This is a genomic window from Yoonia sp. (genome assembly GCF_017854565.1).
Lineage (GTDB): Bacteria > Pseudomonadota > Alphaproteobacteria > Rhodobacterales > Rhodobacteraceae > Yoonia.
In genome coordinates, this window is record NZ_JAFMHJ010000017.1 from 1 (window position 1) to 57223 (window position 57223).

A 57223-nucleotide genomic window follows, 5' to 3' on the forward strand; every position below is an offset into this window, starting at 1 on the left:
AGTGGCAACATTTTGCGCTGCCCTTTGGCTCACTTTTACTCTGCCGTTGACACCTGTTATGGCCCAAGGCCAAGAAGGCGGGCAAATTTGACCTGTCGCTGCTGCACGCGGAAGGTGCGCAAACCGGACCCGAAAAATTCAAGGCCCAATATTTCCGGCAGAATTATTATGGCTCGGAACGCTATGTTCTGTCGGTGCCGGGCAGTGTGCAGTATCGGCTGCCACCCGATGGGGCCGGTTTTGAAAACCTGTTTCTGGCGGGCGACTGGACCCGCTGCGGGATCAACGCGGGCTGTGTCGAAGCCGCCACGATTTCCGGGCTTGGCGCGGCCAAGGCGCTGACCGGCGCAAATATTGAAATCGTCGGCGAAGGCGATATCGCGCCCGATGCCGGACCAACAGCCGCCGCCAAGCTCGACAGCCCCTATGCGCAAACGGCACCTTGGCCGCTGACCCCGTTCTATGGCGTTGGTCAGCTTGACGGTTTCTTCAGTTTCCATGCGGTCGATGCAAAAGAGCTGGAAAAATCACTGCCCAAAGGCATGAGCCTGCACCCCCAAGCGCTCACCCCTCAAGGGACCCACCCGGTCGCGATCCTTGCCAATCAGCAGATCGGCGTGCGGGCCGCCACGCTGCCGCGCTTTACCGGCTACCGCAATTATTTCGAAGCGATCACCGCGATCAGCTATGTCCAGATCGAAGGCCAAGAAGGCGCATTTACCTACCTGCCCAATATTTACCTGAACCGCCTGCGCCCGCAACTGGCCGGCGTTTGGTACTATGGCTACAACAAACGCATCGGCCAACTGACAATGTCCAACGACCGCCATACCGTCGCCTCGGCGCAGGGCACGCCGATCTGGTCCGCCAAATATGCGCAACGCGACTTCGCCCGACCGCTAACCCAATATGACACGCTGGGCGCAGTCCACCGTCTGGCCGAACAAGTGGTCGTCAGCAAAAATAAATTCGGCCACTGGCAGTATTCGAACCTCGATTTCAGCCTGACCTCGGCCTATGTCGCTGGTATTGATGTGGAAATAGACGTGCATGACTTTGGCTTGTCCAATCTGCCCGTTGGCAAGATGACCGCCCAGCCGCTGCGCCAAACCACCCATCACGCCGCAGCCGACAACCACCTGCCGGGCGCTTTTCGGATCTGGACCAGTTGGACGCTTTCAAATCCATTTGACAGCGCACGCATTGCGCGCTTGGAAGCCAGCCAAACACGCCTATAGTGCGCCACAGGGACGGGAGTGAACGATGAATACGCCACACATACCCTCTGCCTTAACCGGCAGGGGTGAACGCAAGCAAATTACAGCCGTATTCATTGACCTTGTTGGGTTCAGTGATATCGCCAGCACCGCCGATGCCGAGGACCTGCAACAGTGGCTGGAAGACTACTATACCCAGTCCCGCGACATCATCGAAGCCCATGACGGCGAAGTCACCGAATATTTGGGCGACGGCGTGGTCGCCTTGTTTGGCCTTTCCAAAGCCGATGAACTGGCCGCGGCCAAGGCGGTGAACGCCGCCCTGAAAGCCGTCAATGAAATCAGCGCGGCCTATCGCGGCGGCGTGTCCATCGAAGTGCGCGCAGGTGTTGCCACCGGCGAAGTGGCCGTGCGCGCAAGCAGCGGCAACAACACACTGCCGCGTGCCACGGGCATGGTGACCACCTTGGCCCAGCGTATTCAGGAACGCGCCACCGCCGGCACGGTCATGGTATCCGAAAGGACCCGCATGCTGCTGCGCGACACGATGGTCCTGCAAGAGATGCCAGGTCAACGCCTCAAAGGTTTCGCCGAGGCGCAAACCCTGTATCAACCCATGCCGCAAGCCTTCCCTCTGCAGCGCAAGAAACTTGACTTTTTCGTGGGCCGCAAGACTGAATTACAGCGGATTACGGCAAGCCGCGAACCCTGCTTGCTGATCGGGCAGGCCGGGATCGGCAAAACCACCCTCAGCCGCTTTGTCGCGCAATCCGCCGCAGCCGTGTCCACCTTTGCCGCCGATGGCACCCAGACCCGCGCCAGCTACCAGCCATTCAACGACTGGATCATGCAGCAAACCGGCAGCACCCTGCCGGAGTTCAGCGACATCCAGACCCGGTTCGGCGCCTTGGAGCCCGATGCCCAGCGCGCGCTGGCACTGGCGCTTGGTCTGCCCGAAGGTCAGCGCCTGTTGGCCGAGAGAACCAACCTTGCCCTGAAATCCCTGATCGACAACAGCCTGTGGCAGGCTATTCAAGCGGTGCAACCCGACGGTTTGTTGATTTTCGAAGACCTGCACTGGCTCGACAACGCCAGTTTCAGCGTGTTGGTCAACATCCTGCTCAGCCCGGCTGCCGCCAATTACCAGATCGTGATGACCAGCCGCGAAGACACGAAGATCGGCAAATATCTGGGCAATCTGCCCATCGTGGTGATCCCCTTGGAAACGTTTGACGACGCCGATGCGCAGGGGATGCTGGATGCGCTGTCGGAGGGCAAAGTCACGGCCAATGAACGGGCCGCTCTTGTCGAAAAAGCTGGCGGTGTGCCGCTTTATCTCGAGCAATTGTACAAACGGCGCGCCACGGGCACCCAAGCGACGGATCACATCCCCGGCTCTTTGATGGACCTTCTGGCCGAACAGATCGACGCGACCGGGCCATCCAAGCCGGTGCTGCAATGTGCCGCTGTGATCGGGCGCAGCTTTAGCCTTGATATGTTGCGGGCGATTGCGGCGGATCAGGAACCGCTGGATACGCACCTGCACGCCGCCTGTACGCGCGGTGTCCTGCTCAAGGACGCCGCCGACGCCTGGACCTTTTCCCATGCGCTTTTGCATCAGGCCGCCTATCAGGGAATGTTGCGCAAGACCCGGATCGAATATCACGGCCAGATTGCAGACCACCTGCAAGAACGCCACCCCGACGCCGTGCGGCGCAACCCTGCCCTGCTGACCGACCACCTCAGCCGTGCGCAGCAATATGTCCCTGCGATCCAGAACTATCTGACCGTCAGCCAATGGGCGCTGTTCCAAGGCGCGCTTGAAGACGCCGAAGCGCATATTATCGCAGCACTGACACTTTGCGCCGATGCGCCGGGCGATATCGACGTGACCGATCTGGAAATCGCCTGTCAGACCGCGCTTGGGTCGATCCGGATGCAGACGCAGGGCTTTACCGCCGCCCCGGTCAAAGAAGCCTTTGAAGCCGTGGAGCGGTTGGCCACCGCGCAGCACAAATACTCAAGCGCGAACGGCCCTGCGTTTTACGGCAGCTTCTCGCATGCGATCATTTCGGCGGACAAGGCGGGGTCGGAACGGTTCTGCAACCTTCTGGTCGAAACCGCCGACAATCTGCCCCAAGACGCTGCAAGCCAGCAAATTCGCCTTGCCGCGCTTGGCACCAGTGTCTGCCTGAACTTCTATAGCGGCAATTTCCAAGAGCAGTTCCAAGACTTCGCCGGGCTGCGCGCCATATATGACGTCGGCAAACATGGCGCGATGATTGCGCAGTATGGCATGGATACCTTTGCCGCCGCCCAGATGTTCGAACCGGTCGGGCGGGCGATTTGTGGCGACAGCCATCTGGTGGACGCGCTAAGCGCCGAAACCGACACCCATCAGGACCAGTTGAACATCCCCGTGATGCTGCCCTATGCGCAGGTTTGGGGTGCTGTCCCGCTGTTTTACGCGGGCAAGACCGATCAGGCGATCGCGCGCCTGCAACAGGGCATCGCAACAGCCCACGCGCAGGCCGCATTGTTCTGGCAAATCACCGGCAGCGCATGGCTGCACGTGATGGACCCGACGCAAAGCGATACCCCCGAAGGTTTGGCGCAATTCGAGCAGATACTTTTGACCCACGAAGCTATCGGATCAAACGTCGGCCTACCCTATTTCCGGGCCTACTATGCACAGGCGCTCTGGCGGCACGCAAAACCCGAAATGGCGTATAAATGCGCCCGCCAAGCGACCGGGGACTGCGCGGCATCGGGCCTGCTTTGCTGGTACCCCGAAGTCCTGCGGCTGCACGCTGATATCTGCGACAAGACGCACCGAAGCGACGAAGCGACCAAAGCACTTTCACTGGCCGTCAGCATTGCCGACCAGCAACACGCCAGCCTCTGGCGGCTGCGCGCGCGGCTGGACCAATTCGCAACGGGCCGTGCAAACGGCAGTGACCTTGCCGCGGCGCTGGCCGCCTTTCCGACAGCCGCAACCCCCCCCGAGGTGATCGCAGCACGGGCCCTTTTGGAAACCGCATGAACCCAAACCAGCTACTGCGCTACAAGCTGCCCCTGTTTGATGGCATCACCACGGCAGATCTGGCCCACATTCCCCTTCAGGTCACTGAAATACGCCTGAACGCATGGCAGACGGTGTTTAACCAACAAGAAGATTCGCACGATATCTTCTTTCTGATTTCCGGTGCCCTGCTTGCGGTTTACTGGACCCAAGAAGGCCGCGAGATCGTCTTTTCCCGCTTCCCCGAAGGTGCCTATTTCGGGGAAATGGCCGCATTGGACGGCACGCCACGGTCGCTGGCCGTATTTGCCAAAACCCAGGCACGGGTGCTGTCGATGACGCGCGAAAGCTTTCTGCAGTTGTTCAACACCGTCCCCGTGATCCGCGACCGGATCGTGCGGCATCTTGTGTGTCGGATCCGCTCTCTGACGGAACGCAACATGGAAATGACCACCCTGTCGGTCGAACAGCGGGTCGGCACGTATCTTTTGCGGCTTGCCGCCGAACACGGCAAACTGGCCAAAGGCTCGATCATCGACAACGCGCCGACCCATGCCGAAATTGCAGGCTCTATCGGGGCCAATCGGGAAATGGTCAGCCGCTCGATTAGCAAACTGGCCAAACGCGGGGTGATCCGACCTGCCCGCCAGCGGATCGAGATCCTCGACCCCGAAGCCCTGTCCGAAGGTCTGGCCTAAAACGCACGCGACGTGTCGTAGCGCACACACCGATGCGCCTGCTTTCGCCTAAGTTGCTGCAAAGACGCAACAAGGGTCAGCCGATGCAGCTATTCCAAACACTGGGTCACGGGTTGTCGGCGTTGATCGTCGTCGGGGTTGTCGGGGTGCTGGCCATGCGACCAGCCCTGCCGCTGCACACACCCCCGATCACCACAGCAACGCAGACCGCAACGCCACCAGCCGCCACCCAAGCCGACCAGACGCTGCCCGGCATCGACGTGTCGCATTACCAAGGTGACATCAACTGGACACAAGTGGCCGCAGACGGGCTGATCTTCAGCTATCACAAAGCGACCGACGGGATCACCTACAGCGACCCGCGCTATCATGCGAACCGGGCCGCAGCCACCAGCGCGGGCCTGCTGTTCGGCGCCTATCATTTCTACGAACCCAACGATGCGCCCCTGCCACAGGCCCAGAATTTTGTGACCGTCGCAGGTGTCGGTCCCGGCTCGCTTCCGCCGGTCGTCGATCTGGAACGGGCACCGCCAAAGGGGCAGGAAGCCGCCTTTGCCAAAGATGTGGAAACATGGCTGAACTATGTCGAACAGGCCACGGGCTGCGCGCCCGTCGTCTATGCCAGCCCGTCGTTCTGGAACAGCTACCTTGATACCGCCGGCGCGGACCGGCCCCTGTGGCTGGCGTCTTACGGCACCACACCAAACCTGCCTCGCGGGCTGCAAAAATGGACCTTTTGGCAATACAGCCCCCACGGATCAATCAACGGGATAAAGGGTTTTGTCGATCGCAACACCTTTGCGGGCGGCCATACCGATCTGGCTAACCTGACCTGCCCATAGGATAAAACGATGACACCCATGTTGCGAAACTTCCTGCTTGCCGCCGTGTGCGTCGCTTCTGCCGCCCTGCTGTGGCTGCTGGCCACGACCGGCACCTATGTGCTGGGCCAATCCGGCTCTGCGATCGTGGCGCAAAACACCAGCTACTTGCAGGACGCCAGCCGCGACGGCCTGCAAGACATGCTGCTGATCGCCGAGATCCTCGGCCTGCTCGAAGTCCTGTCCACCACCGAAGTCGGCCTGACCGTCGTGGTATCCGTCAGCGCCGAAGCCGGTCAGGCACTGTCGGCCCTGACACATGTGATGGAACGCGTGCTGGGCGTCGCCACGCTTGCCACCGGCACAGCCGAGGCGATGCTGGGCCTCAACCGCGCCGCAGCCGCCGCATCATTTGGGCTGGCGCAACTGTCACTGGGTCTGGGGGCCGGGTACTTTGTGTTTCGGGGTCTGAACATCCACAACCGGCTGCAACATCTGGCGCATACGCTGGTGCGAATGGCGACCATGCTGTTCCTGATCGCCTATCTGGTGATCCCCTACAGCATCAACGCCAGCGGCTGGCTGGCCAACCAGATTGCGGAACCGGGCGACCCGTCGGCGGTGCAGGTGATGCATGACCGCACGGTCAAGCGCAATCTGTCCAACGACCCCCTGAAATACTGGAGCGACGCAGAGCACCTGACTCGGGGGTTCAAGGACACGATCAACGATCTCCCCCAAAAGCTGAGCCTGATGACCACCCATTACCTTGGTACGTTGATCCACCTGCTGCTGGTCGGGATTGGCTTTCCGTTGCTGGCAGCTGCCCTGATGATCCTTGTGATCAGGCGGATGTTTGACGGGCCGCCGGCAGACGATGGCGCAAACAAGACGCCACGCGCGGTAGGGTAGACGAAAACGTCTTGGTCGATCACGGGATCGGCCCTGATATTTTCCACCTTGCCGATGACAGGCCCGACATGCGGCGCGGGCTGATCCGGGCCCGGCAAAATATGATCCGGCAAAACCGCCCCGGGTGATTGATCTGCGGCGGCTCGTACATAGATTGGTACAACCATAGCCAAAGGATGCCCGATGTTTCTGCGCTGCGCCATCGCCACCGTTCTTAGCCTGCTTGGCCTGCCTGCGGCGGCGCAATGCACCGGTGACAGCTATCTGGATCAGCTAAGCGACCGCGATCAGGCCGCCCTGACCGCGACCGTCGCCGCAATGCCCTATGCCGAGGGGATCATCTGGACCGCGCAGAAGGACGACCGGCACATCACGGTCGTCGGCACCATGCACATCTACGATCCACGGCTCGAACCGATCCATGACGGCCTGCGCGATACCATCGCGGGCGCCGACCTTGTGCTTGTCGAAGCCACCCCCGAGGACGAGATAAAACTACAGAACATGGTGGCAGCCGATCCCAGTCGCATCTTCATCATCGAAGGCCCGTCGTTGCGGGACCTGCTGGACGATGACACATGGGACCTGGTCGTGCAGGCTGCCCAAGCCCGCAATATTCCCGGCTTCATGGCCGCCAAGATGCAGCCATGGTATTTGTCGATGATGCTGTCGATCCCGGTTTGCGCCTCAGCTGAGCTGATGGAGGGTGCGCGCGGTCTCGATCATATGATCATGGCAGATGCCATCGCCGCCCGCGTCCCATTGCAGGGGCTGGAACCCTTCACGACCCTGTTCGACATCTTTCAAAACGACCCGATCGAAGACCAGATCGACATGCTGATGGTCAGTCTTTTGGCACCGGACCAGCAACAACAGATGTTTGTCGCCACGCTTGATCGCTATTTCGCCCAGGACGTCGGCCGGCTGTGGGAACTTTCACGCTTTGCCATGGCCAATATTCCGGGCGTCACACCCGCCGAAGCCGAAGCCCTTTTTGCCGAAACCGAAGCGGCCCTGCTGATCGACCGCAACCGCAACTGGATGCCCGTAATCGCCGATGCCGCCGCCCGGCACGACCAACTGGTCATCGCAGTCGGCGCGGCCCATCTGATTGGCACAGACGGCGTGCTGCAACTGCTGGAAAACGATGGCTGGACCCTGACCCGGTCCGCCGCCTACAGCTCTCCGTAGTCCGCCATGCCTTGGCGGCCTGCATCTGTCAGGTCATACACCCCACGCGAAACCCGGCAAAACCAGCCATAGTGATCATCCGCCATGATGCGCGTCGCTTGCGGCACCTCGGCCCAGGCCTTGACCTGCGCCCCCTTTGACGGACCATGCACCGCCAGAAACCGGGCACAGCGCACGGCGTCCTGGCGATAACCAGTGACGATCCCATGCCGGGTCGCGCCGCCCGCGTTCGGATCGCCCTGCAAACGATCAAAGGCACGCAACAGGCGCGCCGCCTTCTTCTTGGACTTGCGCGGCGCATAAGGCACCGGGTCCGCGTGCACCTCAACATGGCCATCGCGCGCACGCACCGTCAGGACCCCCAAACCGACACGGCGGGCAAGGGCCACATTATCCTTCAACGCCCGCACCGCAGGCTTGCCGGTCTTGTGCGGCACCGCCACATAAACCTGATCCGTCACCACCAGCCGCGCAATGCCCTGATGAAACAACGTCAGCGAAAAACCCAGCTTCAACTCGACGATCAGCGGCGGCTCATCGGCGCGGCGGGCCACGACATCCGCCGCACCCACCTCGCCTTTCACCTCATAGCCTTGGCGCTGCAAATAGGCTTTGACCGGGTGATACAGATCCGCCTCGCGCATCTTTGTCATTTCACGGCCCCCCTCATCACATTCATATTATGCTGCATAGTCGCAACAACCGCGCGCCATGTCACCTCGTGACATCGCCCATTGGCCTGCTATAACCCGGCCCAACCGTACTGCAGATGAAGGCACATACCATGACAACGCTCGTTTTTGGCCACAAAGCCCCCGATACCGACAGCACCGGCTCCCCACTCATCTGGGAATGGTTCCTCGACCACACCGGGATTCCCGCAAAGGCGGCGCTGCTGGGCACCCCCAACACCGAAGCGGCCTTTGTCGCCAAACGCTGGGGCTTTGATCTGCCCGCCGTCATCGCCGATGTTGATACCGACCAGAAATGCGTGGTGGTCGACACCAACAACCCCGCCGAACTGCCCGCGAGCATCAACAACGCCAATGTGATCGCGATCATTGATCACCACCGCCTTGCGGGTGGGCTGGAAACCAAAGGGCCGATCAATATCACAATCCGCCCACTGGCCTGTACCGCCACGATCATGCACCAGATGATGGGCGACCACGCCAGCCATATGCCCGACGGCATCAAAGGCCTGATGTTGTCATGTATCCTGTCCGACACCCTCGCCTTCCGGTCGCCCACGACCACGCCCATGGATCAGGAACTTGCGCAATCACTGGCCAAGGACCTGAAAATCGACATCGACGCGTATGCGACCGAAATGTTCGACGCCAAATCCGACATTTCCGCGTTTTCCGATGCGGAACTATTGCGCATGGACAGCAAAGAATACGAAGTCGGCGGCACGAAATTCCGCGTCTCGGTGCTGGAAACCACATCGCCCAAAATCGTGCTTGATCGCAAGGCATCGCTGATGGCGACCATGCCCACCGTCGCCGCCGAAGATGGCGTCGATCAGGTGCTGCTTTTCGTCGTCGACATCCTGAACGAAGAAGCCACGATGCTGATCCCCAACGACCTGACCAAAGCCGTGGCCGAAGCATCGTTCGCGGTCAAGGTCGCAGGCGACAGCGTGGTCCTGCCCGGCATCATGAGCCGCAAGAAACAGATCATCCCGAACCTGAAGGTCTGATCGGGGTGCCGCACGTCCCGGACCTGTCCGGGACCTCTGCTGCCTTACAGTGTCCGTACGCGATACATACCCAATACGCACGCCGTCTTGCACCATCAAAAAAGGTTAACCCATGACCCAGATCATCACATCTTTTGACCAGATATCGGGCGATTACGACGCGGCGTTCGTCGATCTCTGGGGCTGTATGCACGACGGCGTCACAGCCCTTCCCGATGCGGTTGCAGCCATGCAGAAATACCGCGCGACAGGCGGCGTTGTGGTGCTTGTCACCAACTCTCCCCGCCCGTGGGATTCCGTGGCGCTCCAGATATCTGACATGGGCGTGCCGAACGATGCATGGGATGCAATCGCCACCTCTGGCGACAGTGCCCGTGCCGCGATGTTTCGCGGTATCGTCGGGCAAAAAGTCTGGTTCATGGGTGAAAGCCCCCGTGATGATGAATTCTTCACACCGCCGGAAATCGTCGATAATCCGGTCGATATTCAGCGCGTTACGCTCGATCAGGCCGAAGGCATCGTTTGCTGCGGACCCTTTGATCCATTGGCCGATCTGGACGTGAACCGCCCTGAATTCCTCCATGCCAAGCAAAAGGGCCTCAAGCTGCTATGTGCCAATCCTGATATCATCGTGGACCGGGGCGAGGTGCGCGAATGGTGTGCGGGCGCGCTGGCGCAACTCTATACCCAAATGGGCGGGCAAAGCCTGTATTTCGGCAAGCCGCACCCGCCGATCTACGACCTCGCGCGCCGCAGGCTCGCGGCGTTAAACATTGCCCCATCCGATCCGCGTATCATTGCCATCGGCGACGGGATCAGGACCGATATCCTTGGTGCCCTGCAAGAAGATATCGACGCGCTGTTCATCTCTGGCGGGTTGGCTGCGCAAGAAACCAAAACCAACGGGCAACCCGATCCCGACGCGTTAACGAATTACCTGAATTCCGAACAAATCAGCACGACTTTTGCAATCGGACAGCTGCGCTAACGGAATCACTTGATCTTTCTGCGCTTGCAAAGTAATAAAGTTTCAATATCGTCCGGATATTAGGATTTTTATTACCCAATGGAGCGTGACATGCTAGATAACGTCCCCCGCGGAACGATCTGCATCGAAGATATTGAAATCGGCATGGTGCGGTCCCTGCGCAAGGTGATCACCGACCGTGATATCGAAATGTTTGCCGAAGTCTCCACTGACCGGAACCCGGTACATCTGGACGAAAGCTATGCTCAAGACACCATATTTGGTGGTCGGATCGCGCATGGCATGTTGACGGCGGGCCTGATCAGCGCCGTAATCGGTGAACAGCTTCCCGGTCACGGGACGGTTTATCTGGGTCAAAGCCTCAAGTTTCTTGCGCCCGTCCGCCCCGGTGACATGGTGTTGACAGAGGTCGAAGTGACCGAAATCGACCATTCCCGGCGGCGTGTCACCATGAACACTCGTTGCATGGTGAATGACAAAAAGGTGCTCGTCGGTGATGCAACGGTTCTCGCACCGTCGCGTAAATTCGACTAATCTTGCGCCCCTGCGCTGGCCGGGATACGCAAGGCCATGCGCATTATTCGTGACACCGCTTTCATCGACCCCAAGGACCGAGGCGCCGCCGCTGCCATCGGTAATTTCGATGGCGTCCACATCGGCCATCAGGCCGTGATCGACATCGCGCGCGCGGCTGCAAAGGCCGCAAATGCGCCCTTGGGCATCATGACGTTTGAACCGCACCCACGCAGTTATTTCTCTAACGATCCCACGCCCTTCCGCCTGATGAACGCCGAAGCCAAGGCGAACCGTCTGGCCAAACTTGGCGTTGAAAAGCTTTATGAAATTCCGTTCAATGCCGCCTTGGCCAGCCTGTCACCGCGCGATTTTGCACAGACCATCATCGCCGATCAACTGGGCCTGAAACACGTCATTGTCGGGGCCGATTTCTGCTTTGGAAAAGACCGCGCCGGGACCACGCGGGACCTGCAACAATTTGGCAAGGAAATGGGTTTCGGCGTGACCGTCACCCCCATGATCGCCATCAATACCGCGCGCGTGTCATCCACCGCGATCCGCGCCGCGCTCAGCGATGGGTGCCCACGCGATGCCGCTGCAATGCTGGGTCATTGGCACCGGATCGAGGGCAAGGTGATCCGCGGCGATCAGCGCGGCCGCGAACTGGGCTATCCTACCGCCAATATGGCCATCGCCGGATTGCATCCGCCAAAGTTCGGCGTCTACGCGGTGCAGGTCGATATCCTCGACGGTCCGCACAAGGGCACCTATGACGGCGCCGCATCAATCGGAGTACGTCCGATGTTTGGGGAAAACATGCCCAATTGCGAAACCTATCTGTTTGACTTCAAAGGCGATCTTTACGGCGCAACCCTGTCTGTCGCGCTGGTCGAATATCTGCGCCCCGAGCTGAAGTTCGATGGGCTGGACGCGCTGATCACCCAAATGGACGCCGATTGCGTCCAAGCACGAGAGATTCTGCATCATGTCCAGTGAAATCGACCGCGGCGGATTGGCCGACCGGTTTTGGGAAACCAAACCAATGGCCAAACTGAACCCGCAAGAATGGGAAGCGCTGTGCGACGGCTGCGGCAAATGCTGCCTGAACAAGCTCGAAGATGAAGACACCGGCGAGGTCGTGATGACCCGCGTAGCCTGCCGCCTGCTGGATGACCAAAGCTGTCTGTGCGGCAACTACCCAATCCGCCACCAATTCGTGCCCGAATGCATCGTGCTGAACCCCAAGACCCTTCTCGACAATCTGTATTGGCTACCCCAAACCTGCGGCTATCGTCTTGTCCACGAAGGGCGGCCGCTGTTCCACTGGCACCCGCTGATCTCGGGCGATCCGGAATCGGTGCACCAGGCCGGTGTGTCTGTCCGGGGGTTAACCGTTCCGGAATTTGAAGTGGACGAAGACGACTGGGAAGACCACATCATCGAGGAGCCGACGTAGATGTTTTTTGCCTCTGACAACGCAGGCCCCGCCCACCCCAAAGTGATGGAAGCGCTGATAGCTGCCAACCGCGGCTACGCGAAAAGCTATGGCGCGGATGCGATCATGGATGACGTACGTGAAAAGGTCCGCACGATCTTTGAAGCACCGGACGCCGCCGTTTATCTGGCCGTTTCGGGGACCGCCGCAAATGCGATTCTGCTGGCGACGATGACCCAGCCTTGGCAGACGATTTTCTGCGCCGACATCGCCCATATCCAGGAAGACGAGTGTAATGCGCCCGAATTCTACACCCAGGCCAAGCTGACACTGGTCCCCACGACAAATGGGAAAATGGCGCAGGCAGATTTGCAAAGTAAGATCAGCGGCGAACAAACCCGCGGCGTGCACGGCCCCCAACGCGGGCCGCTGTCACTGACGCAGGTGACCGAAAAAGGCACGATCTATACGCTGGACGAAATCAACGCGCTGACCGATACGGCCAAGGAATATGGGATGAAAGCCCATCTGGACGGGGCGCGTTTTGCAAATGCGCTGACTGCGCTGGGTTGTTCGGCGGCAGAAATGACGTGGAAAGCGGGCGTTGATACCGTCAGCTTTGGTGGCACCAAAAACGGCGTTCTGGGGGTCGAGGCCTGCGTTATTTTCGATCCACAGCTCGCGTGGGAGTTTGAGTTGCGGCGCAAACGCGGCGGGCATTTGATGTCAAAGCACCGTTTTCTGTCTGCCCAGATGCAGGCCTATCTGACCGACGGTCTTTGGCTCGACATGGCACAGGCGGCCAACGCACGTTGCGCACACTTGGCGGACGGCATGCGCGGCCATGATCTGGCGTCGTTTGTGTTCGAACCACAGGCGAATATCATCTTTTTCCAGGCACCCCGCCGTGAACACAAGCGGTTGCTGGACGGCGGCGCAACCTACAATGTGATGAACGGCGATCCGAACGCAGGCACCCCGGATGAACTGCTGATCGGGCGGTTGGTCACGGATTGGTCAATGACCGTTGACGGGATCAACCAGTTTCTTGATCTGCTACACGGATAATCGCGGCGACTGCATCAACATGGGTCATGGGCACCATATGTCCCGCCCCGTCGACCACGTGGTCCGTGGACCGCGGAATACGCGCATGCAACACCGCATGGATCGCAGCAATCACCGGGTGTGACAGCGCCCCCCGGATCAATGTAACAGGAATATTCAATGCGCCCAGTCGGGCCGACGATGTAATTTCCTGCGCGTCTTCCTCAATCGCGGATGCCCCCGCAACAATCAGATGGATGCGGTCGGTCAAATAGGTTTGCCTGCGCAGTGACAGGTTTTGCCACACGACATCGCCCCAAAGGTTATTGAAAACCTCGGCTGCGTGCGATTCATCCCCAGACAGCATTGCACCCACAAACGGGCGAAACGCCTTGGCGTGTGCATGATGCGCGTCGGACCCTTTGGCGGCGGCAAAGTAGACAGGTTCGACCAGGGTCAGGCGGTTCACTAGATCCGGTCGCTCCACTGCGAGACGCAGTGCGGCGGTTGCCCCGAATGAATGGCCGATCAGATGGGTCGGCCCATCACAAAGCCCGGCCGCAGTTGCGGTGATCAAGGACTGATATTCGGTCCGCCCGTCCCAATTGCCGCTGCGCCCATGGCCGGGCATGTCGAAAAACGTCGTGCGGCCTTCCAGCGCCTCGGCGAGTGGCAACAGGGCCTCATGCTTGGCCAAGGCACAGTGGATCGCAACCGCAGGCGCCCCTGCGCCCACGGTGGTGACCCATATATCGCGGCGAGCGGCGCCGTCGTCAGGCATCAGATATTGCCAGACAAATACGCATCCAGATCATCAAGACGGTCCTGGCCCCAGAACCGTTCGTCCGTATCGGTAATAAAGAACGGTGCGCCAAAGACGCCGCGCATCACGGCCTCTTCGAGGTTGCCGGCAAAGGTGTCGGCACTGGTCATCAGCCCCTTGTCGGCCAATGCGGGATCCAAGCCCGCTTGTGTCAAGCAGTCGCGCACCACGTCGTCATCCGCAATATTGCGATCCTCGGCCCAGCAGGCCGCACCGATGGCATTCACCAACTTGCCCACATCACCGCCACCTTCGTTTTGGGCCGCGATAATGGCATATGATGCTGGCGCGGGATTGGTGGGCCAATGTGCCGGCTTAAGGTTCAGCGGCAGATCGGCAAGAGCGGACCGGCGGCGCAATTCCTGCAGGCGATATGCAATCCGGTTTGGGTGGCGATCCTTGGGTGGTGTACCCCCGGTCCGCGCGAACAAAGCCATGATATCCATCGGCTTGTAGGTTAAGGTCGCGCCGTGTTTTTGGGCAATCTCCTCGGGCCGTGTCCCACTAAGGTAGGTAAACGGTGACAGCGTTGCAAAGAAGTAATCTATATGGGGCATTTCAGTCTCCAGAGGTGCGCGAGTTGTTTCCGCGACGGTAACCCTGTGCTAGTCGGTGTCAACGCCACGAATCTGTTACACGCCAGTAACCCAGTTGCCAAAGGACCCCAACATGCCAATCATGAATGAGCCAAAGCTGATTTCCGGCAACGCCAATCAAGCACTGGCCCAGGCCATCGCCCGCCGTATGTCGATGCACAGGGGGATGGATGTCGCCTTGGTTGATGCCCGGGTCGAACGGTTCAATGACGGCGAAATCTTTGTTGAAGTATTCGAGAACGTCCGCGGCGAGGACATGTTCATTGTCCAGCCCACATCGAACCCCGCGAATGACAACCTGATGGAGCTGCTGATCATCGCAGATGCCCTGCGCCGGTCGTCGGCGGCACGGATCACCGCCGTGATCCCATACTTTGGCTATGCCCGGCAGGACCGTCGGTCAAAGGCGCGCACACCAATCACCGCCAAGCTTGTCTCGAACATGATTGTAGAGGCAGGGATTGAACGGGTGCTGACCCTTGATCTGCATGCCACCCAGATCCAGGGTTTCTTCGATATTCCCGTGGATAACCTGTACGCCTCACCGATTTACGCTTTGGATGCGATGCACAACTTCCGCGACCGGATGGATGATGTGATGGTGGTATCGCCTGACGTCGGTGGCGTGGCCCGTGCCCGTGATCTGGCCCAGCGGCTTGGTGCCCCACTGTCCATCGTTGACAAGCGTCGCGGCAAGCCCGGCGAAGTTGCGGAAATGACCGTGATCGGTGACGTCAAGGATCGCGTTTGCATTATCGTTGATGACATTGTCGATACGGCAGGCACATTGTGCAAAGCGGCCGAAGTGCTGATGGAAAACGGTGCAAAGGAAGTGCATTCGTACATTACGCACGGTGTGCTGTCTGGCCCTGCCGTGGAACGCGTTACCAAATCCGTGATGAAAAGCCTCGTTATTACCGACACGATTGCACCGACTACCGCCGTGAAAGCCGCCGCGAATATTCGCATCGTCCCAACGGCGCCCATGTTCGCGCAGGCGATTTTGAACACATGGAATGGTACATCGGTGTCTTCACTTTTCGATCATAAAACGCTCGGGCCGATCTACGAAGGGCTTTATGCCGCCGAGTAAGGTGCAGTATCCCTTGGGGGATATGCCGAGGCAACAAAAGGTCCTGCGCGATGAGCATCTGGTCGCGCAGTCACGCTGACGCTGACAAGCCTGACGACCTAGTCCAAATTCCAACCATCATCATGGGGCAGTTCCCCGATCGCGGTCCACGCCACCCTTGCGCGTGCGACCTGCGTGTCGGCCCAGGTCCGAAAGGCGATCTCAAACCCTGATTTGGTGATGTTTTCGGCCTGCACATCGACCCGCGTATTGGATGAATTCGAGATATCCCACATCGAAATAGAGACCTGCACATGTGGGATGCCTATGTATTGCTGAGAAAAAGTGACGGCAACGCGGTTTTCGCGCGGGCCTGCGCCGCGCCACATCTCGCCGTCATCCTCAAAATCGGAAAACAGGATCACGTCGCCGTCATCAATGCCAACCGTACTACTGTGAAACTTACGCATAGCGCTGGCGGCCCCTATTTTTCGCCTGTGCACCATATTCCAGAAATATTGAGAAAAAACGACCTGAAAATGCAAAAGGCCCCGCAGCGCAGGGCCTTTTTCCTAGATTTGACCAAATTCAGTCGTTTGCCGTCAGCCCGATGTGCCCGCCGATGGCGACCATATCCGCCAACAGTTTGGCTGCATCATCCACGGGTCCATGCTCGTTCTTGAACACTTCCTTTGCTTGGCCGTGCGCCTCTCGGGCGGCGGCCAGCATCCGGCTATAGACCTCTTGGGTGAATTCAGACCGCGGCAATGCCTGTTCAGCCAGGACAGATACACCTGTCGCTGTGATCTCGGCAAATCCGCCGGACACAATGTATTCATCCGTACCGCCGCCGTGCACCACGCGCAGAACGCCGGGGCGCAATGTCGTGATCGTCGGCGCGTGATCAGCCATGGCTGTCATGTCGCCATCCGCACCGGGGATCTGCACCTGAGAAGCCTCGACCGACGCCAAGCGGCGTTCGGGCGAAACGAGATCGAATTGTAGGTTTGCCATGTCGGCTCCTTACGCTGCGTCTGCAGCCATTTTTGCGGCTTTGGCTTTCACGTCTTCGATGCCGCCAACCATGTAGAAGGCACCTTCGGGCAGGTGGTCGTATTCACCAGCAACCACAGCCTTGAACGACGCGATTGTGTCCTCAAGCGGGACCTGCACGCCGGGTGAACCCGTGAACACCTGCGCAACGTCAAACGGCTGCGACAGGAAACGCTCGATCTTGCGGGCGCGCGACACGGTCAGTTTGTCGTCTTCTGACAATTCGTCCATGCCCAAAATGGCGATGATATCCTGCAGCGACTTATAGCGCTGCAGTGTCTGCTGCACCTCGGCGGCCACTGCGTAATGCTCTTCACCCACGATCGCAGGGTCAAGCAGGCGCGATGTTGAATCGAGCGGGTCAACGGCAGGATAGATACCCTTTTCCGAAATCGCACGGTTCAAAACGGTTGTCGCATCAAGGTGCGCAAACGATGTGGCCGGCGCAGGGTCGGTCAAGTCATCCGCAGGCACATAGATCGCCTGAACGGATGTGATCGAACCGTTCTTTGTGGATGTAATGCGTTCCTGCATCTGACCCATGTCGGTAGCCAGCGTTGGCTGGTAGCCCACAGCGGACGGGATACGACCCAGAAGCGCAGACACTTCGGAACCAGCTTGGGTAAAGCGGAAGATGTTGTCGACAAAGAACAACACGTCAGCGCCGGATTGGTCACGGAACGCTTCGGCCATCGTCAGGCCGGACAGGGCAACACGCATACGCGCACCTGGAGGCTCGTTCATCTGGCCATAGACCAGCGCCACTTTTGACTTCGTCATGTCTTCGAGGTCGATAACCTTGGAGTCGATGAATTCGTAGTAAAGGTCGTTTCCTTCGCGGGTCCGTTCGCCCACACCGGCGAAAACCGAGTAGCCCGAGTGCACCTTGGCAATGTTGTTGATCAATTCTTGAATAAGAACTGTCTTGCCAACACCGGCACCACCAAACAGACCAATCTTACCACCCTTCGCATAAGGCGCGAGAAGGTCGATCACCTTGATACCCGTGACCAGCACTTCGGATGCTGTGGATTGTGCCTCAAAGGGCGGCGCATCCGCGTGGATCGAGCGGCGTTCTGTTTCGCCAATCGGACCTCTTTCGTCGATCGGCTCGCCGATCACGTTCATGATGCGGCCCAAAGTCGCGTCGCCCACGGGAACCGTGATGGTGTTGCCCATGTCAGTCACTTCCTGACCACGGACCAGACCTTCGGTACTATCCATGGCGATCGTGCGCACGGTGTTTTCACCAAGGTGCTGCGCCACTTCCAGTGTCAGCATCTTGCCGTTGTTGTCAGTCGTCAGCGCGTTCAGGATCTCTGGCAGGTGATCCCCAAACTGCACGTCTACGACGGCGCCGATCACCTGAGTGATTTTGCCTTTTGCTTGTGCCATAACGTTTCTCCGGTTCCTTAGAGCGCTTCCGCGCCCGAAATAATTTCAATCAGCTCATTGGTGATCACGGCTTGCCGCGAGCGGTTATACTCGATCGTCAGCTTGTCGATCATGTCACCCGCGTTGCGTGTCGCGTTGTCCATGGCGGACATCCGTGCGCCCTGTTCAGACGCAGCATTTTCCAAAAGCGCGCTAAACATTGCTGTGGCCACACCGCGTGGCAGCAGATCGGCAAGGATCTCTTCCTCACCAGGCTCGTAGTCATAAAGCGTGGCCTCGGCATCGTCGGCCATTTTGAACTTGGCTGGGATGATTTGCTGCGCTGTTGGGTGTTGGGTCACAACGTTTTCGAAGCGCGAAAAGAAAATCGTCGCAACATCGAACTCGCCCGCGTCAAAGCGACCAAGCACATCTTTGGCGATGCCCTGCGCATTGGCATAGCCAACGCGTTTCACATCGGTCATGTCAACATGACCGATAAAGTGGCTTGCCAGATCCCGCTTGATGGCATCACGGCCTTTTTTGCCGACAGTGAAGACTTTTACAGTCTTGCCCGCCGCGAGCAGTTTTTGCGCGTGGATTTTGGCCAGTTTGGCAATGTTGCCGTTAAACCCACCACACAAACCGCGCTCTGCCGTCATGACGATCAGCAGTTGCACCTGATCGCTGCCGGTGCCCGACAGCAATTTTGGCGCAGAGTCCGAACCGCCAACCGATGCGGCAAGCCCGGCCATCACAGCGTTAAAACGCTCTGTATAGGGGCGTGACGCTTCGGCAGCGTCCTGGGCGCGGCGCAATTTTGCTGCCGCGACCATTTGCATAGCCTTCGTGATCTTGCGGGTCGATTTGACCGACGCGATCCTGTTTTTCAGGTCCTTAAGATTAGGCACGTTATCGTCTCCTTATCTCAAGATTTACGCGAAATCAGCGGCGAAAGCGTCCAGAGCAGCTTTGATCTTGGCTTCTGCATCGCCTTTGATCTTCGGATCTTCCTTGGTGATCATGTCAAGCACGTCAGACGCCTTGGTCCGCAGATATTTGAGCAGACCAGCCTCGAAACGACCGACAGATTTAACGTCGATCTTGTCCAGATAGCCTTTGGTTCCGGCATAGATGACGCAGACGATTTCGGCGTTTGTCAGCGGCGAATACTGTGGTTGCTTCATCAACTCGGTCAGACGCGCACCACGGTTCAGCAACTGCTGGGTCGAGGCATCAAGGTCGGAACCGAACTGTGCAAAAGCCGCCATTTCGCGGTACTGCGCCAGTTCCAGCTTTACTGGGCCAGCAACCGACTTCATCGCGTTCGTCTGTGCGGACGAACCCACACGGGACACGGACAAGCCTGTGTTCACAGCAGGGCGAATACCCTGATAGAACAGTTCAGTTTCAAGGAAAATCTGACCGTCAGTGATCGAAATCACGTTCGTCGGAATAAACGCGGACACGTCACCACCTTGGGTTTCGATGATCGGCAGCGCCGTCAACGAACCAGAGCCGTTGTCTTCGTTCAGCTTTGCAGAACGCTCCAACAGGCGTGAGTGAAGATAGAAAACGTCGCCAGGATATGCTTCACGCCCCGGTGGGCGACGCAGCAGCAGCGACATCTGGCGATAAGACACGGCCTGCTTGGACAGGTCATCATAGATGATCAGTGCGTGGCGGCCGTTGTCGCGGAAATGCTCGGCCATCGCAGTCGCTGCATAAGGTGCAAGGAACTGCATCGGCGCAGGGTCGGATGCGGTCGCGGCAACAACGATCGAATATTCAATCGCGCCGGATTCCTCGAGCTTCTTCACAAGCTGTGCCACAGTCGACCGCTTTTGGCCGATCGCAACATAAATGCAGTACAGCTTGTCATATTCATTCGTGGCGGCGTCATTGTAGGACTTTTGATTCAGGATCGTGTCCAGAGCCACAGCCGTTTTACCCGTCTGACGGTCACCAATGATCAATTCGCGCTGGCCACGACCAATTGGGATCATGGCGTCAACGGATTTCAGGCCAGTCGCCATCGGTTCGTGCACGGATTTGCGCGGGATAATGCCCGGCGCTTTGCTGTCAGCGACAGCGCGCTTTTTCGCATTGATCGGGCCCTTGCCGTCCAGCGGGTTACCAAGGCCGTCAACAACGCGCCCCAGCAGTTCGTCACCGATGGGAACGTCCACGATAGATTTCGTCCGCTTGACCACATCGCCTTCTTTGATGTCGCGGTCGGAACCAAAGATAACGATACCGACGTTGTCGGCTTCAAGGTTCAGGGCCATTCCGCGGATACCACCGGGGAATTCGACCATCTCGCCGGCCTGCACATTGTCGAGGCCGTAAACGCGGGCGATACCGTCGCCAACACTTAGTACGCGGCCAACTTCGGCCACTTCGGCTTCTTGGCCGAAGTTCTTGATCTGGTCCTTCAGGATCGCAGAGATTTCAGACGCTTGGATCGCCATTATCCGACCTCTTTCATGGTGTTCTGGAGTGCGTTGAGCTTAGAGGCAATCGACGTGTCGATCATCTTGGAGCCCACTTTGACAATAAGACCGCCGATGATGGATTCATCGACGGTTTCTTTGATGATGATAGATTTGCCCACTTGGGCCTTTAGCGTTTTGGCCAGCGCTTCGGTCTGGGCCTTGGTCAGCGCCTTGGCTGTCGTGACGTCAGCGGTCACTTCGCCACGCTCTTCGGCCAGACGGTCCTGAAGAACGCGCACCAGATGCGGCAGCACAAAAAGGCGCCGCTTGGACGCAAGCAATGCCAGCGTGTTGCTGGTCGTTGCAGAAAGCTTCATTTCCTTGGCAACGGCGCTGATCGCAGCGCCCTGCTCTTCACGGCTATAAAGCGGTGATGTCAGCAATGTGCGCAAATCCGCGCTTTGGTTCATTGCAGATTCTAATGCGCCCACGTCAGATTCGAGCGCCTTGATAGTCTTGCCATCCTTGGCAAGATCAAACACGGCTGTCGCATAGCGCGCAGCGATGCCTGTGGAAATACCAGCAGTTTCGGACACGTCCACCCTTCCGATGTCTTTGGCCCGGACCTGCCACCCCAAAGTGAGAGCCGGCAAACGAGCAACTTGTTTGGCCCCCGTTATCACGGAAGCGTCAAAATCTTGGGCGATGTAGCAGACGCGGTATGGTGCCGCAAGCACCCTGCGACAAGAATCCCCGAATGAGCCATGCATGGTGTTTTTACTGCGCAATGAGGTGCCTGTTTATGCAGCGTCACACCCAAAACCGCGCAGCAACAGGTCTCAGGGTGCCAGGTCTGCGTGTCAAACGCATGATGCCGCGCCCGATGATCGGGCGCGGCATCATGATTCTAAGGGAAAGGTGTGGGGCCACGCATGCGACCACCGCGAGTGTTGCGATCAGTACAGATCCTGCCAGACGGTGCCATCGTGACAGCGCAATTTTGATGCTGTGCTATCATAATAGACATCACCGGCCACGGCGCTTGCCGGGGCGGCACCCGGTACAAGGTTGAGCACCGCACCGATCTGCACATGTCCATCTGCCGACGTGACCGTCAACGCGGCAGCCCATGCGGCACCGTCAGCACTGACCTTGATGCTAAAGTCATCATTTCCCGCCAGTCCCATCTCGGCCCGGCCCGAGAACCCATTTTGGTACAGCAGCGACGCGGTGTCGCCCGCCGCCGCTTTGTTGATCTTGACCTGATGCCCGGCACCGTCGTTGTTCAACAGCGTCGCGGCACTTGAAACACTCAAACGGTTCGTCGCGTCAAAGCTCGCGTTGATGCCCACGCCAGACAGATTGCTCAGCACCGGATCACCACCTTTCGTGACCCACGCACCGCTGGTCCAGACCTGTAGCTCTGCAATGTCATTGACCCAAGCCAGCCAGCCGTCACGGGGCGTGACAAACAACCAGCCGCCACCGCGCCAGGTCGCGATCATGTTGTCCTGACCGGCCCAAGCACCGGTGGGCCCAGCGCCCAGCGCCCAGGCTTGCCCTTCATCAGCGACACCCGGTACTGCGGTTGCACCGGTAGCTTCCAGAGTGAGTTGGACAATCATATCCAGCAGTTCAATCGCTTCGTTGTGCGTCACATGCTTTTGCGCCTGCGCGGGCAGGATAAATGGCAAGGACAGGTTGGGGGTTTGATCTGACATTGGTAATCGCGCCTTTCGCAATAATGAAATCACGCGCAGTATCCGTCGGATCAGGTAAACGCGGCCTTGGCCCAACGCACGGCGGGTCGCGCAACGGTGTCAGCTTTGAACCGCCAAGGGTTGTGAAAATGGGCATGCAGGCTTTAAGTGTGAGCGACAACAGACCGCAGGACAAAGACCAGCCATGACAAAACGCGCGCTCATCACCGGGATCACCGGACAAGACGGGTCCTATCTGGCGGAATTGCTGCTGCAAAAAGGCTATGAGGTGCATGGGATCAAACGGCGGGCATCGTTGTTCAACACGGCCCGCGTCGATCACATCTACGAAGATCCGCACACCGATAACGCCCGATTTCGTCTGCACTACGGCGATTTGACCGACAGCTCCAACCTGACCCGGATCATATCGGAAGTGCAGCCCGACGAGGTGTATAACCTTGGCGCACAGTCACACGTCGCCGTCAGCTTTGAAGCGCCCGAATACACTGCGGATGTGGATGCCATGGGCACCCTGCGACTGCTCGAGGCGATCCGGTTTCTGGGACTTGAAAAGAAGACGCGGTTTTATCAGGCCTCCACATCCGAGCTTTATGGGTTGGTGCAAGAAACGCCACAGACGGAAACGACGCCGTTCCACCCGCGCAGCCCCTATGCCGTGGCCAAGTTGTACGCCTACTGGATCTGCGTAAATTACCGCGAAGCCTATGGGCTGTACGCCTGCAACGGCATCTTGTTTAATCACGAAAGCCCGCGACGGGGCGAAACCTTTGTGACGCGCAAGATCACCCGCGGTCTGGCCAATATCGCCATGGGCCTCGAGGACTGTCTGTATATGGGCAACATCGACGCCCTGCGCGACTGGGGCCATGCCAAGGACTATGTGCGGATGCAGTGGCTGATGCTGCAACAAGACACGCCAGAGGATTATGTGATCGCGACCGGCAAGCAGTACTCTGTGCGTGAATTCATTATATGGTCGGCAACAGAGCTGGGCCTGACGCTGGAATTCAGCGGCACCGGCATTGACGAGACCGCGACAGTCAGCGCCGTGAACAGCGACATGGCCTCGCAGGTTAAGGTCGGTGATGTGATCATGCGGATTGATCCGCGCTATTTCCGACCCGCCGAGGTGGAAACCCTGCTGGGCAACCCCGCCAAGGCGAAGGCGCAACTTGGCTGGACCCCGGAAATAACCGCGCAAGAAATGTGCGCCGAAATGGTCGCCGAAGACCTGAAGGCGGCACGGCGGCATGCCCTGCTCAGACAACACGGCCTGAACACGCCGGTATCAGTCGAAGGGTAGCCAAGATGCGGATCTACGTCGCAGGTCATCGGGGTATGGTCGGCAGCGCCATCTTGCGCCAGCTCAACGCGGACGGCGGGCATGAAATTATCACCGCCACCAGAGCAGAGCTGGATCTGATAGATCAGGCCGCCGTGCGTGATTTCATGCAGGCCAAGCGGCCCGAAGCCGTGATCCTTGCCGCAGCGAAGGTCGGCGGGATCGTCGCCAACAACAGCTATCCGGGGCAGTTCATCTATGAAAACCTGATGATACAGGCCAACGTGATCCATCAGGCCTATGCCGCTGGGGTCACGCGCCTGCTGCAATTGGGTTCATCCTGCATCTACCCACGCGCCGCCGCCCAGCCCATGACCGAAGACGCACTGCTGACCGGCACGCTGGAACCCACGAACGAGCCCTACGCCATCGCCAAGATTGCAGGGATCAAACTGTGCGAAAGCTACAATCGGCAGTATGGCACCGACTATCGCTCGGTCATGCCGACAAATTTGTACGGGCCGGGCGACAACTTTCACCCGCAGAATTCCCACGTTCTGCCGGGTCTGATTCAGCGTTTTCACAATGCGGCGCAGGATCGCGCGGACGAGGTCATCATCTGGGGAACCGGCACGCCCCGGCGCGAATTTCTGCATGTTGACGATATGGCTGCGGCATCGCTTTTCGTTATGACACTCGACCGCGAAAAATATGACGCCGAAACCGACCCCATGCTGAGCCACATAAACGTCGGCACGGGCCGCGATATTTCCATCATGGAACTGGCACAAATCGTCGCTGATGTAACGGGATTTCAGGGGCGGATCATCTGCGACACATCAAAACCAGACGGGACCATGCGCAAGCTGATGGATGTCAGCCGCCTTGCCCGGATGGGTTGGTCGGCGCGGATCGACCTGCGCGCTGGAATCGCATCGACCTATGACTGGTATCGCGCACAGATGGACGCAGGCGCACACCTGCGCGCAAAATAAGGGCTTCGACCATGATCACTCCTGTTATTCTTTGCGGCGGATCGGGCACGCGCCTTTGGCCGCTGTCGCGCAAAAGCTATCCCAAGCAATTCGCAAGCCTGCTTGGCGATCAAAGCCTGTTTCAGGCCAGCGCGGCCCGGTTGCGCGGCCCGGCCTATGCCGACCCCGTGATCGTCACCGCAGATGCGTTCCGTTTCATCGTGGTACAGCAACTGGGCGACGTCGGCATCACGCCCAGCGCGGTCCTGATCGAACCCGAGGGGCGCGATACCGGACCGGCCATTCTTGCTGCGGCGATCCATCTGGCACAATCCGATCCTGATGGGCTGATGCTGGTGGCGCCATCTGATCATGTCATCCCGGACCGTGCGCAATTCGATGACAGCGTCACAGCCGCTGTGCCCGCCGCGCTGGCAGGCCAGCTTGTGACGTTTGGGATCACACCCGACCGACCCGAAACCGGCTATGGATATCTCGAGCTGGAAGCGGCACCAGATGGTGCAGCCAAGCCATTGCCGCTGCGCGGCTTTGTGGAAAAGCCAAATGCAGACCGGGCCGCAGCCATGCTGGCCGAAGGGCGATATCTGTGGAATGCAGGCATTTTCCTGTTCACCGCAAACGCCATCCTTGAGGCCTATGAAAATGCGGTGCCCGGCATGGTTGCCGCCGTGCGGGACGCCGTCACGCAGGCAAACGCCGACTTGGGCTTCTTGCGTCTGGAACCGGGCGCATGGGCCAAGGCACCGGCCATATCAATCGACTATGCCGTGATGGAAAACGCCCGCAACCTGAGCGTCGTGCCCTATGCCGGACGTTGGTCCGATCTTGGCGACTGGGCGGCGGTCTGGCGCGAAACCCAAAGCGGCGGCATGGCGCTGTGGGGTCCGGCAACGGCCATCGACTGCACCAACAGCCTGCTGCGGTCGGAAGTCGACGGGCAGACCATTGTGGGCATCGGGCTGGACGACATCATTGCCATCGCCATGCCAGACGCCGTGTTGATCAGCCACAAAAGCCGTGCGCAGTCGGTCAAACAGGCTGTTGACGCACTGAAGGCCACGCATGCCCCGCAAGCCGAAAGCTTTCCCAAAGATCACCGGCCTTGGGGATGGTTCGAAAGTCTGGTGGTCGGGGACCGGTTTCAGGTCAAGCGGATCGTGGTCAATCCCGGCGCAGCCTTGTCGTTGCAATCGCACCACCACCGGGCAGAACACTGGATCGTCGTGCAAGGGATCGCCAAGGTCACCATCGACGAAACGGTGAAACTGGTCAGCGAAAATCAATCCATCTACGTTCCGCTGGGGGCTGTGCATCGCATGGAAAACCCCGGCAAGCTGCCGATGGTTCTGATCGAGGTACAGACCGGCAGCTACCTGGGCGAAGACGACATCGTGCGCTACGAAGACGTCTACGCCCGAACGTAGGCCCCGCGCAAAGCTGCCAAGCCGGGGCACAGGGTATCACAATAATAGCGCATACGGCGCGCAATGAGCCCCATGCACCCGATTTTCGCCACAGTTCCGTTGTCTTTTTCGCAAAGATATGTCGCTAATCATCCAAACCTGACTGCTGCCCTTGTTCAAGAGATATACGCATGCCCGATCTTCCAGCCAATAGCACGACAACCGCCACCCTGACGGTCGGGGGGACATATACCGATATGCTCGAGGTCAACGGCGACCGCGACTGGGTCCGCATTGTTCTTGATCCGGGTGAATATGTCAGCATCTCGCTCAATGGTCAGGGGCTTGTTGATCCGTATCTTCGCGTCTACGACGCAAACGGCGACCTGGTCGTTCAGAACGACGATGGTGGCTCGGGCCTTAATTCCCGGGCTGTGGTCGGCAGTGCGGCAGGCAGTACATACTACATAGAGGCCGCTTCCTTTGATGACATCGGGACAGGCGGTTATCAGCTTTCAGCAGCGGCGGTACCCCCGCCTGTGCCGCTTGACGCGCTTGATAGCGGGTACCAGCGGACTGATACCGCCACCCCGATTACCGTTTACTTTGTGCCTGAAGGACAGTCGCGCGATGGCGTAACATCGGAAGGCTGGACCGCCAATGAAATTCAGCGGTTTGAAGCCGCACTTGCGTCAATCGCCGCTGTCACCAACATCACTTTTCAAACGGTGACAGACCCGACTGCTGACACGACTGCTGATTTTCAAGTGGTGGTTGCGCCGAATCCCACGGGTGACAACAGCACCCTCGCCTACTTCTTTTATCCCTCTGGTAGCGCCTCAAGCGCTGGCGTGTTCAACAGCACCGGGGCGGGCTGGAACAACACCGGGGGGCTGGAGGTTGGCGGGCTGGGTTTTGCCACGATCGTCCACGAGGTGCTGCACGGTCTGGGTCTTGAGCATCCGCATGATGGGACCGTCATGTCAGGTGTCACCAGCGCATTCGGCGACTTTGGGGATTTCGACCTCAATCAGGGCATCTTTACCACGATGTCATATAACGCGGGCTACGCAGGCACGTTGCGCAATCAGGTTTATGGCAACGAAGCAGGGCCGATGGCCCTGGATATCGCCGCCCTGCAAGCGATTTACGGCGCCAATACCAACTACAACACCGGGGCGAATGAATATGCACTGCCTGATGTGAACACGGGTGGAAACGAAACCGCGTGGCAGGCGATCTGGGATGCCGGCGGCACCGACGAGATCAGCTATGGCGGCACGCAGAATGTAACGATTGATCTGCGTGAGGCAACGCTTGGTTACGAAAACGGCGGCGGCGGCTTTGTGTCAAGCGCATCGGGGATAAGCGGTGGCTACACAATCGCCAACGGCGTTGTGATCGAAAACGCAACGGGCGGAAGCGGCAATGACATCCTGATCGGGAATGCAGCTGGCAACGTGCTGACCGGGAACGCGGGCACTGACGATCTCACCGGCGGCGACGGTGGCGATACGCTTTATGGCGGTGCCGATGATGATAATCTTCACGGCGACGGCGGCAATGACAGCGCATTTGGCGGGACGGGCAATGATGACATCAGCGGCGGGGCGGATAATGATACGCTGGGCGGCAATTCCGGGTCGGACGTTGTTTCAGGCGACAGCGGCACCAACACGATCTATGGCAACAGCGGCGCTGACGACCTGCGCGGCGGCACGGGCAGCGACACAATCTATGGCGGCAGTGGGAATGACTTTATTGTCGGTAATGGCTCTGGCGACATATTGTTCGGCGGTCGCGGCGATGACACACTGAACGGCGGCAGCGGCAGCGACAGCCTGAGTGGTGGCATGGGGCAGGATGATCTGACCGGCGGCGCGGGCAGCGACACCTTTGTGTTTGCCTTTGTCAGTGACAGTTGGGCCGGGAACGCCGACACGATCGCCGACTTTGAGATCGGCATTGATTTGATCGACCTGTCGGTCATTGATGCCAATCTGGGGCTGGCGGGAAATCAGGCGTTTTCTGTCGTGGGTGGCTTTAACGGCACTGCGGGCCAGATTGCGCTGGATGTTGCTGGCACCGACACCATCGTGATGATCGACCGCAACGGCGATGGCATTGCCGAGATGGAGATTATCGTCACGGGTGTCACCCTGACGGCAAGCGACTTTGCTCTCTGATGCGCGTTCTGGTCACGGGCGGCGCTGGCTATCTGGGTAGTCACACGCTGCTTGAACTGATGGCCCTCAATTATGAGGTTTGCGTTCTCGACAACTACAGCAATGCCACCCCCGAGGTGCTGTCGCGGGTCCGCAGCCTGTCGAACGGGACGGTGACAGATTATACTGGCGATGTGCGTGACGATGCCATGCTGGACCGTGTCATGGCGGAATTCCGGCCTGATGCTGTTATCCATTTTGCCGGACTTAAGGCCGTCGGAGAAAGCGCGGAAAAGCCACTGTATTACTATGACGTCAATGTCGGCGGTACGCTTGCCGTGGTCCGCGCGATGGAGCGGGCGGGCTGCAATCGGATCATCTTTTCGTCCTCGGCCACTGTCTATGGCGAGCCTACCTACCTGCCTTATGACGAGGCGCACCCGACCACGCCAAAATCCGTCTATGGCCAGTCCAAGCTGATGGCGGAACGTATCTTGACCGATTGGACCGTGGCGAACGGTGCTGCATCCGCCGTGATCTTACGCTATTTTAATCCTGTCGGTGCCCATATTTCAGGTCAAATCGGAGAAGACCCCAGCGACATCCCCAACAACCTGATGCCCTATATCGCGCAGGTCGCTGTCGGCAAACGCGATGTGCTGACGATCTTTGGCGACGATTATGATACGCCCGACGGCACTGGGCTGCGTGACTACATCCATGTGGTTGATCTGGCGCGGGCCCATGTTGCGGCACTGGGTTATGCCGTCCGGCATACCGGTGCGCGCCCATTCAACATCGGCACCGGGCAAAGCTATAGCGTTCGTGATATCGTCGCGGCGTTTGGACGGGCCTGCGGAGCTGAAATTCCTGTCAGGCAAGCCCCCCGTCGCGTGGGCGACATTGCGGCAATGCAAGCGGATGCGGGCCGCGCGATGCGTGAACTCAATTGGAAGGCCACCCACACGCTTGATGATATGACGGTTAGCACATGGAAATGGCAGTCGGGTAATCCCGACGGATACACCCGCTAAAACCACAGCGTCGGTCTGACGCAATGCGCCCCCTGCCCCGCAAAAACAGCGCAGAGGGGCGGCTTTCGGTCCGCCTTAAAGCGGACAAATGTCGCTGACGCACCGAATACGTGTGTTTTCGACACGCATGACATTCAAACCCGCAGTTTCAAGAATGTAGAAACCGCCCTCGAGGGCCATCAATCGCCCTTGGATGGCAACGGTGCCGTCCGGGGCTTCCAGCCTAATCATGATCGACTGGTCTGCCGACAACGATGTCGGCGAAACAAACAAACTGCCTAATGCGACAAAAACTGTCAAACTCAGCAGGGAACGAAGGGTACGTACGGCAACCACGTGATAACCTCATTACAAAATAGAGCCCCCGCCTGGAAACACGCATACATCAACGCGAAAACGATGTCCGTCCGACACCTAACTTTTGGCTACATAAAAGATTCTGACGCCACGTCAAATCGCGCTAAGCGCGAGCGTATCGCGCAACGCCAACAACCCCATAGCGAGAGTTTTCTGCGCCTGTTGCGGCCCTTCGGCTTCTACATAAAGCCGCAGTTCCGGAGCATTTCCCGATGGGCGCAGGTGGACAATCCGGCCATCAACCAATTTCATCCGAAGCCCATCGACGCAATTGATGCGGGCCTCGGCCCCGTCCAGAAGCGTCAGAAATGCGGCGCGCGCTGCAGCGTCATGGGTCAATGCATCGACCAATGCCAGCGACTGGTCGGTTGGCACATCCTGCAGCCGGTCGGCTGCGGTAAAGCGCGGCGGCTCTGCCGCGACGAGGGCACCCAGACCGCAGCGATTGGACCGCGCCAGCACGGAAATGATCGGCAAAAGCGCATCCCGTGTCAGCAATGCCGACAGCACGCCAGTCGGTCCATGGGCATCAAAACCCAATAAAAAACCGCCATTTGCTTCGTATCCGACAACGTGACCGCTGGCCTGCGCCATGCCTGCGATCACAAACGGAGAGCCAATCGCAGTGCGTATCACCTGCGCGAAACGGCCGCCCATCTCGACGCCGGTATTCGATGACACGGGCGTCACAACGACGTCAGCCCCGACGGCCGCCGCCGTGATCTGACCCAGGATATCACCGCCGATAACCGCGCCCGTTTCATCGGTCACCAGCGGCCTGTCACCGTCGCCATCGGTCGATACGATGGCATCAACGGGATATGCCTTGGCCCAATTCACCAGTTGCGCGCGCAGTTGTGGCGCAACGGCTTCGGTATCGACGGGCACAAATGTTTTCGATTGCCCCAGCACGATCACCGCTGCGCCAAGCTGTTCCAGAATGTCGACAAGCAATGCCGCGCCGACAGCGCTATGCGCATAGACGCCGATACGCATGTCGGACAATGCACCCGTATAAGCTGTGGCATAGCGGGCGACATAGGCCGCGCCGGCGGTGGTATTATGGACCATGTCCGGCCCCGGCATCATGGGGCTGTCATGGCCCAGCGCCGCCAGAATGGCCGCTTCCTGAAGCTTGGTGATTTCACCGGCAGGGGTGTAAAATTTCAAACCGTTGCGATCTGCGGGAATATGGCTGCCGGTGATCATGACCGCCGCCGCACCAGCCTGCATCGCAGCAAGCGCCAGCGCCGGGGTTGGGATCGGTCCGCACAGTGTCACCACAACGCCCGCCGCGCGCGCGGCCTGCGCCACCACCTGTGCAATATCCGGTGACGAGGGACGCAAATCATGGGCCACGAAGACCCCGGCACCCACCGGACAGGCGGCCACAAATGCGGCGACATGTGCGCCGACGCAGGCCGGGGTCAGTTCCGTCACAAGCCCGCGTAGTCCGCTGGTGCCAAATTTGGGGGCCATGACGCTCTCCTCAGCCAAGGGCTTTGGCCCTTGTATCCTGCGGGTCCCGCCTGCTTCAACCGCAAAGAAATGCGGGGCTTCGTTTAAAATGCCCGGTGATATTGAGGCAATTGCGCGGCAAGCTCCATGCGGGTGCCGTAATTGCGCCACCGCCCGGCCCGCCCCTGCGTTCAAGACAAGCGATATCGTTGACGACTGTCGCTCCGGGGGGGGCTCAAAGATGTCACTATTTTATTTTGTCACCCACGTCGTGGTGGCTGCTGATCTTGAACGGTCGCGGATCACCGATCTGGCGTTTGTTGATGTGGGCGGTACGGACCTATTGTTGAGCACGACCCGTTTCGATGGCGTGCTCACCGCATGGGATATCACAGGCGGTCTGTTGACACTGTACGATAGTATCGCGTTTGATGGCGGCGATCAGCCGGGCGGGACCAGCAGCCTGACAAGCGTGGCGTTGGCAGGTGAGGCAGGCCTTCTGATCGGCGGCGGTGGCGGCGGCACCCTTCAGACGGTGACGATCGGCGCAGATGGCAGCATTGGTCCCACGACCACACTGCCCGCCGGTATGGCCGGTTTCCAGCACGGCTTGTCGATTACGCTGCCTGACAGCACACAGGCCATCTACGGCGGGCTGGCGGGCCAGAGCGGCATCGGGCGCATTGATTTCACAGCAACAGGCACCCTGATCGGCAGCCAAAACATCAGCGCCCCCGACGGCAGTTTTGCCGATCAGGTCGCGGCAACGGCCACTGCGGCGATATCGGGGCAGACCTATTTTTTTACCGCAAGCAGCACCCAAAACGGCATCACAAGCTGGGCGGTCAATGGCGCGGGCGATCTGAGCGTCATTCAGAACCTCGGCACCGAAGATGGGCTTTGGGTCAGCGTGCCCAGCGCGATGCAGGTCGCGCAGGTCGGCGGCGCGACCTATGTCATTTTGGGTGCTGCAGGCAGCAGCACGTTGAGCGTGATGGAAGTTGGCAGCGATGGTAGCCTCATTATCCGCGATCACCTGCTCGACAGTCTGGAGACCCGTTTTGCCGGCGTCACAAGCATCGAAATCGTAAATCATAATGGCCAGACCTATGTGATCGCAGGCGGCGCTGACGACGGATTGTCGATCTTTGTGCTGCTCGAAGGCGGGTATCTGATGGCCCGCGCACATATGGCAGATACGACTGAAATGGCGCTGGATAATGTCAGCGCCATTGCCGCGCGCGGTGCAGGTGATGGGCTGGATATCTTTGTGGCCAGCAGCAGCGAGGCAGGATTGACCCAACTGCGCTTTGACACGGGCACTGCGGGCGTCGTGGTTACCGCGACGCTGGTGGGTGGCTTGCTGGGCGGCACAGCCGGCAATGATATCTTGCAGGGCCATGACGGGGACGATCTGATCAATGGTGCCGGCGGCGATGACATCATCCGTGATGGTGCCGGCAGTGACACGCTGACGGGCGGGGCCGGAGCTGATGTGTTCATTTTCACGGCGGATGGCGTGACCGATACGATCACGGATTTCACCCTGGGCGAGGACCGCATTGACCTGTCGCTATGGCCGATGCTGCGCGATATCAGCCAATTGACGATCAGCATTCAGCCCTATGGCATGGACATCCGCTATGGAGATGAGCTGTTGATCGTACAGAGCGCGGACGGACAGATGAGTGACTACCGCGACCTGCAAACCAGCGATCTGATCGGCGGCATGCGCCTGTCGCAAGACATCGCGCCCGGTTATCCCGGCCCCGCCACACCGCTGCCCGACCTGAACCCGGACGACACGCCGGCATCGCTACCGGTCGATCACGGTGCGCCTTACACGATGCAGACCGGGCTTGGGGTGATCAGCGATGCCAACCTGAACCATCTGCGCATGGCATTGGGTCAGGCGGGCACCGTTGGGGATCTGATTATCGGACAAGATGGCAATGACAGTCTTTCAGGCGGTGCGACTGCCGATGTGCTGATCGGGGGGGCGGGCAATGACAACCTGAGTGGCGGCACGGGTGATGATCTGATCATCGGGCGCGCGGGTAATGATACGTTGACCGGTGGTGATGGCGCCGATGTCCTGATGGGAGGCGATAACCGTGACACGCTTATCGGCGGAAACGGCCACGACCGTCTGGACGGCGGCTCTGGGAACGATGTGCTGGATGGCGGTGCCGGGGACGATATGCTGATCGGTGGCGCCGGCGTGGATACGTTTATTTTTGCCAGCGGCGCCGATACCATCGCCGATTTCATGCAAGGCAGTGACCGGATTACCCTGGATGTGGCCCTGTGGACCGGGCTGACGTCGGGCAGTGATCTGCTGGCCGTTTATGGCACATTTGATGGAACCCGCGCGACAATCGACTTTGGCGATGGCAATGTCCTGCACATTGATGGGGTCAGCAATTTTGCCGCGCTGGGAGAGAGTATAGATCTGTTTTAAAACGCTAATTTCAAAAGCCTGTTATCGCGGAGGCCACGTTCAGAACGGTCAACGCGGGGCCAAGCGGGCTTTCTGTGGCATAGACCAGATCATTGGGTTGCACGGCAAAGGACCCGGCGGAAAACAACCCGTCGGCGGATGTCAGATCAAGCGTAAAGACCACGCGTTCCTGCGGTGGGCCGGACCCGTCGCTGCGCACTTGGTTCGCGGCATATTCACGCAGGATCAAGATACCCTGCGGGTTGGCGCGCGTATCGCTGACCCCGCCGACGATCGACAGCGCATCAAGCGCCGAGACGGTATCCTTGGGGAATGTGTGCAGTGATTCTGTACCGGTGGCACCAAGCGACAGAAAATACCGTTCGTCCTGCTGGACGATCACGCGGTCGCCGCCGCGCATCGTGGTGTCCAGACCGGGTTCCGACAGCAGGCGGTTCAGCGAAACGCCGAACACTTCGTCGCCACGGATCAACCGCACCTGCGGGTTAATCAGCAGGCCGCTTGCGCCGCCGCCCAGCGACAAAAGGTCCAGCAGTTTGAAATTGCGGTCCGGCAAAGGATAGACCCCCGGCACCGTGACACCCGACACCAGATTGGCTGTATTGGCCCGCCCCGGTTTGATTGCCAACTGCACCTGCGCCGATGGAATCGTCTTGATCATGGCCTCTTCGATCCGGGTCCGCGCCGTGGCGGGCGCCATGCCGGAAACCCGTAACTCCCCGATATAGGGGACAAAAATGGTGCCGTCGGTATCGACCTGAATTTCCTGAAGCGGCGTCGCACGCTGCCCGCTACCCGAGAAAACGGAGTTTTCTTCGGCGTCCCAAATCGTCAGTTGCAGGCGATCACCCGGCGCGATCAAAAGCGATGCGGGCTGGTCGCTGCGGGTCATCCAGCGGTAGGTTTTGGTGCGGTTCGCAGGCCAGCTTTGCAGGGTTGGCAGCACGGTGCGCGTTACCTGAAATACGGCGAAATCATACACGGCTGCGTCGCCGGGGGCGGCCGTCCTAGCGTTGGTGGCTGCGAGCACTTCGGATTGAAAACCCGCGCCGCGTGGCAGGCCGCAACCGGCAAGCGCGACACACAGACAGGTGAGCATCAAACGGTGGAAAGGATAACGCATAATTCCTCCTGCTGGGGCGCGGTCAACTTATAGGGTCATTTGGCAACGCGACAACAACGGATGTTTTGACACGATGCGTATTAACAAAGCAATACCACTGCCCCGGCGCAGATCGGCTGCGCAACGGACGATACATCGTGGCCAGCGGCAATGCCGACGGGCCGCGAACCATATGTAAACGCATGTTTTTTATGGGAAATGCGGCATGCAGACCGCGTACAGGACCCGTACAGATCGCGTACGTACGTTTGTACGGCGTTGGTGTGATAAATACAGCGCACGGCCCAGAGGTAAACGCGGCGTTCACACTTGCGTCCGATCAGAAATCGACCGCCAGACCTTTCTTTTCCCAATCGCCATAGCGCACAGGTTCGGGGCCATTGCGCCCGCCAAGTTCCAGCGGCAGTGCGGGCCCTTTGTCCAGCTTGCGCCGCGCTTCGGCCTCGGCCAAGGCGCGGATTGCGGCGGGCGGCAGGTCTTTGGGCTGATCGGTCACGGGCTACTCTCCTTGTCGACGGTCATTGTTTGATATACGCCGCCTGCACCCAGCTTCAAGAGACATAGCCCATGAACCAAACAGGTCTGCCCGCCCGCCGCACTGCGCATCACTTGCTGATGGAAATCACCACCGATGGTCGTTTGATGCCGGAACTGATTGCCGGGGGCGCGCTTGCCCATTTGGCCAATGATGATCGCGCCCGTGCGCAACGGCTGGCAACGGATACGTTGCGTGGTCTGGACCGTGCGGATCGGATGCTGAAGCCCTACCTGAAGAAGACACCGCCGGAGAGCGTGTTGAACGCGCTGCGTCTTGGCGTGATCGAGCTGTGCGGTGGCGAGGCCGCGCATGGTGTCGTCAACGCCTATGTCGAGATTGTCGGGCGCGACAAGCACACCCAGTCGATGAAGGGTCTGACCAATGCCGTGCTGCGCAAAATCGCCGACGAAGGTCCGGCGGCATGGGCCAAGCGCGCGATCCCGCTGACCCCCGGTTGGTTGCGGCAGCCATTGGTCGCCGCATGGGGCCGCGATGCCGTTGCGGGTATGGAGGCCGCGCATTTTGCAGGCGCACCGTTGGATTTGACGCCCAAAGGCGATGCAGCCGCCGTGGCGCAGGCCGTGGGCGGTATTGTTCTGCCGACCGGGTCCGTCCGTGTGACGGGGGCCGGTCAGGTGTCTGGCCTACCCGGCTATGACAGTGGTGATTGGTGGGTGCAGGATGCCGCTGCGGCGGTGCCGGTCAAGGCGCTGGGCGATGTGACGGGTCTGAAGGTGTTGGATCTTTGCGCGGCACCGGGCGGCAAGGCATTGCAGCTGGCGGCGGCTGGTGCCGATGTAACAGCGCTGGACATGTCGGAAAAGCGGATGGTGCGGGTGGGCGAAAACCTGACCCGTGTCGGGCTGACTGCGACGACGATTGTCAGCGATGCGTTTGACTTTGATCAAGGCGGGTTTGACGCGGTTCTGCTGGACGCGCCTTGTTCCGCGACAGGCACGATCCGCCGCCATCCGGATTTGCCCTATGCCAAAGACGGATCAGAATTTGCCGCATTGATCGCGCAGCAAGAAACGATGATCGACCATGCGCTGACCCTGCTGAAACCCGGCGGACGGTTGGTGTTTTGCACCTGCTCGCTGTTGCCAGACGAAGGCGAAGTGCAGGTGGAAGAAGCCTTGGAGCGCCATCCGGGGCTGCGTGTCGACGCGGGCGCGCTGGCCATCGCGGGCATCGACCCCGATTGGATCACCCCCGAGGGCGGTTTGCGTCTGCGCCCGGACTATTGGCCGGAACTGGGCGGTATGGACGGATTTTATGTGGCGGTGCTGATAAAGCCTGCGTGACTTGGGCGTAATCGTTTCCTATGGTTCGGCTAAGAACAAGGCATGACAGCCCAGATCGAGGCCGCAGGGATATGGCACAGACAACGACATGGCGTGCCCGCCGGATCAATTACATACATCGGGTGCACGCCCGCCGTGCGGCGCGTACGCCGATGGCCACGGTGTTCGTATCGCCCCCGGAACCCCGCATGATCGGCATTGTCGCCAAGGGTCGGCAACTGATGACGGGGAATTTCCTGTTTTCGGGGCTGCTGGTCGAAGGACCGCATCTGTCGGTCTGGGATATCGCGCATGCCAATGCGTTGGTGGCCGACGAAATCCACAGATGCGCATGGCTGGATGATCTGGCCGCCGTGGGCGATGAACAGGCCCGTGTGCGGGCGCAAAAGTGGATATTTCAGTGGATCAAGCGCTATGGCGACGGCAAGGGCCCCGGCTGGACGCCGGATGTCGTGGGGCCCCGGCTGATCCGGTGGATCAATCACGGGGTATTCTTGCTGCGCGGGCAGGACCACGACGCGATGGGCAGCTTTTTCCAAAGCGCGGCGCAGCAGGCCCTGTTCTTGTCGCAACGCTGGCATGCGACGCCGCACGGGCTGCCCCGGTTCGAGGCACTGGTGGGGATGATTTATGCGGGGCTATCGCTGGACGGCATGGCGGGTCATGTCGATGCGGCGGTACAGGCGCTGGCCGCTGATTGCGCGACGCAAATTGATGCGGACGGCGGTATTGCCACGCGCAACCCCGACGAATTGCTGGAGATCCTGACCCTGCTGAACGCGACGGTGCAGGCGCTGACCGACACGGGCGGTCAGGTGCCGCAGCGGATCGACGCGGCCATCACGCGGATTGTGCCGACGTTGCGTGCGCTGCGCCATGCCGATGGGGCCTTGGCGCGGTTTCATGGCGGTGGACGCGGCATCATGGGGCGGCTGGATCAGGCGCTGGCGGCGTCGGGCGTCAAGGCGCTGCCGGAGGCGGGTTTGCACATGGGTTTTGCCCGGCTGACGGGGGGGCGCACATCGGTCATTGTCGATGCCGCAGCCCCGCCAACGGGCGAAGCATCGGACAATGCCCATGCCAGCACATTGGCGTTCGAGCTGACATCGGGACGGCGGCCCCTGATCGTGAATTGCGGATCGGGTGCGCGGTTTGGCGATGAATGGCACCGCGCCAGCCGCGCGACGCCCAGCCATACGACGCTGGGGATCGCGGGTGTTTCTTCGTCACGTCTGGCGTCGCCGGCCCGGCTGCTGGCGCAGCAGGAATGGCTGCTGGACGTCCCCGATGTGGTCTATGGCCATATGTCCGACGCCGATGGCGACCGCAAGCTGGAGCTGTCACACAACGGCTACCGCGCGCGCCACGGCCTGACCCATGCGCGTATCCTGCAATTATCGGTGGATGGGCGCAGGTTGCTGGGCGAGGATCTGCTGGCGACGCTGAACCCCGACGACGAGGCGCGGTTTGACAAAGTCCGGGACCGGACCACCCCGCCGGGCATCCCGTTTGCGATCCGATTTCATCTGCATCCAGATGTGGAAGCCATGCTGGACGATGCAGACGGCGCGGTTTTTCTGACGCTGAAATCAGGCGAAGTCTGGGTATTTCGCGACGATGGCGCCGCAGAACTGACGCTGGCGCCGTCGGTTTATCTGCAAAATGGCCGTTTAAGGCCGCATGGGGCACAACAGGTGGTTTTATCCGGTCGCACAATGGCCTATGCGACACGCGTCCGCTGGTCATTGGCCAAGGCACTCGACACGCCCCAAGCGGTGCGTGATCTGGTCCGAGGCGATCCGCTGGACAGTGATATAGACTGACCTTTGGGGATATTGATGACCGACCTTGCACCACTGCGCCGCGCGCTGCTTTCTGTTTCCGACAAAACCGGCCTGGTCGATCTGGCCCGTGCATTGACGCAGCGCGGTGTCGCGCTGCTGTCGACCGGCGGATCGGCCAAGGCGCTACGCGATGCCGGGCTTGAGGTGCGCGATGTGGCCGACGTGACCGGTTTTCCGGAAATGATGGATGGCCGGGTCAAGACGCTGCACCCGGCGGTGCATGGCGGCCTGCTGGCGCTGCGGGACAATGACGCACACAAGGATGCGATGATCACGCATGGGATCGGCCCGATCGACCTGCTGGTCGTGAACCTTTATCCGTTCGAGCAAACCGTCGCCAAGGGCGCCGATTATGACACCTGCATCGAAAATATCGACATCGGCGGCCCGGCCATGATCCGTGCGGCGGCCAAGAACCATGCGTTTGTCACCACGGTTGTGGACGTCGAAGATTACGCCGCCCTGCTGGCGGAACTGGATGCCAACGACGGGCAGACCACCTATGCGTTCCGGCAAGGGCTGGCCCAGACGGCGTACGCACGCACGGCGGCATATGACACGGCTGTCAGCACATGGATGGCGGGTGCGATCGGTGTCGATACGCCACGCCGCCGGTCGTTTACGGGGACCTTCAAGCAGGTGATGCGTTACGGTGAGAACAGCCATCAAAAGGCCGCGTTCTATGTCGATGGCACAGGTCGCCCCGGTGTGGCGACGGCGGTGCAGCATCAAGGCAAGGAGCTGTCTTACAACAATATCAACGACACCGATGCCGCGTTCGAATTGGTGGCAGAGTTTGATCCCGCTGACGGCCCCGCCGTGGCGATCATCAAACATGCGAACCCTTCTGGTGTGGCGCGTGGCGCAACCCTGATCGCGGCGTATCGCAAGGCGTTTGACTGTGACCGGACGTCTGCGTTTGGCGGGATCGTCGCGCTGAACCAACCGCTGGATGAAGAAACGGCGCGCGCGATTGTCGAGATTTTCACCGAAGTCGTGATTGCGCCGGGTGCGTCTGACGCGGCCAAGGCCGTATTTGCCGCCAAAAAGAACCTGCGTCTGCTGACCACCGATGATTTGCCTGATCCCAAGGCCAAGATCACGACCTACCGCCAAGTCGCGGGCGGCATGTTGGTGCAGGACAAGGATACGGGTTATGTCGGCATGGATGATCTGAAGGTCGTGACCAAGGTGGCACCGACGGATGCGCAGATGGCCGATCTGCTGTTTGCATGGAAAGTCGCCAAACATGTCAAATCCAACGCGATTATCTACGCAAAGGACAGGGCGACGGTAGGTGTCGGCGCGGGCCAGATGTCACGGCTGGACAGTGCGCTGATCGCCGCCCAAAAGGCCGGACGTATGGCCGATGCGATGGGTCTTGCGCAGCCGCTGACCATTGGGTCGGCTGCGGCGTCGGATGCGTTTTTCCCCTTTGCGGATGGTTTGCTTGAGGTCGCCGCCGCCGGCGCGACTTGCGTGATCCAACCCGGCGGGTCGATGCGCGATGATGAGGTGATCGCGGCGGCGGATGCTGCGGGAATCGCCATGGTCTTTACCGGCATGCGCCATTTCCGGCACTAGGAGCACTACAATGCGGCTGATATTCTGGACCGGGTTTTGGGTATTCCTGTTGGATCAGGCCAGCAAATATTACGTGGTGCATTGGCTGGGCCTGATCAATGAGCAAGACGGGCGGATCACCGTATGGCCGCCGTTTCTGGAATTCCGCATGGCATGGAATCGCGGTGTGAATTTCGGGCTGTTTGCGGATTTCGATATGCGCTGGGTGCTGGTGGGTGTCGCGGTTGCGATATCTGCCGCGGTGCTGATCTGGCTGCGCAAGGCGGGCGGATCGAAGTGGGTTTACGTCGCCGCCGGATTGCTGATCGGTGGTGCCCTGGGCAACGTCGTGGACCGTGTATTTTATGGTGCCGTGGCGGATTTCATCAATATGTCGTGCTGTGGGATCAATAACCCCTACGCGTTCAACGTCGCTGATATTGCGATTTTTGCTGGGGCCATCGGGCTGGCGTTTCTGGCTGACGACGGCAAGACCAAGAAGACCAAGAAGAGCGCGTGACGTCGCCGGGCGCATGGGCTAAACAAGCGTCATGATTTTTGAAGGAACCGGCATGCGCGCGATCACACTCTCTGTTCTGGCTTTGGCTTTGATGGCGGCCTGTGGCAACACAGATCGCCCGCTGCGTGATATGTCGTCCGCCGACGCCGGACCAGATCCGTTTGCCGTGATCCCGCTGGGCCCGCTGGAAATCCCTGACACGCTGACATTGCCCGCGCCGACACCGGGCGGGGCGAACCGGACTGACCCGTCGCCAAAGGCCGATGCGATTGCGGCGCTTGGCGGGTCTGCCGCAGAACAGGTCGCGGGGGGTGTGCCCGCCAATGACGCGGCCCTTGTGGCGCAGGTCGGCCGCTATGGCGTCGATCCTGCGATCCGCGCCGCGCTTGCTGCAACCGATGCCGCATTGCTGCAACGCAAACGGCGGTCCAACGTGTTCAACCCGCTGAACCGCGACCGCTATTTCCCGGCCTATGCCGGTCAGGCGTTGGATGCCTATGCCGAGCTGGCGCGGCTGCGTGCGCTTGGCATTGCCGTGCCGACTGCACCTGTCGCACCGTAAAACCCACCTCACATCCGCGTATGGCACCTTGAACATGCGCCCGACCGGCGTAGGTTGAAGCGTGACAGAACCGGAAGGGTGCCCATGACACGATTGTTTGCTGCGTTAGCCTTGATCACTGCGGGCCTTGCCGCACAAGCCGAGGAGGCGACGACATTCACCCTGGATAACGGGATGGAGGTTGTCGTGATCGAGGACCACCGTGCGCCGGTTGTCGTGCATATGGTCTGGTACAAGATCGGATCGGCGGATGAACCCGTTGGTGCATCGGGCGTCGCGCATTTTCTGGAGCATCTGTTGTTCAAGCAGACCGATGTGCTGGAGGCGGGCGAGTTTTCGGCGATTGTTTCGGCCAATGGCGGCAGCGACAACGCCTTTACCAGCTACGACTATACCGCCTATTTTCAGCGCATTGCGGCCGACCGGCTGGAGCTGATGATGCAGATGGAAAGCAACCGGATGAACAATCTGGCCATCACCGCCGACGATATCGAGACAGAGCGCAATGTGATCCTTGAGGAACGCAACCAGCGGACCGAAAACAATCCCGGCGCTTTGGCGCGCGAACAGTTTCAGGCCGCCCTTTACCAGAACCACCGCTACGGCGTGCCCATCATTGGCTGGAAGCACGAGATGGAGCAGTTGGAGCTGGAAGATACAAAAGCATTTTATGACCTGTACTATTCCCCCAACAATGCCGTGCTTGTCGTGGCGGGCGATGTGCAGCCCGACGCCGTCAAGGCCCTGGCCGAGACGTATTACGGCGTCATCCCCGCCGAGGCGCAACTGCCCGAGCGTATCCGCCCGCAAGAGCCGCCACAGCGTGCCGAGCGTCGGGTTACCTATGTCGATCCGCGCGTCAGCCAGCCCTATCTGATCCGCAGCTATCTGGCCCCCGAACGTGACCCCGGCGCCCAGTCAGAGGCGGCAGCGCTGGTATATCTGGCCGATTTGCTGGGTGGATCGTCGTTTACATCCGCACTGGGGCAGGCGTTGCAGTTTGACCGGCAAATCGCGCTTTATACCAATGCGTCGTATGATGGCAGTTCGTTGGATACCGACATGTTCAGTGTCGCGGTTGCGCCCGCGGATGGGGTGACCTTGTCGCAGGCAGAGGCCGCGATGGACGAGGTGATCAATGCCTTCATGGAAGCCGATATCGACCCCGCCCGCATGGACAGCATCCGCACGCAACTGCGCGCGTCCGAGGTATATGCGAAGGACGATGTGCAGCAATTGGCCCGCCGGTATGGCGCAGCTTTGACGCAAAGTCTGACGGTGCAGGACGTGCAGGCATGGCCCGATGTCCTGCAATCCGTGACCGAGGCCGATATCAAAGCGGTCGCGGCCAAAGTGTTCAACCGCGACCAATCGGTGACCGGTTGGGTGGTATCCAGCCAAGAGGAGGCACGCTGATGTTTCGGACCCTGATCGCCCTGTGCCTGAGCATTGTCGCAAGTACCGCCTGGGCTGAGATTGACATCAAACAGGTCACATCGGCGAACGGAATAAACGCCTGGGTCGTCGAAGAGCCGAGCATCCCGTTCATTGCGATTGAGATCCGGTTTCGGGGCGGTGCGTCGCTGGACCGGTCCGGCAAACGCGGGGCCGTCAACCTGATGACGGGGTTGATCGAGGAAGGATCCGGCGCGATGACCGCGCAGGAATTCCAAACGGCCCGCGAAGCGCTTGCCGCGCGGTTCAGTTTTCAGGCGACTGATGACACGATTACCATTTCGACACGGTTCCTGACGGAAAACAGCGATGCCGCGCTGGCGTTGTTGCGGCAGGCGATTATCGACCCGACGTTTGATCAGGACGCGCTGGACCGGGTGCGTGCGCAGGTGCTGTCGAGCATCGCAAGCGATGCCAAGGACCCCAACAGCATTGCGTCGGCCGCGTTTGATGCCGCAGCTTTTGGCGGCCATCCCTATGGGACGTCGATGGATGGCACGGTGGAAAGTGTGAATGCCCTGACCCGTGACGATATGCGCGATGCGCATGCCGATGCGCTGGCGCGTGACCGGCTTTATGTGGCGGTGGTGGGTGACATCACGGCAGAGGCGGTCGGGCCGATGCTGGACGCATTGCTGGGTGACTTGCCTGCGGTGGGGGTGCCGATGCCGACGGATGTGGATTTCGGACTGGCCGGTGGCGTGACCGTGATCGACTATGACACGCCGCAAGCGGTGGCGTTGTTTGGACATAACGGCATGACGCGCGATGACCCGGATTTCTTTGCGGCCTACATCATGAATCAGGTGCTGGGTGCCGGTGGTTTCGAATCGCGGCTGATGACCGAAGTGCGCGAAAAGCGCGGGCTGACCTATGGGATCAGCACGTTTCTTGTGCCAAAATTCCATGCCGAGATGATTTTGGGGACTGTGGCGTCGGCCAATGCCACGATTGCCCAAGCCATTGATGTGACCCGCGCCGAATGGGCCCGGATGGCCGATGACGGCATGACGGCAGACGAATTGGCCGCCGCGAAAACCTATCTGACCGGCGAATACCCGCTGCGTTTCGACGGAAATAGCGATATTGCGCAGATCATGGTGGGGATGCAGATGATTGACTTGCCGCCTGCGTATGTGACCAACCGCAATGCATACATCGAAGCGGTCACGCTGGACGATGTGAACCGGGTGGCTGCGGCATTATTGCAGCCCGATGATCTGCATTTCGTGGTGGTGGGTCAGCCGACCGATTTGGAAGCCACGAAATAGGACGGCCATATTTTCGGGAAAATTTGGGACCAGAGGGATTTTCCTGAAAATTCCTCGCCCTTCCGATCAGGACTGAAATACGGCTTTTCCTGCTCGCAGAATCGCGGGGGGATATGCTAGTGCTTGTGGCATGGCCATTGCAGACCCCCAGATACAGCCACGTCCGGTGATCCGACAGCTGGATGACGCCGCGATCAACAGGATTGCGGCGGGTGAGGTGCTGGAGCGTCCGGCCTCGGCGGTCAAGGAACTGGTCGAGAATGCCATTGATGCCGGTGCAACCCGGATCGAGGTGGTGATTGCCGATGGTGGCAAGACATTGATCCGCGTCACCGATGATGGTTGCGGCATTGCCCCAAGCGATCTGCCGCTGGCCCTGTCACGTCATGCAACCTCCAAGATTGACGGGTCTGACCTTTTGAACATCACGTCGTTCGGGTTTCGCGGCGAGGCGCTGCCGTCGCTGGGCGCTGTGGGTCGTCTGACCATCACATCCCGCGTACCCGGACAGGATGCCGCCAGCATTGCCGTATCGGGGGGCCGCACCAGCGACGTGCGCCCCGCCGCCCTGTCCGGCGGCACCGCAGTCGCGTTGCGCGATATGTTCTTTGCCACCCCTGCCCGGCTGAAATTTCTGCGCACTGACCGGGCCGAGGCACAGGCCGTCGCCGATGTGGTCAAGCGGCTAGCAATGGCCGAACCCTTTGTGACCTTTGTGCTGCGCGATGCGTCGGGTGGCGACAACCGCACCACATTCCGCGCCGATGCCGAAACCGGCGATCTGTTTGACGCGCTGCACGGGCGACTGCGCACCGTGCTGGGCCGCGACTTTGCCGAGAACGCCCTGCCGATTGATGCCCAACGCGACGGGTTTCACCTGACCGGCTATGCCGCCCTGCCGACGTATTCACGCGGGGCTGCGGTGGCGCAGTTTCTGTTCGTGAACGGCAGGCCCGTCCGCGACAAGATGCTGCTGGGTGCCTTACGTGCCGCCTATATGGATGTGCTGTCGCGCGACCGGCATCCGGCGGCAGCCCTTTTCGTCGATTGCGCCCCGACTTTGGTTGATGTCAACGTGCATCCGGCCAAATCCGAGGTTCGGTTTCGTGAGCCGGCCACGGTGCGGGGGCTGATCATTTCGGGTCTGCGGCATGCGTTGGCGGGTGCGGGGCACCGGGCATCGACCACGGTCGCCGATGCCACATTGGGCGCGATCACGCCGCAGCCAAGCCAGCCGCGCGTCTATCAAATGGATCGCCCCAGCTTTAGCGCGCGGTCAATGACGTTTCAGGCACAGGCCCCCGGATTTGCCGAAGCGCCGTCGGCCCGGATTGAACCCGTTCTTGCGGATGACCCTGATCATCTGCCGTTGGGTGCGGCCCGCGCGCAGGTGCATGAGAATTACATTATCGCACAGACCGAAACCGGTATCGTGATCGTGGATCAACACGCGGCGCATGAACGGCTGGTGTATGAAAAGCTCAAACGTCAGATGGCGGAAAATGGTGTCGCCGCGCAGGCGTTGCTGATCCCCGAGATCGTCGAGATGACGACCGGTGAAGCGGAGCAACTGCTTGAGATCGCGGCGGATCTTTCGCGGCTTGGTCTGACACTGGAGCCGTTTGGCGGCGGGGCGATTGCGGTGCGCGAAACGCCTGCGATCCTGGGCGAGGTCAATGCCGCCGCGATGCTGCGCGACATTCTGGATGAGCTGGCCGATCAAAACGACAGCGCCAGCGTGCAGGCCAAGATCGAGGCGATCCTGAGCCGGGTGGCCTGTCACGGCTCTGTCCGGTCGGGGCGCCGGATGCAGGGCGCCGAGATGAACGCGCTTTTGCGCGAGATGGAGGCGACGCCGATGTCGGGTCAATGCAACCATGGGCGCCCAACCTACGTCGAATTGAAGCTGGCCGATATTGAGCGTCTGTTCGGGCGCACATGATCCAGATCGGTGACCAAGTTTTCGCATTCGGCGATCCGCTGGTGATTACGGCCCTTGTCGGGGCCGGCGTTGTCTTGCTGATCGTTGTCTTGCTGATCACGACTGTCCGCCGTGCGGGCACCTCTGCCGCAGCCGTGCAATACGTGGCCAGTCAGCTGGGGCGGTTGTCGATGGATGTGAATGTCCTTGGACAGGGGCAGAACCAGTTGGCGGGCAACATTCAGACCGTCAGCGACGCACAGGCCAACGCACAGGTGCGCGTGATCCAGACGATGGAGGCCCGGCTGGCGCAGGTGCAGGCACAGGTGGCCGAACGGCTGGCGGATAATGCCCTGAAATCCGCGCGCTCGATGTCAGACCTGCAGGAGCGGATGAAAGAAACCCTGTCGGGCAACAGTGAAAAGACGACGAAAAGCCTGACACAGTTGCAGGAACGGCTGGCCACGATCGACCGGGCGCAGACGAACATTGAAAAGCTGTCGGGCGATGTACTGTCGTTGCAGGACATTTTGTCGAACAAGCAACGGCGCGGTATGTTCGGGGAAATCCAGCTGACCGATATTGTGTCCAAGGCGCTGCCTGCGGAAAGCTATACGTTGCAAGCGACGCTTTCCAATGGGAAGCGGGCCGATTGTCTGGTGCATTTGCCCAACCCCCCCGGCCCCATCGTGATCGACGCAAAATTCCCGTTTGAAGCATACGAAGCCTATGCCGCCGCTGAATCCAAGGACGATCAGGCAGTGGCCCTGCGTGCGCTTGGTGCAGCGGTGCGGGTGCATATCAAAGCGATCTCCGAGAAATACCTGATTGAGGGCGAAACCGCCGATGGCGCGCTGATGTTCCTGCCCTCGGAGGCGGTTTATGCCGAGTTGCACGCCCGCCTGCCCGAGGTCGTGCGCGCGGGGTTCGATGCCCGCGTCTGGATCGTATCGCCGACGACCTGTATGGCGACGCTGAACACGATGCGCGCAATTTTGAAAGACGCGCGGATGCGCGAGCAAGCCGGTGAAATCCGCAAGGCGCTGCGGCTGTTGCACCGCGACGTCGAGATTATCACCGAAAAAGCGGGCAAGCTGGAAACGCATCTGCGGCAAGCAGGCGAGGATGTGTCGGGCGTGCTGACAGCGGCGACGCGCGCAGGCAAACGGGCCGACCGGCTGGACAACTTTGACTTTGAAGAGCTGGCGCCGGATGCTGATCCGAAGGTCGTACCGATCGCGCCACCCGGCGGATGACCCGCAAAAACACCACACGGCGAGGCTGAGAGGCCGAAAAGACCCCGGCTTGCGTCGGGGTCTGTCGAAGAATTTGATTAGATACCGACGAAGCGCTGCGCGAAGCGCGGCAATATCCCGGTGAACCGCAGCGGCGCGTCGGTGGCCGCAAGGCAGATGCAATCCATCCCGGCCTCGGCGACGGGCGTATGGTTCATGTCTTCGTTCGCCACCTCGACATCGCCCGTGCCAAAGCGGTCGGTTTCATCAACGAACGCGCCCTGCAGCACCAGCGTCAGTTCCATGCCACCGTGGCCGTGATCCGGCACGGCGGTCCCGGCAGGGATGCGCAACAGGCGCACGCTGGCGTCATTTGACGTCTGCAGGATCATCTGGCTGACACCGCCGCCCACCCTGCGCCATTTGACGGAAACAAGGTCACCATCGACATAGTCGTGCAACGGGGCCGGGAAGATACCGTTGCGCAACGGCGGCTTTGGCATCGCGTCCACCGATGGCGCGTTTGCGATCAGCGCCATTGTCGCGGCAAGCGCATCTTCGGCCATCGCGATCGGTTCCGCGTCCAACATCACCTCACCGCCGACGGCGTCATAGGCGGATAGCGCCGCGCGGCAACTGTCGCACATGGAGATATGCGTAGCGACCACAAGGTTGAACGCCTCTGGCAAGGTCCCAGCGGCATAGCCCATCAAAAGCGGCTCTGTCAGGTGATGTTTGATCGTGTTCATCATTACATTTTCACTTCATTGCATGGCGCAGGCGATCCAGCGCGAGTCTAATTCTTGATTTGATCGTTCCAAGCGGAAGACCGGTTTCCGCGGCAATTTCGCTATGGCTCAACTCGCCGTAGTAGGCGCGTTCAATCAGTTTTCTTTGTTCAGACGGCAACGCGGCAAGCGCCTGCCCCAGCTTTTCTGTCTCTTGCTGCAGAACGATGGCTTCGGACTGGTCGGGCTCTGCTTCGGGGCCCCATGGCAGGTCTTCGGGTTCGGGCCGGCGCTGTTTGCGCAAAATGTCGATCTTGCGGTTCCGGGCGATGGTAAATATCCATGTCGACACGCTCGCCTTGGTCGGGTCGAACATTTTGGCCTTGTTCCAAAGGGTCGCCATCACCTCTTGGGTGCATTCTTCGGCCATATCGGGGCTCGCGCCGGATTTCATCAGAAACGATTTCACGCGCGGCGCGAAATAGGCAAAGAGTTCGGCAAATGCCGCCTTGTCCTGATGGTCGCGTACGGCTGTCACCTGCACCACCCAAGCCATGCGTTTCGTCGATTGTTCGCCTGTCACCCGTCGCGCCCCTGTCTTGTAAAACGCCCTAACGTCCTGCCCCTTATACGGGGGAACGGCAGGCGGCGCATCCGCTTTCGGGGGGGTAGGGGTTTCCAACAACATGTGCTTTGTACGGGGCATCTTTGCCACTGGATCAGTGCATCGGCTTTTTTTCTCTTTGATCCATCCCGCAGTAGGCTACGTAAGATATAACGAAGAAACGACGAGGCAACGGAGCACTGATGTATGCCAACTAAGACAGTGACAGCCGCCCCCAGACGTGTGGCGGTGATTGGGGCAGGTATTTCCGGAATGGGTGCTGCCCATGCATTGGCAACGGATCATCAGGTGGTTCTGTTCGAGGCGGAAAAGCGGCTGGGCGGGCATGCGCGCACCCGGATGGCGGGCCCCAATCGGGATCAGCCCGTGGATACCGGGTTTATTGTGTTCAATTATGCAAACTACCCACATCTGACGGAACTGTTTGACCGGCTTGAGGTGCCCGTTGTCAAAAGCAACATGAGCTTTGGTGCATCGTTTTCGGGTGGCAGGTTTGAATACGGATTGGGCAGCATGAATGCGTTGTTTGCCCAGCGCAGCAATATTGCCAGCCCCCGGTTTCTGCGCATGGTGCGGGATATCCTGCATTTTAACGCCAACGGGTTAGAGGCCAGCCGCGATGAGACGCTGACCATCGGTGCCTTGCTGAAAAAGCTGAACCTCAGCGATTTTTTCCGCGATCATTATCTGCTGCCGTTTTCGGGGGCGATCTGGTCAACGCCCAAGGAAAAGATCCTTGATTTCCCAGCTTATGCGATGATGAAATTCTTTGACAATCACGCCCTGCTGTCGGCCAACGGGCAGCACCAGTGGTACACGGTCGATGGCGGCAGCCAGCAATATGTGACTCGGCTGGGCGAGGATATGGTCCGGCGCGGTGTCACGATCCGGCTGGATGCGCCGATTGATGCGGTGCGTCGGGGGCCCGCCGGGGTCGAGGTGAAAGCCAAGGGTGGCGATTGGGAGATGTTTGACGAGGTGATTTTCGCCACCCATTCCGACGATACGCTAGCGCTGCTGTCCGATGCGACGGCGGTCGAAAAATCCGTTTTGGGCGCCCTGCGCTATCAGCCCAACAAGATCGTGCTGCATTCCGACACGGCTGTGATGCCGAAGCGGCGGTCAGTCTGGTCGTCGTGGGTATATTCCGAGGATGCCGGCAATGACAAAGAGCAGATTGACCTGACTTATTGGATGAATTCGCTGCAGCCGTGGCTGAAGGCGGATGAGATGATGGTGACGCTGAATTCCAATCGTCCGATCCGCGAGGATCTGATCTGGGACGAGGTGACCCTGCGCCACCCCGTCTATGACCTTGCCGCGCTGGCAGCCCAAGACGCCGCAGCGGCGATGAACGGGTCAAACCGGACGTGGTTTTGTGGTGCATGGATGAAGAACGGGTTCCACGAAGACGGGTTAGCCAGCGCGATGGACGTGGTGCATGCGTTGAACGCGGTCGAACGCATGGAACTGGCGGCAGAGTGACCGCAACGGTTCATCATATCGCCGGGCAGACGTATCACGCACGGCGCGGTGCCACCAAAAATGCGTTTCGCTATTCGATTGATTACGTGCTGCTGGATGCCGAGGCAGATTTGCTGACGCCCGGTCTTTTTGGCCGCAATGCTGGCAACCTGATGTCGGTGCATGACGCGGACCACGGCGGCGCACCCAAGGCAGGGCGCGGTGGCGCCTGGGTCCGGCAGGTGCTGGCTGCGCATGACATTGATCTGCCGGGCCGGATTGATCTGCTGGCGCAGCCGCGCGTGCTGGGGCATGTGTTCAACCCGGTGTCATTCTGGCTTTGCCATGATGCAGGTGGGGTGCTGCGTTGTGTGATTGCCGAAGTCAGCAATACATTTGGTGATCGACATTCATATCTGTGCCGCCATGACGATGACCGCGAGATAACCAAAGCGGATACGATGTCCGCCCAGAAGATATTTCATGTCTCCCCGTTCCAGCCGATTGAGGGTGGATATGTGTTTCGATTTGATATTCAACCAGACAGCATCGGCATCTGGATCGACTATTCGCGCGGCAACGGCGGGCTGATTGCGACCCTGACGGGCCAGCGCAGGGCGCTGACCAATCTGTCGATCCTATGGGCCGCGCTGCGCCGCCCGTTGGGGTCGCGCCGGGTGCTGGCGTTGATCCATTGGCAGGCGGCAAAGCTGTGGTGGAAAGGTGCTAAATACCGCCCCCGCCCAGAACCGCCCATGGATGAGGTCAGCAGATGACCGCCATGTCAGAGAGGTTGCCGGCATTCACAGGTTTCGCAGCCGTGCTGTCGGGTGCCGGGTTGCCCATCTATATCTATGCGCCGAAATATTACGCCGATACGTTCGGGGTCAGTCTGGCCGCGTTGGGGGCCGTACTGTTTGGCCTGCGGATGTTCGATGTCATTCAGGACCCCGTGCTGGGCTGGATCAGCGAACGCATGGGCGACACCAAGAAACTGATCGTGACGCTGACCGCTGCCGTGCTCGCCCTGTCCATGATCGGGCTGTTTGCCGTGGCCCCGCCCATCGCCCCAATCTGGTGGTTTGGGCTGACGATTACCGGCCTGTTCACGGCCTTCAGTTTTCTGACGATCAACTTCTATGCCCAAGGGATCAGCAAGGCGGGGGATGGCCACGAAGGGCATGTGCGTCTTGCCGCATGGCGTGAAAGCGGTGCGCTGCTTGGGGTCTGTATCGCGGCCGTGATCCCCACGCTGCTGATCGGCGTCGTGCCTGACCCGTTTGCCAGTTTTGCCTATGGATTTGCTGCGGCCACGATGATCGCGGCGTTCTTTATGTGGCCCGAATGGAAAGGCCGCACGACGACCGAGCCGTCCCGGATAGGCGAGATTACCGCAGATCCCATCGCGCGACGGCTGCTGATCCTTGCCCTGGTCAATGCCACGCCGCTGGCGGTGTCATCGACATTGTTCCTGTTCTACGTCGAAAGCCGCCTTGGCGCGCCCGGCTGGGAAGGCGGGCTGCTGGTGCTGTTCTTTCTTGCGGCTGCGGTATCATCGCCGGTTTGGTCCGCACTGGCCGGGCGGTATGGTGGAAAGCCGGTTCTGCTGACGGCGATGGTGCTGGCGATCGCGTCATTCGGCTATACCCTGACATTGACGACCGGCGATGTGATCCCATTTGCGGTGGTGTGCGTATTAAGTGGTGCAACGATCGGCGCAGACCTGACGTTACTGCCCGCGATGTTCGCGAAACGCATGGCGGTGATCTCTCCCAATGGGGGGCAGGGGTTTGGGTTGTGGACATTGGTGAACAAGTTCACGCTTGCCTTCGCTGCGGTGGTTTTGCTGCCGCTTCTGGAACGATCAGGGTTTCAGGCCGGGGCCGCAACGCCCCCCGCCGCCGCCCTGACAATGCTGACGGTGCTTTACGCATTAGTGCCGTCGCTTTTGAAACTGGTGGCCATCGGATTATTGGCCGCCACAAAACTGGAGGATTAGACGATGTCAGTTCTGATCTATGTTCTGATAGGTGTAGCCCTGACATACGTCGCGCTGGTCCTGAAATGGCGGTTCATGTCGTTTGGATCGCAACAGCCTGCCGACTATGCAGCCGGCCCGATTTTCAATATCCGCGAACGGTTCAACGGGCCGATCATCTGCGAGGGTGTGATTTATGGGCCGACCGGCCGTGTCACATCACGCTTTGTCGCAGACTTTGACGCATCGTGGGATGGCAACGTGGGCACCATGACGGAATCGTTCCAGTACGACAGCGGTACCACGCAGGAACGGGTCTGGACACTGACGCTGGGCAATGAAGGCGCGATCAAGGCCGACGCCCCCGATCTTGTCGGGTCCGGCGTTGGTCGGCAAGAGGGGTCAGCCGTACTGCTGAATTACCGGATCAAATTACCACCAGAGGCCGGAGGCCATGTGCTGGACACCACGGACTGGATGTATTTGATGGCCAACGGGTCGATCATGAACCGCAGCCAATTCCGTAAATTCGGGATCAAAGTAGCCGAGCTGGTCGCGACCATGCGCCCGCGCACTGACGTTTACGCAGGAGAATGATGTGAGGGAATGGCAGGGAAAACGGTACTGGCTGGTCGGTGCAAGCGAAGGTTTGGGCCGCGAGGTCGCATTCTGTCTGAGCCGCGCCGGGGCCGAGGTTATCGTTTCTGCCCGGTCCGAGGAACGTTTGAAAGAACTGGTTGCGGCACTGCCTGGAAAGGCGTCGTATATTGCCGTTGATGTGACGGACCGCGCGGCGGTCGAGGCCGCCGCGAAACAGGCAGGTGCGCTGGACGGGGTCGTCTATCTGGCGGGCGTGTACTGGCCCATGGCCGCGACGGAATGGGACAACGAAAAAGCCGACATGATGGGCGAGGTGAATTTTCTAGGTGGATCGCGTGTTGTCGGGGCCGTGATTGGCGATATGGTCGCACGCGGCGAAGGGCACATCGTGCTGACCGGGTCGCTGTCGGGATTTCGCGGACTGCCGGGGGCGATTGGCTATTCGGCATCCAAGGCAGGATTGATGGCGCTGGCAGAATCGATGCAGGCCGACTTGCACAAATCCAACATTCAGGTGCAGGTGATCAACCCGGGTTTCATTAAAACGCGCCTGACGGAAAAGAATAATTTCAACATGCCGTTCATTATGGAACCAGAAGCCGCAGCCCGCGTATTCTTTGAACACATGAATGACAGCGCCTTCAAGAAAAGCTTTCCCATGGTGTTTTCATGGGTATTTCGCGTGTCGCAATTCATGCCCGACTGGATGTATTATCGGCTGTTCGGCGCCAAGTGATTGCGCCAGATCAATGTCTTTGAGCGTCACCTGCCCCAAGGTAACCACAGGAGGGCCACATGATGCTACCCATTTCCCCTGAAAAAGTCGCCGAGGTTATCATCCTTGCCCGCGAGCTGGACCGCGCCGAGAACGAATTTGATGGCTTCGTGGACCGGCTGGCCGAGGATGAACAGGCCGGCCTTGTTGCCATTTTCTGGATCGGGCGCGGGACGTTCGATGCCGATGATCTGGAAACCGCCATCAAGGTCGCCACCGAGGAAGCGACCCTGCCAACGGCGAAATACCTCAAAGGTTCACCGCATCTGGCGGATCATCTGGAAAGCGGGCTCGAAGCCTTGGGGGTCGATTCCAGCGATGTTGAAAACGATCTGTACCGCCCGACATAGGTGCGCGACACGGGCCAGACCGTAGGGTGGATTTTAATCCACCGCCCTATCAAAACAATCCCGCGCCCTGCCCCAGACCCCATCACCCGACACGCCAAGCGTCATAAGATGCGGCAGCAACTGCCCGGCGAAATCCGCGCTGCTTTCGGCTGGCAACATTGAGGGCAGGTTATCGATGGCCGTCACATCCAGCACCGGATCGTCAAAAACCCGCAGTGCGGGCGCGTCCCATGTCGTGGTCCTGTCATAGACCTTGATGGGGGAAAGGTCGCTATCGGGATCGCAGGCAATATCGCCAATGACCGACAGATGACGCGCGGCAGTCTTGGCGCTGGCTGGCACAAAGACGGGCGTGCCGGGCCGCGCAAGGATGCAGTTGAGAAAGATATCATGCGCCAGGACCTGCGCGAAAGGCCCACCCGATGCGGTTTCGGCCATGTCCCAATTGGTCGTCGCCACCCCCATCGCGGCACACAGATCCGCCGCCCCGGTCCCGACGCGCCCGAGCGCGCCGATGATCAGCGCCGTTGGCCGTTTGGCCCCCGATGCCGCCAGCGACTGCTGCAGTGCCGCACGCATATCGGTCGCACTTGGGTAGGCTTGCACCGGTCCGGCCAGCGCGCCACGTTGCTGCGCGATCCAGCACATCAGCGCCACAGCGGCCCCGGCGTAGCCTGCCCAATACCCAAAGGCGGCAACCCGGCGCCCATCGGCCTGCGTCAGATATTCCAGATCATACAGCGCCCCACCCCCGGCCTTGAACCGGTCCAGCAGCACCCGGCCCGCAGGTTGCCCCTTGTAGGCGTGCCCGAACATGATGTGACGGTGCGGCAGCGGCGTGCCGTCTTCGGGCAATTCCTTCAGGCCAAAGATGATCGCATCGCGGGGTGCCTCGGGCCAGGTGAATTCCGGCGCGATCGCGGCACCCTGGGCCGCATAATCGGTGATCGGGATGATCCGCTGGCGGCTTTCTTCGACAGTGACGGCAAAGCCTTGGTTGATCAGCTGTGCGACACCTTGCGGGGTGATGCCCACGCGTTCTTCGTGTGCGCGGCTTTCAGCGCGGACCCAAAGATGCACCATCACAGCATCCCCATATCGCGGACGGTGCGGATGGATTGCCGGGCGTCCATTTTCTGCTGAAAAGCCGAGAGGTTGGGATAGTCGTCGATATCAACCCCATCACCCGGCAGCCACGTCAGGACCACGTAAAGGCAAGCCTCTGCCAGCGTGATTTTCCCGTCGGCAGAGGCTGCCAAAAGTGGCAGCGCCTGCGCCACATAGGCGCAGGAGGCGGCCATGGTTTCGGGCATTTTGCGCTTCATCTCGGCGATGGCTTGCGGGTCGTCCGCCCAGCGCCCGCCGCGATACCCATGGGCGTGGTTTATATGCATCGTGCTGGACAGATAGCACATCAGTTCGCGCATTTTCGCGGCTTCGAATGGGTCTGCGGGCACCAGATCCGGCGCGATATATTCGAGAATGGCACCTGTTTCAGTCAAGACGCCCTTGGGTGTTTCAAGCGCGGGCACCCGCCCTTTTGGATTTACCGCCCGGTAGGTGTCACCCGTCTGTTCTGACTTGGAAAAGTCAACTAAAACAGGGGTATAGTCCAGACCGAGTTCTTCAAGAACAATGGCGACAGCGACAGAAATCGTGCGCGGGGCGTAATGGAGTCTGAGCATGGTTGCGCTTTCAATAATGGGTCACCGCATAGGTGCGGTCAGCGTAGTCAAGATGCGGGGTCGCGTTGAAGCTGGCAAGGATGGGACCCTGTGGGATTACCTGCACCCGGTGCAACGATGTGTTCATGATCGGTAGCAAAATATGCGCCATCCGCGTCGGATCAAGGTTGAGCAGGTGCCGGATGATCATGCCGATAACGCCGCCTGACGTGACGCACAGGATGCGGACACCGGGTTTGGCGGCCTCTTGCAGCACGGTCGTGACGCGGTCTTCGAAGGCGGCGAATGTTTCGTTACCCATGATTTCGGCCCTGTGCCATGCCTCCATCACCTGCGGAACGTGGGCGGCAAAGTCATCGGGGCCGGGAAACGGGATGCCGTGCATATCTTCGAGCGCGCGGCCAAGGTTGAAATAGTCCATCTCGTTCAGGCGCGGATCAATGATGGCGTCAGCGTGACCGATACCTGCGGCTGTTTCGCGGTGCCGCCGCAAGCTGCCGCTGATCACCTTGTCGAAGGGGCGTTCCCGATCACCCAGATAGTCGCCAAGCCAGCGCGCCTGCTGGTGGCCCAGATCCGACAATTTGTCGTAATTCTCCTCGTCACGGGCACCCGAATTGGCCTGCCCGTGCCGCACCAGAATAATTTCACCCATTTGGCCCCTCCTGTCCGGCTAGGCTTAAGAGGTCCAAAGAACCTTGGCAACGGTGGTCGCGACGTGGCGCGTCAGCCGCGCTTGGGTGCGGACTGACCGCTGGCAGGTCAGGTTTCAGCGCAGATCAATCACGCGGGCGTGAACTTTTGAAATATTTTGTCGTTCACATCATTTGGCGATGTTGAAATCTGTGATCGGACAGCTGCGCGCCCTGCGCAAAAAGCCGGTTGAGGGGTATTCCACGCACAGATCGGGCACTGTTTCCGTGCGGTTCCGCACGGAAACCCGCCGAATCGGCAAAAACCGCTGCGTCAAGTGCCCGGCGCGATCACGGGCCTTACTAATTTCGTGATCGCGGGAACCCTTTTCCGACGCGGTCCAAAGGCGGATGATCATCACATGATTTGGCATATCCGCCAAAAATCAACATCGAAAGGTACATATTATGTCCATGAAAACACTGATCTTCGTTGCCGCTGCGATTGCTGCAACAGGTTCCTTCGCAACAGCCGACACCTATTTTGAATTCGGGCCACAGTTGGCCCCCAGTGACACATTGGAACTGGGTCTGATCACCGCAGATGGTGACGGCGTCGTCGAAATCTATGAGTATCACACGGGTGTCATGGGTGCGTTGCTTGGGTCTGAGCGTCTGCATGCAGGCGCAAATCCCGACGTCCGCATCAATACCGGCGTGCCCGTCAGGCAAGATGTCATTGCCGTGGTAAAAATCGGCGGGCAGGTTGTTGCCACCAAGCAGTTCGACATCGACAGCTAAACCGACATTATTCGGTCATTGACACGCCAGCCCCATCAAATGGGGCTGGCTTTTTTAATGCCGACGCTGCGGGGTTACTTGTACACGGAATCGTGGCGTGGGACTGTGCCGCGCAAGAGCATCAATCAACAAACCAACAGGTCCCCCCATATGTCCGCTGCTGCGCTTCTACGTGACGTTTTTGGCTTTGACGCCTTTCGCCCCGGCCAGCAAGAGATTGTAGAGGCGGTCGTGGATGGCCATAATACGCTGGCGATCATGCCGACGGGGGGCGGTAAATCGCTTTGCTTCCAGCTTCCGGCGCTGGTGCGCGACGGGGTAACTGTGGTGATATCGCCGTTGATCGCCCTGATGCGCGATCAGGTCCGCGGGCTGCGCGAGGCGGGGGTCGAGGCGGGTGCGCTGACATCGGGCAATACGCCCGAGGAAACCGATGCGGTCTGGGCCGCGTTGGAGGCCGGCACGCTG

At 59.8% G+C, this 57223-nt stretch carries 55 protein-coding genes (1 of these 55 cut by a window edge); 36 read left to right on the forward strand and 19 right to left on the reverse strand.

Annotated features, from left to right (window positions below):
• The first annotated feature begins 206 nt into the window (after positions 1-206).
• The 6 genes from QZ196_RS08845 (at position 207) to QZ196_RS08870 (ending at position 7861) form a co-directional block, all read left to right on the forward strand.
• A complete protein-coding gene (locus QZ196_RS08845; protein WP_296425587.1) occupies positions 207-1238 on the forward strand; it encodes a hypothetical protein in 1032 nt (343 codons plus the stop codon).
• A 25-nt stretch (positions 1239-1263) separates the two neighbouring features.
• A complete protein-coding gene (locus QZ196_RS08850; RefSeq protein ID WP_296425590.1) occupies positions 1264-4260 on the forward strand; it encodes an adenylate/guanylate cyclase domain-containing protein in 2997 nt (998 codons plus the stop codon).
• The gene (locus QZ196_RS08855; protein WP_296425592.1) at positions 4257-4937 is read left to right on the forward strand and encodes a Crp/Fnr family transcriptional regulator; all 681 of its coding nucleotides are present in this window, start codon (positions 4257-4259) and stop codon (positions 4935-4937) included. Before QZ196_RS08850 ends, QZ196_RS08855 begins: the two co-directional genes overlap by 4 nt.
• Positions 4938-5020: 83 nt before the next feature.
• Positions 5021-5779 (forward strand): glycoside hydrolase family 25 protein, encoded by a 759-nt coding sequence (locus QZ196_RS08860; protein WP_296425594.1) that lies wholly within the window; start codon positions 5021-5023, stop codon positions 5777-5779.
• Positions 5780-5788: 9 nt separating this feature from the next.
• Positions 5789-6670 carry a hypothetical protein gene (locus tag QZ196_RS08865; protein ID WP_296425596.1) on the forward strand — a complete coding sequence of 294 codons (882 nt, stop codon included), beginning with the start codon at positions 5789-5791 and terminating at the stop codon, positions 6668-6670.
• Between the two features lie 183 nt (positions 6671-6853).
• Positions 6854-7861, forward strand: coding sequence for a TraB/GumN family protein (locus tag QZ196_RS08870; protein ID WP_296425600.1), 1008 nt, complete (start codon positions 6854-6856; stop codon positions 7859-7861).
• Here QZ196_RS08870 and QZ196_RS08875 read toward each other — a convergent pair.
• Positions 7846-8514: a DUF2161 family putative PD-(D/E)XK-type phosphodiesterase gene (locus QZ196_RS08875; protein WP_296425602.1), complete on the reverse strand. Its 669-nt coding sequence runs from the start codon at positions 8512-8514 to the stop codon at positions 7846-7848. The genes QZ196_RS08870 and QZ196_RS08875 overlap by 16 nt on opposite strands.
• 131 nt (positions 8515-8645) lie before the next feature.
• Between QZ196_RS08875 and QZ196_RS08880 the strand changes: the two genes are divergently transcribed.
• The 6 genes from QZ196_RS08880 (at position 8646) to QZ196_RS08905 (ending at position 13570) form a co-directional block, all read left to right on the forward strand.
• Positions 8646-9563 carry a manganese-dependent inorganic pyrophosphatase gene (locus QZ196_RS08880; protein ID WP_296425604.1) on the forward strand — a complete coding sequence of 306 codons (918 nt, stop codon included), beginning with the start codon at positions 8646-8648 and terminating at the stop codon, positions 9561-9563.
• 112 nt (positions 9564-9675) lie between these two features.
• Positions 9676-10551 carry a TIGR01459 family HAD-type hydrolase gene (locus tag QZ196_RS08885; protein ID WP_296425607.1) on the forward strand — a complete coding sequence of 292 codons (876 nt, stop codon included), beginning with the start codon at positions 9676-9678 and terminating at the stop codon, positions 10549-10551.
• Positions 10552-10641: 90 nt separating this feature from the next.
• Positions 10642-11085 (forward strand): MaoC family dehydratase, encoded by a 444-nt coding sequence (locus QZ196_RS08890; RefSeq protein ID WP_296425610.1) that lies wholly within the window; start codon positions 10642-10644, stop codon positions 11083-11085.
• Between the two features lie 36 nt (positions 11086-11121).
• On the forward strand, positions 11122-12063 hold the full coding sequence (locus QZ196_RS08895; protein ID WP_296425612.1) for a bifunctional riboflavin kinase/FAD synthetase: 942 nt from the start codon (positions 11122-11124) through the stop codon (positions 12061-12063).
• On the forward strand, positions 12053-12523 hold the full coding sequence (locus QZ196_RS08900) for a YcgN family cysteine cluster protein (protein WP_296425613.1): 471 nt from the start codon (positions 12053-12055) through the stop codon (positions 12521-12523). Before QZ196_RS08895 ends, QZ196_RS08900 begins: the two co-directional genes overlap by 11 nt.
• Positions 12524-13570 (forward strand): beta-eliminating lyase-related protein, encoded by a 1047-nt coding sequence (locus QZ196_RS08905; protein WP_296425614.1) that lies wholly within the window; start codon positions 12524-12526, stop codon positions 13568-13570.
• On the opposite strand, the gene QZ196_RS08910 is transcribed toward QZ196_RS08905, so the two are convergent.
• Both QZ196_RS08910 and QZ196_RS08915 read right to left on the reverse strand, forming a co-directional pair.
• The gene (locus QZ196_RS08910; protein WP_296425615.1) at positions 13539-14330 is read right to left on the reverse strand and encodes an alpha/beta fold hydrolase; all 792 of its coding nucleotides are present in this window, start codon (positions 14328-14330) and stop codon (positions 13539-13541) included. The genes QZ196_RS08905 and QZ196_RS08910 overlap by 32 nt on opposite strands.
• On the reverse strand, positions 14330-14929 hold the full coding sequence (locus tag QZ196_RS08915; RefSeq protein ID WP_296425617.1) for a 2-hydroxychromene-2-carboxylate isomerase: 600 nt from the start codon (positions 14927-14929) through the stop codon (positions 14330-14332). Before QZ196_RS08915 ends, QZ196_RS08910 begins: the two co-directional genes overlap by 1 nt.
• A 112-nt stretch (positions 14930-15041) precedes the next feature.
• Here QZ196_RS08915 and QZ196_RS08920 point away from each other — a divergent pair, with 112 nt between their 5' ends.
• Positions 15042-16061 (forward strand): ribose-phosphate pyrophosphokinase, encoded by a 1020-nt coding sequence (locus QZ196_RS08920; protein ID WP_296425620.1) that lies wholly within the window; start codon positions 15042-15044, stop codon positions 16059-16061.
• A 98-nt stretch (positions 16062-16159) separates the two neighbouring features.
• Here the strand turns inward: QZ196_RS08920 and QZ196_RS08925 are convergent, their stop codons facing one another.
• From QZ196_RS08925 to QZ196_RS08955, 7 genes are all read right to left on the reverse strand, one after another.
• Positions 16160-16510, reverse strand: coding sequence for an H-type lectin domain-containing protein (locus tag QZ196_RS08925; RefSeq protein WP_296425622.1), 351 nt, complete (start codon positions 16508-16510; stop codon positions 16160-16162).
• Positions 16511-16628: 118 nt separating this feature from the next.
• Positions 16629-17054 carry a F0F1 ATP synthase subunit epsilon gene (locus QZ196_RS08930; protein WP_296425624.1) on the reverse strand — a complete coding sequence of 142 codons (426 nt, stop codon included), beginning with the start codon at positions 17052-17054 and terminating at the stop codon, positions 16629-16631.
• 9 nt (positions 17055-17063) lie between these two features.
• A complete protein-coding gene (gene atpD / locus QZ196_RS08935; RefSeq protein ID WP_296425626.1) occupies positions 17064-18488 on the reverse strand; it encodes a F0F1 ATP synthase subunit beta in 1425 nt (474 codons plus the stop codon).
• A gap of 17 nt (positions 18489-18505) precedes the next feature.
• Positions 18506-19378 carry a F0F1 ATP synthase subunit gamma gene (locus QZ196_RS08940; RefSeq protein ID WP_296425628.1) on the reverse strand — a complete coding sequence of 291 codons (873 nt, stop codon included), beginning with the start codon at positions 19376-19378 and terminating at the stop codon, positions 18506-18508.
• 24 nt (positions 19379-19402) lie between these two features.
• Entirely contained in the window at positions 19403-20938 is a 1536-nt protein-coding gene (gene atpA / locus QZ196_RS08945) for a F0F1 ATP synthase subunit alpha (RefSeq protein ID WP_296425630.1), read from the reverse strand.
• A complete protein-coding gene (locus tag QZ196_RS08950) occupies positions 20938-21498 on the reverse strand; it encodes a F0F1 ATP synthase subunit delta (RefSeq protein WP_296425632.1) in 561 nt (186 codons plus the stop codon). Before QZ196_RS08950 ends, atpA begins: the two co-directional genes overlap by 1 nt.
• Before the next feature lie 360 nt (positions 21499-21858).
• On the reverse strand, positions 21859-22623 hold the full coding sequence (locus QZ196_RS08955; protein ID WP_296425634.1) for a DUF2793 domain-containing protein: 765 nt from the start codon (positions 22621-22623) through the stop codon (positions 21859-21861).
• Between the two features lie 184 nt (positions 22624-22807).
• Here QZ196_RS08955 and gmd point away from each other — a divergent pair, with 184 nt between their 5' ends.
• The 5 genes from gmd to galE all read left to right on the forward strand — a co-directional run bounded on the left by gmd (position 22808) and on the right by galE (position 29505).
• Positions 22808-23929: a GDP-mannose 4,6-dehydratase gene (gmd, locus tag QZ196_RS08960; RefSeq protein ID WP_296425636.1), complete on the forward strand. Its 1122-nt coding sequence runs from the start codon at positions 22808-22810 to the stop codon at positions 23927-23929.
• A gap of 5 nt (positions 23930-23934) precedes the next feature.
• On the forward strand, positions 23935-24903 hold the full coding sequence (locus tag QZ196_RS08965) for a GDP-L-fucose synthase (protein ID WP_296425638.1): 969 nt from the start codon (positions 23935-23937) through the stop codon (positions 24901-24903).
• 11 nt (positions 24904-24914) lie between these two features.
• Complete coding sequence (locus tag QZ196_RS08970; RefSeq protein WP_296425640.1) at positions 24915-26327, forward strand: mannose-1-phosphate guanylyltransferase/mannose-6-phosphate isomerase; 1413 nt, start codon at positions 24915-24917, stop codon at positions 26325-26327.
• A gap of 170 nt (positions 26328-26497) precedes the next feature.
• Complete coding sequence (locus tag QZ196_RS08975) at positions 26498-28492, forward strand: M10 family metallopeptidase C-terminal domain-containing protein (RefSeq protein ID WP_296425643.1); 1995 nt, start codon at positions 26498-26500, stop codon at positions 28490-28492.
• Positions 28492-29505, forward strand: a complete 1014-nt coding sequence (gene galE / locus QZ196_RS08980) for a UDP-glucose 4-epimerase GalE (protein ID WP_296425645.1) — start codon at positions 28492-28494, stop codon at positions 29503-29505. The genes QZ196_RS08975 and galE overlap by 1 nt, the downstream gene beginning before the upstream one ends.
• 75 nt (positions 29506-29580) lie before the next feature.
• Here galE and QZ196_RS08985 read toward each other — a convergent pair whose 3' ends face one another.
• The gene (locus QZ196_RS08985; protein ID WP_296425646.1) at positions 29581-29736 is read right to left on the reverse strand and encodes a hypothetical protein; all 156 of its coding nucleotides are present in this window, start codon (positions 29734-29736) and stop codon (positions 29581-29583) included.
• Positions 29737-29955: 219 nt separating this feature from the next.
• The gene (locus tag QZ196_RS08990) at positions 29956-31341 is read right to left on the reverse strand and encodes a phosphomannomutase (RefSeq protein ID WP_296425648.1); all 1386 of its coding nucleotides are present in this window, start codon (positions 31339-31341) and stop codon (positions 29956-29958) included.
• A 220-nt stretch (positions 31342-31561) separates the two neighbouring features.
• Between QZ196_RS08990 and QZ196_RS08995 the strand changes: the two genes are divergently transcribed.
• Complete coding sequence (locus QZ196_RS08995; protein WP_296425649.1) at positions 31562-33781, forward strand: calcium-binding protein; 2220 nt, start codon at positions 31562-31564, stop codon at positions 33779-33781.
• Between the two features lie 10 nt (positions 33782-33791).
• Here the strand turns inward: QZ196_RS08995 and QZ196_RS09000 are convergent, their stop codons facing one another.
• Both QZ196_RS09000 and QZ196_RS09005 read right to left on the reverse strand, forming a co-directional pair.
• A complete protein-coding gene (locus QZ196_RS09000; protein ID WP_296425650.1) occupies positions 33792-34904 on the reverse strand; it encodes a polysaccharide biosynthesis/export family protein in 1113 nt (370 codons plus the stop codon).
• 319 nt (positions 34905-35223) lie between these two features.
• Positions 35224-35400, reverse strand: a complete 177-nt coding sequence (locus QZ196_RS09005; protein WP_296425652.1) for a DUF1674 domain-containing protein — start codon at positions 35398-35400, stop codon at positions 35224-35226.
• Positions 35401-35471: 71 nt separating this feature from the next.
• Between QZ196_RS09005 and QZ196_RS09010 the strand changes: the two genes are divergently transcribed.
• The 9 genes from QZ196_RS09010 (at position 35472) to rmuC (ending at position 47138) form a co-directional block, all read left to right on the forward strand.
• Positions 35472-36746 (forward strand): RsmB/NOP family class I SAM-dependent RNA methyltransferase, encoded by a 1275-nt coding sequence (locus QZ196_RS09010; RefSeq protein ID WP_296425654.1) that lies wholly within the window; start codon positions 35472-35474, stop codon positions 36744-36746.
• 71 nt (positions 36747-36817) lie between these two features.
• Entirely contained in the window at positions 36818-38569 is a 1752-nt protein-coding gene (locus QZ196_RS09015; RefSeq protein ID WP_296425656.1) for a heparinase II/III family protein, read from the forward strand.
• A gap of 15 nt (positions 38570-38584) precedes the next feature.
• Complete coding sequence (gene purH, locus QZ196_RS09020) at positions 38585-40174, forward strand: bifunctional phosphoribosylaminoimidazolecarboxamide formyltransferase/IMP cyclohydrolase (RefSeq protein WP_296425658.1); 1590 nt, start codon at positions 38585-38587, stop codon at positions 40172-40174.
• 10 nt (positions 40175-40184) lie between these two features.
• Complete coding sequence (gene lspA / locus QZ196_RS09025) at positions 40185-40673, forward strand: signal peptidase II (RefSeq protein ID WP_296425660.1); 489 nt, start codon at positions 40185-40187, stop codon at positions 40671-40673.
• Positions 40674-40725: 52 nt separating this feature from the next.
• Positions 40726-41235 carry a DUF3035 domain-containing protein gene (locus QZ196_RS09030; protein WP_296425662.1) on the forward strand — a complete coding sequence of 170 codons (510 nt, stop codon included), beginning with the start codon at positions 40726-40728 and terminating at the stop codon, positions 41233-41235.
• Positions 41236-41319: 84 nt separating this feature from the next.
• Entirely contained in the window at positions 41320-42651 is a 1332-nt protein-coding gene (locus QZ196_RS09035; RefSeq protein ID WP_296425664.1) for a pitrilysin family protein, read from the forward strand.
• Positions 42651-43961: a pitrilysin family protein gene (locus QZ196_RS09040; protein WP_296425665.1), complete on the forward strand. Its 1311-nt coding sequence runs from the start codon at positions 42651-42653 to the stop codon at positions 43959-43961. The genes QZ196_RS09035 and QZ196_RS09040 overlap by 1 nt, the downstream gene beginning before the upstream one ends.
• A gap of 130 nt (positions 43962-44091) precedes the next feature.
• Positions 44092-45903 carry a DNA mismatch repair endonuclease MutL gene (gene mutL, locus QZ196_RS09045; RefSeq protein ID WP_296425666.1) on the forward strand — a complete coding sequence of 604 codons (1812 nt, stop codon included), beginning with the start codon at positions 44092-44094 and terminating at the stop codon, positions 45901-45903.
• Positions 45900-47138, forward strand: coding sequence for a DNA recombination protein RmuC (gene rmuC / locus QZ196_RS09050; protein WP_296425668.1), 1239 nt, complete (start codon positions 45900-45902; stop codon positions 47136-47138). Before mutL ends, rmuC begins: the two co-directional genes overlap by 4 nt.
• A gap of 77 nt (positions 47139-47215) precedes the next feature.
• Here rmuC and QZ196_RS09055 read toward each other — a convergent pair whose 3' ends face one another.
• Entirely contained in the window at positions 47216-47866 is a 651-nt protein-coding gene (locus tag QZ196_RS09055) for a ChrR family anti-sigma-E factor (protein ID WP_296425698.1), read from the reverse strand.
• Between the two features lie 10 nt (positions 47867-47876).
• Complete coding sequence (locus tag QZ196_RS09060; RefSeq protein ID WP_296425671.1) at positions 47877-48533, reverse strand: sigma-70 family RNA polymerase sigma factor; 657 nt, start codon at positions 48531-48533, stop codon at positions 47877-47879.
• 123 nt (positions 48534-48656) lie between these two features.
• Between QZ196_RS09060 and QZ196_RS09065 the strand changes: the two genes are divergently transcribed.
• From QZ196_RS09065 to QZ196_RS09090, 6 genes are all read left to right on the forward strand, one after another.
• Positions 48657-49955 (forward strand): FAD-dependent oxidoreductase, encoded by a 1299-nt coding sequence (locus QZ196_RS09065; RefSeq protein WP_296425673.1) that lies wholly within the window; start codon positions 48657-48659, stop codon positions 49953-49955.
• Positions 49952-50710: a DUF1365 domain-containing protein gene (locus QZ196_RS09070; RefSeq protein ID WP_296425674.1), complete on the forward strand. Its 759-nt coding sequence runs from the start codon at positions 49952-49954 to the stop codon at positions 50708-50710. Before QZ196_RS09065 ends, QZ196_RS09070 begins: the two co-directional genes overlap by 4 nt.
• Complete coding sequence (locus tag QZ196_RS09075; protein ID WP_296425675.1) at positions 50707-51933, forward strand: MFS transporter; 1227 nt, start codon at positions 50707-50709, stop codon at positions 51931-51933. Before QZ196_RS09070 ends, QZ196_RS09075 begins: the two co-directional genes overlap by 4 nt.
• Positions 51934-51936: 3 nt before the next feature.
• Positions 51937-52509: a DUF3833 domain-containing protein gene (locus QZ196_RS09080; RefSeq protein ID WP_296425676.1), complete on the forward strand. Its 573-nt coding sequence runs from the start codon at positions 51937-51939 to the stop codon at positions 52507-52509.
• Position 52510: 1 nt separating this feature from the next.
• Positions 52511-53248, forward strand: coding sequence for an SDR family NAD(P)-dependent oxidoreductase (locus tag QZ196_RS09085; protein ID WP_296425677.1), 738 nt, complete (start codon positions 52511-52513; stop codon positions 53246-53248).
• A gap of 62 nt (positions 53249-53310) precedes the next feature.
• Complete coding sequence (locus tag QZ196_RS09090) at positions 53311-53637, forward strand: DUF3775 domain-containing protein (protein ID WP_296425700.1); 327 nt, start codon at positions 53311-53313, stop codon at positions 53635-53637.
• 33 nt (positions 53638-53670) lie between these two features.
• Here QZ196_RS09090 and QZ196_RS09095 read toward each other — a convergent pair whose 3' ends face one another.
• From QZ196_RS09095 to QZ196_RS09105, 3 genes are read right to left on the reverse strand one after another with little or no spacing between them, the layout of a single operon-like run.
• The gene (locus tag QZ196_RS09095) at positions 53671-54720 is read right to left on the reverse strand and encodes a saccharopine dehydrogenase (RefSeq protein WP_296425678.1); all 1050 of its coding nucleotides are present in this window, start codon (positions 54718-54720) and stop codon (positions 53671-53673) included.
• Positions 54720-55322 carry a glutathione S-transferase family protein gene (locus QZ196_RS09100; protein ID WP_296425679.1) on the reverse strand — a complete coding sequence of 201 codons (603 nt, stop codon included), beginning with the start codon at positions 55320-55322 and terminating at the stop codon, positions 54720-54722. Before QZ196_RS09100 ends, QZ196_RS09095 begins: the two co-directional genes overlap by 1 nt.
• A gap of 10 nt (positions 55323-55332) precedes the next feature.
• Entirely contained in the window at positions 55333-55977 is a 645-nt protein-coding gene (locus QZ196_RS09105; RefSeq protein ID WP_296425681.1) for a histidine phosphatase family protein, read from the reverse strand.
• Positions 55978-56422: 445 nt separating this feature from the next.
• Here QZ196_RS09105 and QZ196_RS09110 point away from each other — a divergent pair, with 445 nt between their 5' ends.
• Positions 56423-56755, forward strand: a complete 333-nt coding sequence (locus QZ196_RS09110) for a hypothetical protein (RefSeq protein ID WP_296425682.1) — start codon at positions 56423-56425, stop codon at positions 56753-56755.
• Between the two features lie 150 nt (positions 56756-56905).
• Positions 56906-57223 carry the 5' portion of a DNA helicase RecQ gene (recQ, locus tag QZ196_RS09115; RefSeq protein WP_296425684.1) on the forward strand. Its footprint extends 1719 nt past the window's final position, so 318 of the gene's 2037 nt are visible here — the first part of the coding sequence; it begins with the start codon at positions 56906-56908; its stop codon lies off the right edge, out of view.

What these genes read in the sequence shown, in the direction of transcription:
- QZ196_RS09040 (WP_296425665.1), top strand. Translation starts at nt 42,651, where the DNA reads ATGTTTCGGACCCTGATCGCCCTGTGCCTGAGCATTGTCGCAAGTACC.
- QZ196_RS08990 (WP_296425648.1), bottom strand. Translation starts at nt 31,341, where the DNA reads ATGGCCCCCAAATTTGGCACCAGCGGACTACGCGGGCTTGTGACGGAA.
- QZ196_RS08900 (WP_296425613.1), top strand. Translation starts at nt 12,053, where the DNA reads ATGTCCAGTGAAATCGACCGCGGCGGATTGGCCGACCGGTTTTGGGAA.
- galE (WP_296425645.1), top strand. Translation starts at nt 28,492, where the DNA reads ATGCGCGTTCTGGTCACGGGCGGCGCTGGCTATCTGGGTAGTCACACG.
- QZ196_RS09080 (WP_296425676.1), top strand. Translation starts at nt 51,937, where the DNA reads ATGTCAGTTCTGATCTATGTTCTGATAGGTGTAGCCCTGACATACGTC.
- QZ196_RS08975 (WP_296425643.1), top strand. Translation starts at nt 26,498, where the DNA reads ATGCCCGATCTTCCAGCCAATAGCACGACAACCGCCACCCTGACGGTC.
- lspA (WP_296425660.1), top strand. Translation starts at nt 40,185, where the DNA reads ATGCGGCTGATATTCTGGACCGGGTTTTGGGTATTCCTGTTGGATCAG.
- QZ196_RS08885 (WP_296425607.1), top strand. Translation starts at nt 9,676, where the DNA reads ATGACCCAGATCATCACATCTTTTGACCAGATATCGGGCGATTACGAC.
- QZ196_RS08930 (WP_296425624.1), bottom strand. Translation starts at nt 17,054, where the DNA reads ATGGCAAACCTACAATTCGATCTCGTTTCGCCCGAACGCCGCTTGGCG.
- QZ196_RS08870 (WP_296425600.1), top strand. Translation starts at nt 6,854, where the DNA reads ATGTTTCTGCGCTGCGCCATCGCCACCGTTCTTAGCCTGCTTGGCCTG.
- purH (WP_296425658.1), top strand. Translation starts at nt 38,585, where the DNA reads ATGACCGACCTTGCACCACTGCGCCGCGCGCTGCTTTCTGTTTCCGAC.
- QZ196_RS08965 (WP_296425638.1), top strand. Translation starts at nt 23,935, where the DNA reads ATGCGGATCTACGTCGCAGGTCATCGGGGTATGGTCGGCAGCGCCATC.
- QZ196_RS09075 (WP_296425675.1), top strand. Translation starts at nt 50,707, where the DNA reads ATGACCGCCATGTCAGAGAGGTTGCCGGCATTCACAGGTTTCGCAGCC.
- QZ196_RS08955 (WP_296425634.1), bottom strand. Translation starts at nt 22,623, where the DNA reads ATGTCAGATCAAACCCCCAACCTGTCCTTGCCATTTATCCTGCCCGCG.
- QZ196_RS08850 (WP_296425590.1), top strand. Translation starts at nt 1,264, where the DNA reads ATGAATACGCCACACATACCCTCTGCCTTAACCGGCAGGGGTGAACGC.
- QZ196_RS08970 (WP_296425640.1), top strand. Translation starts at nt 24,915, where the DNA reads ATGATCACTCCTGTTATTCTTTGCGGCGGATCGGGCACGCGCCTTTGG.
- QZ196_RS09065 (WP_296425673.1), top strand. Translation starts at nt 48,657, where the DNA reads ATGCCAACTAAGACAGTGACAGCCGCCCCCAGACGTGTGGCGGTGATT.
- QZ196_RS08920 (WP_296425620.1), top strand. Translation starts at nt 15,042, where the DNA reads ATGCCAATCATGAATGAGCCAAAGCTGATTTCCGGCAACGCCAATCAA.
- QZ196_RS09015 (WP_296425656.1), top strand. Translation starts at nt 36,818, where the DNA reads ATGGCACAGACAACGACATGGCGTGCCCGCCGGATCAATTACATACAT.
- QZ196_RS09100 (WP_296425679.1), bottom strand. Translation starts at nt 55,322, where the DNA reads ATGCTCAGACTCCATTACGCCCCGCGCACGATTTCTGTCGCTGTCGCC.
- QZ196_RS08895 (WP_296425612.1), top strand. Translation starts at nt 11,122, where the DNA reads ATGCGCATTATTCGTGACACCGCTTTCATCGACCCCAAGGACCGAGGC.
- QZ196_RS08880 (WP_296425604.1), top strand. Translation starts at nt 8,646, where the DNA reads ATGACAACGCTCGTTTTTGGCCACAAAGCCCCCGATACCGACAGCACC.
- QZ196_RS09010 (WP_296425654.1), top strand. Translation starts at nt 35,472, where the DNA reads ATGAACCAAACAGGTCTGCCCGCCCGCCGCACTGCGCATCACTTGCTG.
- QZ196_RS09110 (WP_296425682.1), top strand. Translation starts at nt 56,423, where the DNA reads ATGTCCATGAAAACACTGATCTTCGTTGCCGCTGCGATTGCTGCAACA.
- QZ196_RS08925 (WP_296425622.1), bottom strand. Translation starts at nt 16,510, where the DNA reads ATGCGTAAGTTTCACAGTAGTACGGTTGGCATTGATGACGGCGACGTG.
- QZ196_RS09055 (WP_296425698.1), bottom strand. Translation starts at nt 47,866, where the DNA reads ATGAACACGATCAAACATCACCTGACAGAGCCGCTTTTGATGGGCTAT.
- QZ196_RS08890 (WP_296425610.1), top strand. Translation starts at nt 10,642, where the DNA reads ATGCTAGATAACGTCCCCCGCGGAACGATCTGCATCGAAGATATTGAA.
- atpA (WP_296425630.1), bottom strand. Translation starts at nt 20,938, where the DNA reads ATGGCGATCCAAGCGTCTGAAATCTCTGCGATCCTGAAGGACCAGATC.
- QZ196_RS09030 (WP_296425662.1), top strand. Translation starts at nt 40,726, where the DNA reads ATGCGCGCGATCACACTCTCTGTTCTGGCTTTGGCTTTGATGGCGGCC.
- QZ196_RS09105 (WP_296425681.1), bottom strand. Translation starts at nt 55,977, where the DNA reads ATGGGTGAAATTATTCTGGTGCGGCACGGGCAGGCCAATTCGGGTGCC.
- QZ196_RS09035 (WP_296425664.1), top strand. Translation starts at nt 41,320, where the DNA reads ATGACACGATTGTTTGCTGCGTTAGCCTTGATCACTGCGGGCCTTGCC.
- QZ196_RS08855 (WP_296425592.1), top strand. Translation starts at nt 4,257, where the DNA reads ATGAACCCAAACCAGCTACTGCGCTACAAGCTGCCCCTGTTTGATGGC.
- QZ196_RS08995 (WP_296425649.1), top strand. Translation starts at nt 31,562, where the DNA reads ATGTCACTATTTTATTTTGTCACCCACGTCGTGGTGGCTGCTGATCTT.
- QZ196_RS08915 (WP_296425617.1), bottom strand. Translation starts at nt 14,929, where the DNA reads ATGCCCCATATAGATTACTTCTTTGCAACGCTGTCACCGTTTACCTAC.
- QZ196_RS09095 (WP_296425678.1), bottom strand. Translation starts at nt 54,720, where the DNA reads ATGGTGCATCTTTGGGTCCGCGCTGAAAGCCGCGCACACGAAGAACGC.
- rmuC (WP_296425668.1), top strand. Translation starts at nt 45,900, where the DNA reads ATGATCCAGATCGGTGACCAAGTTTTCGCATTCGGCGATCCGCTGGTG.
- QZ196_RS08985 (WP_296425646.1), bottom strand. Translation starts at nt 29,736, where the DNA reads ATGATTAGGCTGGAAGCCCCGGACGGCACCGTTGCCATCCAAGGGCGA.
- QZ196_RS08910 (WP_296425615.1), bottom strand. Translation starts at nt 14,330, where the DNA reads ATGCCTGACGACGGCGCCGCTCGCCGCGATATATGGGTCACCACCGTG.
- QZ196_RS08865 (WP_296425596.1), top strand. Translation starts at nt 5,789, where the DNA reads ATGACACCCATGTTGCGAAACTTCCTGCTTGCCGCCGTGTGCGTCGCT.
- atpD (WP_296425626.1), bottom strand. Translation starts at nt 18,488, where the DNA reads ATGGCACAAGCAAAAGGCAAAATCACTCAGGTGATCGGCGCCGTCGTA.
- QZ196_RS08875 (WP_296425602.1), bottom strand. Translation starts at nt 8,514, where the DNA reads ATGACAAAGATGCGCGAGGCGGATCTGTATCACCCGGTCAAAGCCTAT.
- QZ196_RS08860 (WP_296425594.1), top strand. Translation starts at nt 5,021, where the DNA reads ATGCAGCTATTCCAAACACTGGGTCACGGGTTGTCGGCGTTGATCGTC.
- mutL (WP_296425666.1), top strand. Translation starts at nt 44,092, where the DNA reads ATGGCCATTGCAGACCCCCAGATACAGCCACGTCCGGTGATCCGACAG.
- QZ196_RS08905 (WP_296425614.1), top strand. Translation starts at nt 12,524, where the DNA reads ATGTTTTTTGCCTCTGACAACGCAGGCCCCGCCCACCCCAAAGTGATG.
- QZ196_RS09090 (WP_296425700.1), top strand. Translation starts at nt 53,311, where the DNA reads ATGCTACCCATTTCCCCTGAAAAAGTCGCCGAGGTTATCATCCTTGCC.
- QZ196_RS09060 (WP_296425671.1), bottom strand. Translation starts at nt 48,533, where the DNA reads ATGTTGTTGGAAACCCCTACCCCCCCGAAAGCGGATGCGCCGCCTGCC.
- QZ196_RS09000 (WP_296425650.1), bottom strand. Translation starts at nt 34,904, where the DNA reads ATGCGTTATCCTTTCCACCGTTTGATGCTCACCTGTCTGTGTGTCGCG.
- gmd (WP_296425636.1), top strand. Translation starts at nt 22,808, where the DNA reads ATGACAAAACGCGCGCTCATCACCGGGATCACCGGACAAGACGGGTCC.